Annotated in this window: 47 protein-coding genes (1 of these 47 running past the window's edge); 11 read left to right on the top strand and 36 right to left on the bottom strand. The window is 59.9% G+C overall.

The window, feature by feature from the left end; translation table 11 throughout:
• From Q666_RS43985 to Q666_RS43975, 4 genes are all read right to left on the bottom strand, one after another.
• Positions 1-1,271, bottom strand: partial view of an SH3 domain-containing protein gene (locus tag Q666_RS43985; RefSeq protein ID WP_023003240.1) — the 5' portion only. Its footprint begins 229 nt before the window's first position; the window shows 1,271 of its 1,500 coding nt (coding positions 1-1,271); its start codon is at positions 1,269-1,271; its stop codon lies beyond the left edge, outside the window.
• A gap of 76 nt (positions 1,272-1,347) precedes the next feature.
• A complete protein-coding gene (locus Q666_RS64805; RefSeq protein WP_023003241.1) occupies positions 1,348-2,793 on the bottom strand; it encodes a caspase family protein in 1,446 nt (481 codons plus the stop codon).
• A complete protein-coding gene (locus Q666_RS43980; RefSeq protein WP_023003242.1) occupies positions 2,790-4,394 on the bottom strand; it encodes a caspase family protein in 1,605 nt (534 codons plus the stop codon). Before Q666_RS43980 ends, Q666_RS64805 begins: the two co-directional genes overlap by 4 nt.
• A 9-nt stretch (positions 4,395-4,403) precedes the next feature.
• A complete protein-coding gene (locus Q666_RS43975) occupies positions 4,404-5,390 on the bottom strand; it encodes an OmpA family protein (protein ID WP_161633282.1) in 987 nt (328 codons plus the stop codon).
• Positions 5,391-5,670: 280 nt separating this feature from the next.
• Between Q666_RS43975 and Q666_RS64800 the strand changes: the two genes are divergently transcribed.
• Positions 5,671-6,882 carry a caspase family protein gene (locus tag Q666_RS64800; protein ID WP_055656100.1) on the top strand — a complete coding sequence of 404 codons (1,212 nt, stop codon included), beginning with the start codon at positions 5,671-5,673 and terminating at the stop codon, positions 6,880-6,882.
• Positions 6,883-7,029: 147 nt separating this feature from the next.
• Here the strand turns inward: Q666_RS64800 and Q666_RS64795 are convergent, their stop codons facing one another.
• On the bottom strand, positions 7,030-7,698 hold the full coding sequence (locus Q666_RS64795; RefSeq protein ID WP_023003245.1) for an OmpA family protein: 669 nt from the start codon (positions 7,696-7,698) through the stop codon (positions 7,030-7,032).
• Between the two features lie 182 nt (positions 7,699-7,880).
• Between Q666_RS64795 and Q666_RS43970 the strand changes: the two genes are divergently transcribed.
• On the top strand, positions 7,881-9,509 hold the full coding sequence (locus Q666_RS43970; RefSeq protein WP_152533317.1) for a hypothetical protein: 1,629 nt from the start codon (positions 7,881-7,883) through the stop codon (positions 9,507-9,509).
• Here the strand turns inward: Q666_RS43970 and uxuA are convergent.
• From uxuA to uxaC, 9 genes are all read right to left on the bottom strand, one after another.
• On the bottom strand, positions 9,506-10,693 hold the full coding sequence (uxuA, locus tag Q666_RS43965; RefSeq protein WP_023003247.1) for a mannonate dehydratase: 1,188 nt from the start codon (positions 10,691-10,693) through the stop codon (positions 9,506-9,508). The two genes, Q666_RS43970 and uxuA, sit on opposite strands and share 4 nt — an antisense overlap.
• Positions 10,690-12,144: a mannitol dehydrogenase family protein gene (locus Q666_RS43960; RefSeq protein WP_286133958.1), complete on the bottom strand. Its 1,455-nt coding sequence runs from the start codon at positions 12,142-12,144 to the stop codon at positions 10,690-10,692. The genes uxuA and Q666_RS43960 overlap by 4 nt, the downstream gene beginning before the upstream one ends.
• Entirely contained in the window at positions 12,134-12,862 is a 729-nt protein-coding gene (gene kduD, locus Q666_RS43955) for a 2-dehydro-3-deoxy-D-gluconate 5-dehydrogenase KduD (protein WP_023003249.1), read from the bottom strand. Before kduD ends, Q666_RS43960 begins: the two co-directional genes overlap by 11 nt.
• The gene (gene kduI, locus Q666_RS43950) at positions 12,859-13,683 is read right to left on the bottom strand and encodes a 5-dehydro-4-deoxy-D-glucuronate isomerase (protein WP_023003250.1); all 825 of its coding nucleotides are present in this window, start codon (positions 13,681-13,683) and stop codon (positions 12,859-12,861) included. Before kduI ends, kduD begins: the two co-directional genes overlap by 4 nt.
• 27 nt (positions 13,684-13,710) lie before the next feature.
• Positions 13,711-14,028, bottom strand: coding sequence for a cupin domain-containing protein (locus Q666_RS43945; protein ID WP_023003251.1), 318 nt, complete (start codon positions 14,026-14,028; stop codon positions 13,711-13,713).
• 10 nt (positions 14,029-14,038) lie between these two features.
• Positions 14,039-15,319: a TRAP transporter large permease gene (locus tag Q666_RS43940; RefSeq protein WP_023003252.1), complete on the bottom strand. Its 1,281-nt coding sequence runs from the start codon at positions 15,317-15,319 to the stop codon at positions 14,039-14,041.
• 1 nt (position 15,320) lies between these two features.
• Positions 15,321-15,818: a TRAP transporter small permease gene (locus tag Q666_RS43935; protein WP_031270401.1), complete on the bottom strand. Its 498-nt coding sequence runs from the start codon at positions 15,816-15,818 to the stop codon at positions 15,321-15,323.
• Positions 15,819-15,970: 152 nt separating this feature from the next.
• The gene (locus tag Q666_RS43930; protein WP_023003254.1) at positions 15,971-16,951 is read right to left on the bottom strand and encodes a TRAP transporter substrate-binding protein; all 981 of its coding nucleotides are present in this window, start codon (positions 16,949-16,951) and stop codon (positions 15,971-15,973) included.
• 23 nt (positions 16,952-16,974) lie between these two features.
• The gene (gene uxaC, locus Q666_RS43925; protein WP_023003255.1) at positions 16,975-18,417 is read right to left on the bottom strand and encodes a glucuronate isomerase; all 1,443 of its coding nucleotides are present in this window, start codon (positions 18,415-18,417) and stop codon (positions 16,975-16,977) included.
• A 92-nt stretch (positions 18,418-18,509) separates the two neighbouring features.
• On the opposite strand from uxaC, the gene Q666_RS43920 reads away from it, so the two are divergent.
• The 3 genes from Q666_RS43920 (at position 18,510) to Q666_RS43910 (ending at position 20,977) form a co-directional block, all read left to right on the top strand.
• Positions 18,510-19,202 (top strand): GntR family transcriptional regulator, encoded by a 693-nt coding sequence (locus Q666_RS43920; protein WP_023003256.1) that lies wholly within the window; start codon positions 18,510-18,512, stop codon positions 19,200-19,202.
• A 2-nt stretch (positions 19,203-19,204) separates the two neighbouring features.
• Positions 19,205-20,143: a sugar kinase gene (locus Q666_RS43915; protein WP_023003257.1), complete on the top strand. Its 939-nt coding sequence runs from the start codon at positions 19,205-19,207 to the stop codon at positions 20,141-20,143.
• A gap of 171 nt (positions 20,144-20,314) precedes the next feature.
• On the top strand, positions 20,315-20,977 hold the full coding sequence (locus Q666_RS43910) for a L,D-transpeptidase (RefSeq protein ID WP_023003258.1): 663 nt from the start codon (positions 20,315-20,317) through the stop codon (positions 20,975-20,977).
• A 354-nt stretch (positions 20,978-21,331) separates the two neighbouring features.
• Here the strand turns inward: Q666_RS43910 and hpaI are convergent, their stop codons facing one another.
• From hpaI to Q666_RS43870, 8 genes are read right to left on the bottom strand one after another with little or no spacing between them, the layout of a single operon-like run.
• The gene (gene hpaI, locus Q666_RS43905; protein WP_023003259.1) at positions 21,332-22,120 is read right to left on the bottom strand and encodes a 4-hydroxy-2-oxoheptanedioate aldolase; all 789 of its coding nucleotides are present in this window, start codon (positions 22,118-22,120) and stop codon (positions 21,332-21,334) included.
• An 11-nt stretch (positions 22,121-22,131) separates the two neighbouring features.
• Positions 22,132-22,938, bottom strand: a complete 807-nt coding sequence (gene hpaH, locus Q666_RS43900; protein WP_023003260.1) for a 2-oxo-hept-4-ene-1,7-dioate hydratase — start codon at positions 22,936-22,938, stop codon at positions 22,132-22,134.
• On the bottom strand, positions 22,935-23,789 hold the full coding sequence (locus Q666_RS43895) for a fumarylacetoacetate hydrolase family protein (protein ID WP_023003261.1): 855 nt from the start codon (positions 23,787-23,789) through the stop codon (positions 22,935-22,937). The genes hpaH and Q666_RS43895 overlap by 4 nt, the downstream gene beginning before the upstream one ends.
• Positions 23,786-25,204, bottom strand: coding sequence for a pyridoxal-dependent decarboxylase (locus Q666_RS43890; protein WP_023014498.1), 1,419 nt, complete (start codon positions 25,202-25,204; stop codon positions 23,786-23,788). The genes Q666_RS43895 and Q666_RS43890 overlap by 4 nt, the downstream gene beginning before the upstream one ends.
• 29 nt (positions 25,205-25,233) lie before the next feature.
• Entirely contained in the window at positions 25,234-26,214 is a 981-nt protein-coding gene (gene hpaD, locus Q666_RS43885; protein WP_023003263.1) for a 3,4-dihydroxyphenylacetate 2,3-dioxygenase, read from the bottom strand.
• A 20-nt stretch (positions 26,215-26,234) separates the two neighbouring features.
• On the bottom strand, positions 26,235-27,089 hold the full coding sequence (gene hpaD, locus Q666_RS43880; protein WP_023003264.1) for a 3,4-dihydroxyphenylacetate 2,3-dioxygenase: 855 nt from the start codon (positions 27,087-27,089) through the stop codon (positions 26,235-26,237).
• Positions 27,090-27,130: 41 nt separating this feature from the next.
• Complete coding sequence (hpaE, locus tag Q666_RS43875) at positions 27,131-28,642, bottom strand: 5-carboxymethyl-2-hydroxymuconate semialdehyde dehydrogenase (protein ID WP_023003265.1); 1,512 nt, start codon at positions 28,640-28,642, stop codon at positions 27,131-27,133.
• A gap of 3 nt (positions 28,643-28,645) precedes the next feature.
• Positions 28,646-29,032 carry a 5-carboxymethyl-2-hydroxymuconate Delta-isomerase gene (locus Q666_RS43870; protein ID WP_023003266.1) on the bottom strand — a complete coding sequence of 129 codons (387 nt, stop codon included), beginning with the start codon at positions 29,030-29,032 and terminating at the stop codon, positions 28,646-28,648.
• A 102-nt stretch (positions 29,033-29,134) separates the two neighbouring features.
• On the opposite strand from Q666_RS43870, the gene hpaR reads away from it, so the two are divergent.
• Entirely contained in the window at positions 29,135-29,587 is a 453-nt protein-coding gene (gene hpaR, locus Q666_RS43865) for a homoprotocatechuate degradation operon regulator HpaR (protein WP_023003267.1), read from the top strand.
• Positions 29,588-29,762: 175 nt separating this feature from the next.
• On the opposite strand, the gene Q666_RS43860 is transcribed toward hpaR, so the two are convergent.
• From Q666_RS43860 to Q666_RS43825, 8 genes are all read right to left on the bottom strand, one after another.
• Positions 29,763-31,556, bottom strand: a complete 1,794-nt coding sequence (locus tag Q666_RS43860) for a hypothetical protein (protein ID WP_152533316.1) — start codon at positions 31,554-31,556, stop codon at positions 29,763-29,765.
• Entirely contained in the window at positions 31,535-32,632 is a 1,098-nt protein-coding gene (locus Q666_RS43855; protein ID WP_052001968.1) for a glycosyl hydrolase family 8, read from the bottom strand. The genes Q666_RS43860 and Q666_RS43855 overlap by 22 nt, the downstream gene beginning before the upstream one ends.
• Position 32,633: 1 nt before the next feature.
• Positions 32,634-34,916: a cellulose biosynthesis cyclic di-GMP-binding regulatory protein BcsB gene (locus tag Q666_RS43850; RefSeq protein WP_161633283.1), complete on the bottom strand. Its 2,283-nt coding sequence runs from the start codon at positions 34,914-34,916 to the stop codon at positions 32,634-32,636.
• An 11-nt stretch (positions 34,917-34,927) separates the two neighbouring features.
• Positions 34,928-37,183 (bottom strand): UDP-forming cellulose synthase catalytic subunit, encoded by a 2,256-nt coding sequence (gene bcsA / locus Q666_RS43845; RefSeq protein WP_023003274.1) that lies wholly within the window; start codon positions 37,181-37,183, stop codon positions 34,928-34,930.
• Positions 37,184-37,208: 25 nt separating this feature from the next.
• Positions 37,209-38,351 (bottom strand): LuxR C-terminal-related transcriptional regulator, encoded by a 1,143-nt coding sequence (locus Q666_RS43840; RefSeq protein ID WP_023003275.1) that lies wholly within the window; start codon positions 38,349-38,351, stop codon positions 37,209-37,211.
• Between the two features lie 843 nt (positions 38,352-39,194).
• On the bottom strand, positions 39,195-40,550 hold the full coding sequence (locus Q666_RS43835; RefSeq protein WP_023003277.1) for an aminotransferase class III-fold pyridoxal phosphate-dependent enzyme: 1,356 nt from the start codon (positions 40,548-40,550) through the stop codon (positions 39,195-39,197).
• The gene (locus tag Q666_RS43830) at positions 40,547-41,227 is read right to left on the bottom strand and encodes an HAD-IA family hydrolase (RefSeq protein WP_023003279.1); all 681 of its coding nucleotides are present in this window, start codon (positions 41,225-41,227) and stop codon (positions 40,547-40,549) included. The genes Q666_RS43835 and Q666_RS43830 overlap by 4 nt, the downstream gene beginning before the upstream one ends.
• The gene (locus Q666_RS43825; protein ID WP_023003281.1) at positions 41,217-42,002 is read right to left on the bottom strand and encodes an IclR family transcriptional regulator; all 786 of its coding nucleotides are present in this window, start codon (positions 42,000-42,002) and stop codon (positions 41,217-41,219) included. The genes Q666_RS43830 and Q666_RS43825 overlap by 11 nt, the downstream gene beginning before the upstream one ends.
• A 269-nt stretch (positions 42,003-42,271) precedes the next feature.
• On the opposite strand from Q666_RS43825, the gene Q666_RS43820 reads away from it, so the two are divergent.
• From Q666_RS43820 to Q666_RS43800, 5 genes are all read left to right on the top strand, one after another.
• Entirely contained in the window at positions 42,272-43,207 is a 936-nt protein-coding gene (locus Q666_RS43820; RefSeq protein ID WP_031270417.1) for a tripartite tricarboxylate transporter substrate binding protein, read from the top strand.
• Positions 43,208-43,273: 66 nt separating this feature from the next.
• Positions 43,274-43,813, top strand: coding sequence for a tripartite tricarboxylate transporter TctB family protein (locus Q666_RS43815; protein ID WP_023003285.1), 540 nt, complete (start codon positions 43,274-43,276; stop codon positions 43,811-43,813).
• A 7-nt stretch (positions 43,814-43,820) separates the two neighbouring features.
• Positions 43,821-45,341: a tripartite tricarboxylate transporter permease gene (locus tag Q666_RS43810; protein ID WP_023003287.1), complete on the top strand. Its 1,521-nt coding sequence runs from the start codon at positions 43,821-43,823 to the stop codon at positions 45,339-45,341.
• Between the two features lie 8 nt (positions 45,342-45,349).
• A complete protein-coding gene (locus tag Q666_RS43805) occupies positions 45,350-46,837 on the top strand; it encodes an aldehyde dehydrogenase (protein WP_023003288.1) in 1,488 nt (495 codons plus the stop codon).
• 8 nt (positions 46,838-46,845) lie between these two features.
• Entirely contained in the window at positions 46,846-48,081 is a 1,236-nt protein-coding gene (locus Q666_RS43800) for a Tm-1-like ATP-binding domain-containing protein (RefSeq protein WP_023003290.1), read from the top strand.
• A gap of 135 nt (positions 48,082-48,216) precedes the next feature.
• On the opposite strand, the gene Q666_RS43795 is transcribed toward Q666_RS43800, so the two are convergent.
• The 6 genes from Q666_RS43795 to Q666_RS64785 all read right to left on the bottom strand — a co-directional run bounded on the left by Q666_RS43795 (position 48,217) and on the right by Q666_RS64785 (position 57,297).
• Positions 48,217-50,778: an FAD-dependent oxidoreductase gene (locus Q666_RS43795; protein ID WP_023003292.1), complete on the bottom strand. Its 2,562-nt coding sequence runs from the start codon at positions 50,776-50,778 to the stop codon at positions 48,217-48,219.
• Between the two features lie 434 nt (positions 50,779-51,212).
• Positions 51,213-51,878, bottom strand: a complete 666-nt coding sequence (locus tag Q666_RS43790; RefSeq protein WP_023003293.1) for a hypothetical protein — start codon at positions 51,876-51,878, stop codon at positions 51,213-51,215.
• A gap of 111 nt (positions 51,879-51,989) precedes the next feature.
• Positions 51,990-52,556 (bottom strand): hypothetical protein, encoded by a 567-nt coding sequence (locus Q666_RS43785; RefSeq protein WP_023003297.1) that lies wholly within the window; start codon positions 52,554-52,556, stop codon positions 51,990-51,992.
• Positions 52,557-52,603: 47 nt separating this feature from the next.
• On the bottom strand, positions 52,604-54,016 hold the full coding sequence (locus Q666_RS64790) for a caspase domain-containing protein (protein ID WP_081713232.1): 1,413 nt from the start codon (positions 54,014-54,016) through the stop codon (positions 52,604-52,606).
• 206 nt (positions 54,017-54,222) lie between these two features.
• On the bottom strand, positions 54,223-54,801 hold the full coding sequence (locus tag Q666_RS43780; RefSeq protein ID WP_023003301.1) for a histidine phosphatase family protein: 579 nt from the start codon (positions 54,799-54,801) through the stop codon (positions 54,223-54,225).
• 111 nt (positions 54,802-54,912) lie between these two features.
• A complete protein-coding gene (locus Q666_RS64785; protein ID WP_023003303.1) occupies positions 54,913-57,297 on the bottom strand; it encodes a methyl-accepting chemotaxis protein in 2,385 nt (794 codons plus the stop codon).
• Positions 57,298-57,671: the final 374 nt, after the last annotated feature.

The raw sequence follows: 57,671 nt of genomic DNA, 5'->3' as shown, positions 1-57,671 counted from the left end.
CGCTCCCACGAATTCCAGTCCGTCAGAGCTGTCGGTGTTTCCTCGCCGATGTCGTAGTCGATGACATCGCTCGTCCAGTAGGCATATTCGGTCGTCAGCCTGCCGCCGTGGCAACTGGCTGCGTCGGCAAGCAGCGCGTTGGTCACTTTCGGCAGGGTATCGTCGAAGGGCCCCGGCATTGCGCACCATGTGGGGGCGTCATACCCGCCCTTCGCACAGGGTAGCGAACCGGAGGTGATGCGCATGCCGACGGTGCCGTCTTCGGAAAGTTCTACGGTGCAATAAGCAACGCCGTTATGGCTGGCGGCGATACGGCGTGACCCCAACTCTTGGATCAGATCTTCCAGCTTGGTTTCCTGCGGGTTCGGGCCAGATCCGTCAATTGCGCCGAATTCATATTCGACTTCAGATTTCCTGATTGAATTGTCGGCCTGGAAAAGCTGGGTGCACATGGCGCCAACCGTGTCCATGTAAAGGGCACTCTTGTTGATCGGGTCGGCAATCGTGCCGGCAGAAACCGGCGTCAGGCCCATCGCGTAGGACCGAATGCCGCCAGCCAGATAAAAGAAGCTGTCGGCAGTACGGTGGGACAGGGCTTCCTGCAGCAGAATGGACGGGGCAATGCCGCCCTTGATCAGCTTGACGTAGGTCTGTGTCACTTCATAGGCCAGGTTCATGGCTTCCTTGACCGCAACAAGCTGGTTGGCCTTCTCCTCCGGCAGGAATGCCATGTGGTACCCGAGTGCCGCGCCAGCTTCCAGAAAGCGGATATCGCCACCATAAACAGCGTTGCGCGGGGTAGCCGCCAGGGTGAAGGCGAGAGCGCAGGCGGACAGGCACTCGTTACCGTTGAGAACGAAGACACCGTTGAGATCCGGGTCCTGCGAGCCGACGTTGTATTGCAGATACTGGCCGATGCGGATGCCTTCCAGAAAGCTGCCGCCGGGGCTGTCGAAGACGATGTATTTGCCCCAGGTGCCGTCGAGAGCAGCCTTCAGCTTTTCCAGATCGCCTTTTTCGATGACGCCGGAAATCAGGAATATCGTTCCCTGCAGTTCATTGACCACGCTGCCGGCAGACCCTTTGCCCGGATACAACGGCTTCAATTGTGCCAATCGCGGTGCGAGATCGGGACGCTGTGTAATCTCGGCGGCGGAAAGCTGCGAAACCGCGAAAACCAGCGAAAGACAGAAAACGATGGATTTGAGCAACATGGGTACCGTCGACTGCTGAGTGAAGCGGGCGCCGGCCGCCTCGATGATTTTTGCCAAACGAGGTCCGGGAAAGTGCCCGTTTGTGACGCCTGAAAGTGAAGTTTGAGACCTGCTTGAGCTTGCCTGCAAGGGATTACTGCCGGATTTCATAATCCTGATAACCGGCCGCCCAACGGGCGCTGCGATTGGCGTTGTCCGCGGTCCAGACCTTGTTGAGGCGGCCGGAAAGTTCCTTCATGAAATCGATCTTGTTGCCGATCGGCTCGAATTCGCCGTTGGCAGCAAGAAGGTTTTCCAGATCCACCGGATCCTCGGTCACAATCGCCAGCAGCTTGCCCTTGCCCGCCGGTCCCTCTGCCTCGAAGCTGAAGCCATAGGACGGGTCGGGAACCGTGAGCGCGGAGTTGGCCCGGATGCGACCGGTCTTGCCGGCGGAGCGATCCTCATCGGTCGGGAACAGAAGCACCAGATCGTCTTCGACGGTCAGGTCGAAAAGGGTCAGGTAGCCATCGACCGCGCTGGTGAGCTGGAATTGCACCTCGTCACCGATCTGGTGTACGGAGCCGGGCAGGATGGAGACCTTGATTTCCTGAGAGGATTGTTCCGGAAGCACGTCGGAAACATCGTCGGCGGTATTTCCGGTTACCGTCTGGACGGGGCCTTCGGCCGAAGCCGGTTGCAGAATGAAGGCTTCGTTGCGCGGTGACATGTTCGGCGTGAACTGCAGATCACGGCAATCCTCCACGCGCTGGCACCATTGCTCGGTGCGCGGACGCAGATAGTTCAGAAGTTCCGCGGTGGTGACACGGCCATTGCCGTTGAGGTCGGCCTCGCGCGTGCGCAGACCCCGGATCAGGTTCTGGGTAAAGATGCCCGAGCCGTTGGTTTCCCATGCGAGCTGGTGCGGCAGGGCAGCGGACAGGGTCAGATGCACGTTGGTTTCGCGTGCCAGAGGCTCTTCGTCACGCACCACCGGCAGGGACCTGGAAACGCCCGAGAACGGCAGGTAACGCGCCTTCGCATCAAGACCCTTGGAAACAAGATCCGGCACGACATCGCGGTTGACCGTACCTGAATGACAGGAATCGGCGATCAGGATCACTTCGCGGCCCCTCAGTGTGGACAGCGCGGAGGCGATCTCGTCGTCGGTGAGCATATCCTCGGCCCTTGCACCTCTGCGGCCGTAATCGGTCGGGACGAAGGTTTCATCGAGACCGTCCTCTTCGTCGCCATTGCGATCGGGAACCTGGGAGCCGTGACCGGAATAATAAATGATGACGCGGTCACCCGGCTTCGTTTCACTGGCGAGCCAACCGGTGATGGAACCCAGAATGTTGTTCTTGGCCGCGCCTTCTTCCACCAGGATGCGGACATCGGAAGATGCAAAGCCCCAGTCGCCCTTGAGGAAATCCGCCATCTGGCGCACGTCGTTCGCAGGGCCTGAAAGCTGCGCGTCCGGTTCCAGATAAGGGTAGACACCGGCGCCGATCAGCAATGCCTTTTGCGCGGCGTGAACCGTGCCGGCGGACAGGCACAGGCACATGGTTGCCGCGAAGGCCTTGAGGTATCCTGTTTTCACTGGAGGTCTCCCTTTGCGCGCGTATAAAGCCCGACCCAGTCCAGGCCGAAGGACTGGCCGTCGAGCGTGTGGCCGATTTCCTTGGCCAGGGCGGCGAGATCATTGTTTTGTTGTGCGTCCTGAACCGCATCCACGAGATCGGGCATGGGGGACGGTGTGGTGATGGCGATGAGATGGTCGGCGCCGAAAGGCGGGATCACCGCGGATCGGAAGCTGTCAGTCCGGCCAGGCCGGAGCTTGCCTGCAGCCAGACCGCGCTTGCCTCTGCGAACGGGGCCGACCAGTTGAACTGCCCCGTTTGAAGCGAGGTTGAACAGGACCACATTTTCGTTGCCGGACGAGCGGATCGAGAATGTCACCTGCTCACCTTCGATATAGGTCCGGCTGCCGTCGGAGAGATCCAGTTCCGGACCTTCAGTTTCGGCAAAGCCGATCAGGAAGGCAAGGAAGCGCCATTTGTCGACGGTCGCCTGCAGGGCCTCGGCGGAAGGCGGGGCGGGAAACGAGGCAATCACGTCACCGGTCTTGTAGACCAGTGAAGAGCCGTCGCCGTCGTAAATCAGATCGGCCTCCGCCTTGCTGTCGACCTTGCGGATGCCTGACAGGGCGGGAATTGTCTCGCCGGGGGCGGCGTAGAGCGTCAGTTCCGGTAGTCCGGCGCTCGGGGCAGGCGTGCCGGCAGCATCATGCAGCAGGATTTCCAAGTCTCTGGATCCGGCATTGACCTCCGGCCGTTGCCGCCGTTCGGTATGGCGCTTGACCGAGCTGTTGACGTAACGCTTCAGCTCGGCCGTGTTCAAAACGCTGTTGCTGTCACCGTCCGCTTCACCCTCAAGTGCGCGGGAAAAGGCATAGGAGAGCGCACCGCGCAGCTCTTCGCCGATCCGCACTTCCTGGGTGACCTTGTTGCGGTCCTGGGCATAAAGCCAGATGACATTTTGAAGTGCATCTTCCTCAACTTCGCCAAGTTGCCTCACCCGGTCGGCGATCCTGTCAGAGGATTTGTCGACCCGAACATCGGCAACGCGCACATTTACTTCTGCGCGGAAATCGGCGGCCCGGGCCATATCGCCTGCAAAACAGCTGTCGGCGACGAAGACGACGGTTGCTTCCTTTTCTTCGGCCAGCAGATGGCCGACCTCGTTGTCGATGATGCGCTCGTTGACACCCGGGCCGGTTTCGTCGAAGCCCGCCAGCAGGAACATGTTGTCGAGTTCTTCGTGCCCGGGAAGGATCGCTTCCTGCCGGGCACCGTGACCGGCATAATGAAACACCAGCGTATCCCCCGGGCCGGCAAGCTCCGTCAGCTCCCGCCACGAGGCAAAGACGTTGTCCCGCGTGGCGTCGGCATCGGTCAGCAGGATGACCTTGCTGGCCTCCAGCTTTTCCAGTGTTCCGGCAACATCTCTCGCGTCATTGACGGCGCCCTTGAGGTCAGTGATGTGCTGATAGTCGTCAATGCCGATGACGAGGCCGTAGAGATTGCCGGCAAATGCGGGAAGCGGCGCGGCAAGGCCTGCTGCAAGCACGAGGGCAGGGGCAAATCCCGGCACCCGCTTTTTCAGGAAAGCCGCGGAGGCCGGCAGAATGGATCTGGTCATGCGGGCCGCCTATTTCCGGACGAATTCAACACGCCGGTGCGCCTGATTGCGCACGTCCTCGGTGTAGAGGGATGGATCGTCGAACTGGAACGGCTGGCTTTCACCCATGCCAAGCACCTCGATGGAGCCGGAGTATCCGGCTGCCAGCAAGGCGCTACGTACGGCCTCGGCACGCTTCATGGACAGTTGCATGTTGTAGGCATCAGAGCCGACCGGATCGGTATGGCCGACGACCTGGATGTCCGGGGAGCCCTGCTTTTCCAGAGCTTCCTGCACGTCTTCAAAGCTGGTCCTGCCGGCTTTGGTCATGACATCCTGATCGTAGACGAACTGGATCGGAACCAGGGTCTTCTTGCGTTTGTAGCCGCGCGTGGAAAAGCTGTATTGCGAGATCGACTGTCCGCTGCGGGTGACCGGGATCTTGATGTCTCCCGGTTCCTCTGAAATCTGGGCAACGACCACCGCCAGCTCATCCAGGCGGTCGCGCAGCCGGGCGATCATGGCATGTGCCGGTTCCGCAGGGGTCAACTCGGTGTCATCCACCAGGCCAAGGGCTTCCTGATAGGCGCGGAACGCCGGCAGGGTTTGCTGCTGCTTGCGCAGAATTTCTCCGAGCAGATAGGAAATACGCCAGTGGCTGCCGAATTCCTGAAGGTCGGCCAGGTCCTGTTTCAGGGTTTCAAGGTTGCCGGTATAGCCTTCAAGATCCTGAAACGGCGCGATGACGTCGAGCCGGGCATCGATGATTTCCTTGCCGAAGCCTTCGACCACCATGCCGTCGCAATCGCTGTCATTGAAGGCCTGGTCGTAGATCCTGACGCGGTCTTCGTGACCGGCGCTCAGCGGCATCGCAAGCCAGTCCTTCTGAATGCTCTCGCATGAAACGAGTTGTGCGGAAGCGTCAGTGGTCAGGAGGGGCAGGGCGATGACGGTGGAGACGGCAAGGCCCGCCAGGTGCATAAGGCGGGCGGGTAAAACAGTTCGGATAAGCGGCATGCTGGAAAGTCTCTCCAACTCTTGCATGATAAATTATAAAATAGGTCGGTCTGGCGGGTGTTTGCAGCGAAGGGTTGAGGGCCGGTTGTTTCCGGGCTCGCAGACGTTGCAACTGACGCACCGGTGTAAAATCCCGGTTGCTTCTCCGTTCCTTATTGCGTTTCAATCTGTTCGCAAGACAACATCACGCAGGGTCGCTTGAGTCAATTGTCAGGGCGTCATGAGGTATTTCAAATTGATGATTTCTAAGGATGAGGTTGCAGTGGTGCCGGGCGGTCAAATGTCGAGATGTGTCAGACTTCTGACAGGGTTCTGCTGTCTTTTTCTGATGGCCGCCGGTCTGGCGCAGGCGGAGGAAAACCGCTTTGCGCTTGTTATCGGTAATTCGTCCTACGAGAAGATCGGCCGGCTCGGAAACCCGGGACGGGATGCGGATCTTGTCGCCAAGTCGCTGGAAGCGGTCGGATTCGAAGTTTCGGTTCATTTCGACCTTGATGAGGACGGTCTTGGCAAGGTCCTGGACGATCTTGCCGATCGTGCTCCGGACCTGGATGTGGCGGTGCTCTATTTCGCAGGCCATGGCATTCAGAAGGATGGTGAGAATTTTCTGATCCCCGTGGATGCGCAACTGAAATCTGCGACCTCGATCGAACGGGAAACGGTCAGTCTGCGTTCGTTCATGGAGGTGATGGAAGAGGTGCCGATCAGTCTCCTGTTCCTTGACGCGTGCCGCAACAACCCCTTTGCCGAACATCTGTTGTCCCAGTCCTCCTCCGACGGGCGGTCCGCCGGGATCACCCGCGGGCTTGCCCCTATCCGCACCGTTGGCGACATGCTGGTCACTTTTGCCACCTTGCCGAATTCCGTTGCAAAGGATGGTGCCGGACAGAACTCGCCTTTTGCCAAGGCGCTGGCCCGCCACGTCGCCACACCGGATGCGGAAGTCTCCGTCTTGATGAAGCGGGTGACGCGTGACGTGATGGCCGAGACCGACGGCGAGCAGCGGCCGCAGCAGCTGTCTCAGATGCAGACGGAATTCTATTTCAAGCGCACCAACGCAGCCGCTCCGGAGACAGATGATCAGCAGACCCTGCTGGCAGTCTATCCCGGCTCGGTCAGTGCCGGCGAGGAAGTCTCGGTTCTGGCGGATGTGCCGCAGCAGTGCGCACCGGATTTCTTTAACATAACACCGTCAAACCGGGTGACGCCGATCCCGACTTCGTACTTCAAGACGGTTGAACTCGGCGGCGGCAAGATCCGGTACGAAATCTCGCCCGGCTCGCGCTATGGGCTGGTCGTGGAAGAAGCGGACGAGAAGGGGGCGAACCGCATCGGCTTCTTCTGTTCAATGGGACCGGCTCTTTCCGATCAGCAGAAAAAGGAAGTGCTCAGGCGCATCAACGGACAGCTCGCGCAAAACGAGATGTCCGGAACCATCGGGTCCGACCCGGAACGGGTCGCCTATCATTTTGCCGAGTTCAAGATCAACTGACGCAGGAGAAGAGGCGGGGCGCTTTCAACGAAGATGCGCTCGCGCTCTGAGACCGAAAGGTCTGTGCATCCCCGATCGCAGCCCGCGCTTCGATTGGCCGGGAGGATGTCGGGGAGGCGACTGTGTAGGCAGGTCCTCTTGTGAGGATCAGTTGACCGGCAGCAGGACCAGCTGGACGCGGCGGTTCTGTTCGCCGTAGGGATCGCTCTGGTCCTTCAGCCTGGAGGCGCCCATTCCGCTTGCCAGAACACGCTGCTCTGAAAGCCCACCCCAGGCTGCAACGAAACCTGCTACCGTCTGGGCGCGTTGCTGCGAGAGGGCAAGATTGTACTGTGCGCTGCCCTTTGCATCCGTATGGCCAAGCAGCAGGAAGCGATAGTTCTTGAACTTGTCCTGGCTCAGAATGCGCGAGAGTTCGGTAATCTTCGCGGCCTGGTCCGGACGCAGCGATGCCGAGTTGTAGTCGAACAGGATTTCCATGTCGATCGTCGGCAGTGGAGCCGATGACGCAGTTTCCGAAGAGCCGCCGACTGGTGGCGGGGTGGAGGCAGCACCTTCTCGATCGACAAGCTTGAGGTTCACTACATCGTCCATCGACAGGGCGGTGTTTGACTTGAATTCCGAGTTGCTGCAGGCGGCCTGATCAAGCAGGCATTTTTCCATGTCGGTCTCCGCCGGGGCACTGGCGTCACGCGAGGCGGAAGTTGCGGGTTTGGTGTCGCCGCCAAGATCGAAATCCTCAAGTGTGATAGTGCTTTGCGCCGCGGCAGGCAGAGCCAGGGAAATAAAAATCAAAAGAAATGTAAAAGGCTTCATGGCAATATCCCGAACCGTTACGTGGTCGTTTCACGGATTGATCCGTTTCTACCATACGGCTGGCAAAAAATGAAAGTGGCCACTGCGTCAGTTGGATATTTGACGCTGTCCCATCATCCCTGCCACATTTGCGGCCTTACAAAATCAAATTGCAGACAATTGGATTGAATGAGGGGCTGATCATGTTGCGAAACGCTGTAGCGGGGGTGGCGGGAAAAGGCGTTGCCCGAAGCGTAATACAGACGCTTGCGTCGGTGACTGTATGTATTCCTGCCTTTTCGGCGGCCCATGCGGCGGAAATGCGTCTTCTCGACAGCAATCCTGCAGCCGCTGCCGGCTACCAGCTTCTGGACCTTGGGACGGTGAGCGCAGAAGCCGTCGGTCACGCCAAGGGCCTTGAAGACGGTTTCACATCGAAGAGCGCTGTCAAGGACGGGTCGCTGCCTTATTTCGAAAACGGCATCGCAGGCGATGGAGCGCATACCTATGAGACACTGCATATCGTGCCGGCCTGGGGTGGGCTGAAGACGGGCAAGGTCATATCCATCGAGGGACAGATCCAGAAGGGGGACCTCGATCACCTGAAGGCTCTTGTGGAACGCAGCGGCTTTTCGGACTGCCTGAGGCCCAGCTACTGCCCCTATAACAACGTGATTTCGCTCAACAGTCCGGGCGGCAACCTGCGCGAGGCGCTGGAAATCGGCAAATACATCGCAGAGCAGAACTTTATCACGCTGCTGCCGGAAAATGCCGTCTGCGAGTCCGCCTGTTCCCTGGTCTTTCTGGCGGGCTACACGCGATACGAGGGGTTCTTCTTTCCTCGCCGTTTTGCTCATGAAACCGCCCGTCTCGGCATTCATCAGCCTTATATCCAGCTTCCTGAGGGCAACTACAGCGCGGAGCAGGTCGGGCAGGTCGTTCAGCTGATCAATCGGGGCGTCAACGAGGTTACGGACTATTTCCTCAGCACAGGTATCGGCATCGGCTTCATGCGCAATATGTACGGCACGAAACCCGGGTCCATGTATCACTTGTCCCTGGCGGAAATGGCTGCCGAAGGGATCTTCGTCGTTGGACGTCCACAGGATCTGTCAAATCTCAGCCGCAGCCAGATGCTGTCCTATTGTTCCAGCCTGTATCAAGGACGCTTCAACACCGTGTCGCAGGACCTGCTGGCCAATCTGCAATCGAACGAACGCACTTTCCTGACCTATGTTACCGGGCAGAATTTTGTCTGTCTGGGCGTGAAGAGCCCGAATGGCGACAGCTGGCGGTCCTACGTCTGCGATGGCAGTTCGAAATGTCTGCTCGGCGACTTCGGGCAAGTGGCGCTGTTCGAGCTGGAAGCCAACGGCAAGCTTTCGGAGTTTCGCGACCGGGATGCGTCGGCCTTGATGAACATTGCCGCAGGGATCGACAATACCGAGGTTGGTCTGGCGCTGAAGGAGTACAATCACCGGGTGGCGCTGCTCTATTTTGTCGAGCTGTTCGCCGAAAACATGGGAACGTTCGAGACATCTTTCAAACGCATTCCGGCAAGCCTTGCCTTTGCCGAGGTGCCTCCGGAGTTCTGCGGTCAGGTCGATGAATATGATGCCGGTCTTGTGCGGCTGGTGCAGGCCGGTCTCAACAACAGCGGCATTGACGTGGGCACTCCGGACGGGTCGCTCGGCCCGAACACGCGCAAGGCCATCGGGCGAGCCAACAAGGATCTGCTGAACCGCTCCAAAACCGTTATCGATCCGTCTCTTCTGAAGGCGCTGGGCGTGCCCGAAGACGAAGTCCGCGGGCACGTCCTGTGTAACGGCTAGGCCTGGACAGCGCGGCGAGCCGTCAAACCTGCGATCACGCCGCGCAGTTCCGCCAGTCCGCGCATTCGCCCGATCAGGGGGTAGCCCGGGTGCGCACCGCGGTCGGCATCGCTCATCAGCTCGTGGCCATGATCTGGCCGGAAGACGATTTCGGCATCTTTACGGCCCTCGTGTCGCCGTCTGGCTTCTTCGCCAAGAAGAACGCCGAGCAATGCAGGCATGTCGGTGTCGCCGCCAAGATGCGCTGCTTCCTCGAACGAGCCATCCGGATCTTTCGCGACGTTGCGCAGATGGGCGAAATGGATGTTGCCGGCAAAGCGTTCCGCAATTGCAGGGACATCGTTCTTCGGGTTGGCGCCAAGTGAGCCCGAGCACAGCGTCAGGCCATTGGACGGGCTGTCCACCGCCGACAGGATCCAGTCGATGTCGTCCGCATCCGAGACGATCCGCGGAAGACCGAGCAGGTCCCGGGGCGGGTCATCCGGATGCACCGCCAGTTTCAGGCCAAGTTCTTCGGCAGCCGGGACCACTTCCTCCAGGAAGCGCTTGTGGTTTTGTCTGAGAGCTGCCCGGTCGAGTCCCTGATAGGGCACCAGTGCCTCACGCAGGCCGTTGGGGTCGTAACGATCATAGGCCCCGGGCAAACCCGCCATGATGGCCTGGGTCAAGCGGTCGAGATCCGGCTGGTTTGCGGCATCAAACCAGCGTTTTGCCTCGACCAGAACCTGTTCGCAATAGTCGTCTTCCGCCTTGGGTCGCTTGACCATGTAGATTTCGAAGGCCGCCATCCTGGCAGCGGAAAACCGCAGGCAGGTACCGCCACGTGCCACGGGCGCGGCCAGGTCCGTCCGGGTCCAGTCGAGCAACGGCATGAAGTTGTAGCAGATGACCTTTATGCCTTCAGCGGCCAGGTTTGCCATCGATTGCCGGTAGTTGGCGAAGAGTTCCGAAAGATCGCCTTCCCCGCGCTTGATGGCTTCGTGAACCGGCAGGCTTTCCACCACGGTCCAGTCGAAACCGGCAGCGTGGAGCCGGGTCCTGGTGTTCGCGATTGTTTCGCGAGGCCAGATCTGGCCGTAGGGAATTTCGTGCAGTGCCGTGACGATGCTGACAGCACCGGTCTGGGCGATTTCAGAAAGCGAGATGCGGTCATAGCCGCCATACCAGCGCCAACCTTCGATCATGACAGGGTTCCGATTGATTTGCCGACACCGTCAGCCTTCAAGGCAGCATAGGCGGCGGTGACGGGCGCCAGAATGGCAGCGGCGAGGCCGGGTTCGAAGACTTCGTTGACACCCAGAAGCGCCGCCACCTTGCCGGCGTCGCCATCGCTTTCTCCGACAAGAGACTTGAGGCGATCGCTCAGCGGATCGCGCACGTCAATCGGCTTGCCTTCAAGATCGGTGCCGCCGACATAGATCATCCAGGCGGCAATCGCGAGGCAAAGGCCCGGGCAGTTTCGACCGTTCGTCAGGTTGTCGCGCACGGTGCCGAGAATGCGCTGAGGCAGTTTCTGGCTGCCGTCCATCGCGATCTGCCAGGTGCGGTGCCGGATGCCGGGATTTGCATAGCGTTCGAAAAGCGCATCCGCGTAGGCTTCCAGATCAACACCCGGCGGAGCTTCGAAGGACGGAATGATTTCCTGGCGCCACAGGTTTTTCACGAACCGGGCGAACAGCGGATCTGCAACGGTTTCGGCAATCGTCTCGTGCCCCGCGAGATAGCCGAGGTAAGCCAGCGAGGAATGCGTGCCGTTGAGCATACGCAACTTCATGTGCTCGAACGCGGTGACGTTTTCAACAAGCTCGACACCTACGGCACCGAGGTCCGGCCTGGCATCGGCGCCGTAAGCCGGGACAAAGTCATCTTCCACCACCCACTGCCGGAACGGCTCATGCAGCACAGGGGCTGCATCGTAGCGGCCGGTCTTGCGGGCCAGGGCGTCGATATCCTCGGGTTTTGTGGCAGGCACGATGCGGTCGACCATGGTTGCCGGGAAACGGCCTTCGGTTTCGATCCACGCGGCCAGTTCCGGATCGAGCTTCTCCGCAAGATCCAGCACAATCCGGCGGACCAGGCGGCCATTGTCCGGCAGGTTGTCACAGGTGAGCACTGTGAAGGGCGGCAGGCCTGCGGCCTTCCGCCTTGCGAGCGCCCGCACGAGGTAACCCGGAGCGGAGACAGGCAGCGGGGCTTTCAGGTCGTGTGTGATGTCCGGGTGATCGGCATTCAGTCTGCCGGTTGCCGGATCGTGGCAATAACCCTTTTCCGTCACGGTCAGGGTGACAATCCTGACGTCCGGATCCGCCATCGCGGCCAGCACGGCTTCCGGGTTTTCCCGTGCGACCAGCACATCCCGGATGATCTCTACCTGGCGAAGGGTTTCGCCTTCCGGGCCAAGTTCCTGAGCTGTGTAGACAAAGTCCTGCGGAGCCAGCTGGTCATGCATGCGCGGGCTTTGCAGGCTGACACCGATGATGCCCCAGTTGTTCTGACCGGTGCCGCCAGAAGCCTTCATGGCTTCTTCTATGTAGATCGCTCCGAAGGCCCGGAAGAATGCTCCGAGCCCCAGATGAACGATGCCGGCTTTTGCCGCCGGTGTTGTTCTGGAAAGGCGCGGCAAGTCAGCGTGCAAGCCAGCCTCCATCCACATTGAGGACAGCGCCGTGAATGTATTTTGCAGCCGGTGAAGCGAGAAAGACCGCGGCTTCTCCAATGTCGCTGGCTTCACCCCAGCGGCCGGCCGGAATGCGTTCCAGGATCTGCCGGCTGCGCTCCGGGTCGTCACGCAAGGCTTCGGTGTTGTTGGTGGCGATGTAACCCGGTGCAATGGCGTTGACATTGATGCCCCGCGCCGCCCATTCGTTCGCCAGCAGCTTGGTGATGCCTGCAACGCCGTGTTTGGCCGCGGTGTAGGACGCGACCTTGATACCGCCCTGGAAGGACAGCAGCGAGGCAATGTTGACGATTGCCCCGGTCCGGCCGGCGTTGAACGCGGCATTGCCGAAAGCCTGGCAGGTGAAGAAGACGGACTTCAGGTTGACGTCCATCACGTCGTCCCAGTCGGCTTCGCTGAAGCTGTCCGCCGTGCCGCGGCGGATGATGCCCGCATTGTTGACCAGGATGTCGATCTGTTCCGCCTCGAACAGTGGCATCGCAGCCATCGGGGCGGACAGATCGAGGTGCACATGGCGACCCCTGGTTATCTGGGCCAGCGTTTCGTCGCAGTCGCGCCGGGCCGCGCACAGAACTTCGGCGCCTGCCTTGCTCATGGCGATGGCAATGGCCTGGCCGATGCCGGTGTTGGCGCCTGTCACCAGGGCGCGTTTGCCTTCCAGGGAAAACGGGCTCATCGCAGGTCTCCCATCGCGACCATGTCCATGTCGGTGAAGTCGACATTATCGCCGGCCATGGCCCAGCAGAACGTGTAGGCCCCCGTGCCGGCGCCGCAATGGATAGACCAGGGCGGAGAGACCACGGCGTCCTCGTTGGCCATCACCAGGTGCCGGGTCTCGTCCGGCTTGCCCATGAAGTGGAACACACGCTGGTCCGGGCCAAGCTCGAAATAGAGATAGGCTTCCATGCGCCGGTCATGGACATGGGCCGGCATGGTGTTCCAGACCGAGCCGGGCGCAAACTGGGTGTAGCCCATAAGCAACTGGCAGCTTTCGGCGACTTCCGGATGCAGGAATTGCAGGATGATGCGCTCGTTTGAGGTTTCCGCCGAGCCGAGTTCCACCCGGCGCGCGTCCTTGACGGTGATCAGCCTGCTTGGGCAGGCCCGGTGCGCGGGCGCCGACAGGATGTAGAAGCGGCCCGGGCCGGAGAAGGTGACGGGTCCGGAGCCCATGCCGATGTAGAGCACATCTCCCTTGCCGACCTGATAGGTTTCCCCACCCGCCTTCACGGTGCCGGCCTCCCCGATATTGAGAATGCCGAGTTCGCGGCGATCGAGAAGGGACGGGGTGCCGGCTTCCTTCACTTCATCCAGAACGAGTTCGCCAGTTCCGGGGACGGTGCCGCCCAGGATCAGCCGGTCGTAATGGGTGTAGATCAGGTTGATCTTGCCATCCTGGAAAAGGCCGGCGGCGTGGAAATGTTTGCGAAGCCCCGTGGTGTCGAGGGTCTTGGCGGTGTCCGGGTCGATGGCGTAGCGGGTTTCAACGGTCAGCATGGCAAAGTCCTTGGGTGCAGGCGGTGTTCAAAGAAAGTCGTCGCGGCGCGGCGTGAAGGTATCGACCAGTGTCCCCGGTTCCAGGCACACGCACCCGTGCAGGGCGTTGGAGGGGATGACGAAGCTGTCGCCGGGACTGACGTCGAAGCTCTCGCCGTCGATGGTGAATCGGAAACGGCCGCTTTCGACATAGGTCGACTGTACGTGTGGATGATTGTGCAGCTTGCCTTCCGCGCCTTCCTGCTGGAAGCGGAAGGCGACGACCATCAGGTCGGGACTGTCGGACAGCACCTGCCGGCGGATGCCCGGGTCGGCGGTCACTTCGGGAAAGGTTTTCACGAACATTGGTTTTGCCTCAATGGAACAGGGATGGCAGCCACAGCGACAGGGACGGGATGTAGGTCACCAGGAGCAATGTGAAGATGGCGGCACCATAGAAGGGCCAGATCGTCCTGATCGCATCCCAGACCGATATCCGGCCAACGGCGCAGCCGACAAAGAGCACTGTGCCGACCGGCGGCGTGCACAGGCCGATCCCGAGGTTGAGCACCAGGATGACACCGAAATGGACCGGGTCGACCCCGAAAGCGGTGGCAACCGGCAGGAAGATCGGCGTGGTGATGACGATCAGCGGCGACATGTCCATGAAGGTGCCGAGGAAGAGCAGCACGATGTTGATCATCAGCAGGATGATCAGCGGGTTCTCGGAAATGCCCTTCATGAATGCCACCAGTTCCGCGGGAATGCGCAGGAAGGCCAGCAGCCAGCCGAAGGAAGCCGCACAGCCGATGACCAGCAGAACCATGGCGGTGGTGCGCACCGCGGCTTTCGTCGCGGCGACGAATTCCGGGCAGTGCATGGTGCGGTAGGCAAGCGTGGTCACCAGCAGCGCGTAGACGGCCGCGATGCAGGAGCTTTCGGAAGCCGTGAACACACCGGAGCGCACGCCGCCGAAGATGATGCCGATCAACAGCAGGCCCGGAATGGCGTTGATGAACATCGCACCAAGTGCCGACAGGCCGGGAAAACGTTCCGTCGGATAACCGGCGCGGCGGGCAACGAACCAGGCAGTGACCATTAGGGAAACTGCCAGCAAGAGACCCGGCAGGATGCCCGCGGTGAACAGGTCGGCGATGGAAAGACGCCCGCCAGCCGAGATCGAATAGATGATCATGTTGTGCGAGGGTGGCAGCATCAGCGCAATGATCGAGGAAACCACGGTGACGTTGACACCGTATTCGACCGAATAGCCCTTTTCCTTCATCTGCGGGATCATCAGGCCGCCGATGGCGGTTGCATCCGCCGCGGCAGAGCCGGAGATGCCGCCGAAGAGTACGGAGGCGGTGATGTTTACCTGACCGAGACCGCCGCGCATATGCCCGACCACGGCCCCGGCGAGCGCCACCAGCCTTCGGGCAATGTCGCCGCGCACCATCAGTTCGCCGGCAAAAATGAAGAAGGGGATCGCCATCAGCGCGAAAACGGAGACACCCGAGTTCAGGCGCTGGAAGACAACGACGGGCGGCAGGCCCATGTAGAGCACGGTGGCCAGTGACGCTGCGCCCAGGCAGAAGGCAACGGGTGTGCCGATCAGGAGCAGAACCGTGAAAGTGCCGAAGAGGATAACGGGTTCCATATCAAGCAGCCTCTTCGATGGGATCTTCGCCGAAGCGTGCGGTCGGCAGACCGGCTGCGCGACGCATCAGGCGTTCGATGGAAAAGAGAAAAACCAGGCAACCGCCGCCAACGAGCGGCAGGAAATCAACCGCGCCTGAAACGCCGAGCGACGGCAGTTTTACATCCCAGGCCGACTGCGCCAGTTCCGCGCCGTACCAGGCCATGCCCGCGCCAAAGGCGGCGACCACGGCATCGGAGATGCTGTAAAGCACCAGTTTGGCTCCCTGCGGCAGAAAGTAGAGCAGGACGTCGAAACTGAGATGGTAACCTTCACGGATGCCGACGGCGGCGCCGAGGAAGATGAACCAGCCCATCAGGATGACGGAAGCAGGTTCCGACCAAACGAGACTGTCGTTCATGACGTAGCGCATGAAGACCTGCGCCGTGATGAACACGGTCATGAGAATGAGGCCGCCTCCGGCAAGCCAGAGCGCTGCCGTGGAGACATGGCGCAACATCTGCGCGGTGAACTTGAGATGAGGCTGCACGTCGAGATCCTGAAGCAGGGAACCGGGTCAAGGCGGATCCTGAAAAACGGCCAGCAGCCAGCCGGGCCGTTCCGCGGTCGATGGACCGCGAAACAGCTTTGCCGGCTGCGGGCTTGCGAAGATCAGTCGGTCGCGCGGATGCGGGCGACGAGATCCTTCAGATTTTCGGAGGTCACGTGCTTCTCGTAGACGCTGTCCATGGCTGCCATGAACGGCTCCTTGTCGATTTCCGTGACGACTTCGACACCGGCAGCACGGACTTTTTCTTCAGACGCCTTTTCGCGGGCCTGCCACTGTTCGCGCATGAAGGGGACCGAGTCCTTTGCGGCCTGGCGGACGGCAGCCTGGTCTTCCGGAGACAGATTGTCCCAGGACTTCTTCGACATCACCAGCACTTCCGGCACGATCAGGTGTTCGTCCAGAGTGTAGTAGCCGGCAACTTCGAAGTGACCGGAAGATTCGTAGGACGGCCAGTTGTTTTCCGCACCGTCGATAACGCCGGTCTGGATGGACGAATAGACTTCGCCATAGGGCATCGGCGTCGCGTTGGCACCGAGCGCCGACATCATGTCGACGAAGATGTCGGACTGCATGACGCGAACCTTCATGCCTTCAAGATCTTCAATCGATTTGATCGGTTTGACCTTGTTGTAGAAGCTGCGCGACCCGCCGTCGTAAAAGGCAAGGCCGACATAGCCGTGCGGTTCGAACGCCGCCAGGATCTCGTCACCAATCGGACCGTCCATCACTGTGTGCATGTGATCGACGCCCTTGAAGATGTAAGGCAGCGAGACAACCTTGGTTTCCTCGACCAGGTTGTTGAACGGGCCCATGGAGACGCGGTTCAGGTCGATGACGCCGAACTTGGTCTGTTCAATGGTGTCCTTTTCCTCGCCAAGCTGCGCGGAATGGAACACTTCGACACAGATGCGGCCGTCAGTGCGCTCTTCCAGCAGCTTGCCCATCTGCTTGACGGCCTCCACCGTCGGATAGCCGTCCGGATGGGTGTCGGACGATTTCAGTGTCACTTCGCATGCGAGCGATGCGGATGTGAGCGCGGCGGTGGCCAGAAGCGATGCCGCAAGGGTCTTCAATACTTTCATAGTCTCCTCCCGAAATTGGCTCGTCAGAGCCGATAGGCCTGCTTGGCAAGCCTGTAAGTGAGGTCGTGAGCGACCTCATATGCCTCGTCCTCGTCCAGCCTCCCGGATGTCACGAGCGATGCGAGGTAAGCGCAATCGACACGGCGGGCCACATCGTGGCGGGCCGGAATCGAGCAGAAGGCGCGGGTGTCGTCGTTGAAGCCGACTGTGTTGTAGAAACCCGCGGTTTCCGTGGTCAGTTCCCGGTAGCGGCGCATGCCTTCCGGGCTGTCGTAGAACCACCAGGCCGGACCGAGCTTGAGCGTCGGATAGACGCCGGCAAGCGGGGCCAGTTCACGAGAATAGGCCGTTTCGTCCAGCGTGAAGAGAATGATCGAAAGGTCCTTTTCCAGACCGACCGCGTCCAGCAGCGGCTTGAGCGCCTTGACGTAGCTGGTCTGGGTTGGGATGTCGAAACCCTTGTCCCGGCCATGAGCCGCCATGATGCCGGACGAATGATTGCGGTAGCTGCCCGGATGAATCTGCAGAACCAGCCCGTCCTCGAGGCTCATTCGTGCCATTTCCGTCAGCATATGGCCGCGGAATGCGTCGGCTTCCGCTGGTGAGCAATTGCCTTTCAGGGCCTTCTGGAACAGGGCTTCAGCATCCGCAGCCGGCAGGTTCTCGGTGCGTGCGGTGGCGTGACCATGATCGGACGACGTTGCGCCGAAGGACTTGAAATAGGCCCGGCGCACCCGGTGGGCATTGAGGTAACCCTGCCAGCTTGTGGTGTCTTCACCGGCGAGCTCGCCGAATTTTTCGACGTTGGCGCTAAATCCCTCGAACTCCGGGTCGACAACCGCATCGGGGCGATAAGCCGTGACGACCCGCCCTTTCCAGCCGCTGTCCCGGATCTGTCGGTGCCATTTCAGGTCGTCCAGCGGTGATTCCGTGGTTGCGATCACCTCGATGTTGAAGCGCTCGAACAGCGCACGCGGCCGGAATTCCGGGCGGCTCAGGCAATCGGCAATGTGGTCGTAGGCTTCATCCGCGGTTTGGGCGGAGATCCGTTTGGTCCAGCCGAAGACTTCCTGGAAGGAATGCTCCAGCCACATGCGTGAAGGTGTGGCCCGGAAAAGATGAAAGTTCTCGGCAAAGGTGCGCCAGATCTTGCGGCTGTCGGTCTCGCTCAAGCCGCCGTCGATGCGCGGTACACCCAGTTGGCTGAGGTCGATCCCTTGCGAGAACAGCATGCGGAAGACGTAGTGATCGGGAACGATGAACAGTTGCGCCGGATCGGGGAAAGCTTCGTTTTCGGCATACCAGCGCGGATCCGTGTGCCCGTGCGGGCTGACGATCGGCAGATCCTTGACGGTGGCATAAAGCTCCGTCGCGATCTTGCGCGAGGTCGCATCGGCGGGAAACAGGCGGTGCGGGTCAAGGCCCTGTTCCGAAATATCCGGTGCATCCGCTCTTTCCAGTGACATTCGTTTCTCCCGTGGCGCCTTTGGGCAGGCTGATGTTGCTACTAGTAAACTGATATGCTAGTTGAGTAGACGAGTCAACGGAGACAACGCTGATGTCAGAAAGTAGCGCCCTGAAGGTGCTCGAGCCGATCAAGATCCCGACCGTCGCAGATACGGTGTTCGAGGAATTGCACCAGCAGATCCTGTCACTGGACCTGGCGCCGGGCACGCGCATGTCGGAAGCGGAAGTGGCAAAGGCCTTCGGCGTGTCTCGCCAACCCGTGCGCGATGCCTTCTACCGGCTGTCGCAGCTCGGGTTCCTTTTGATCCGGCCCCAACGGGCAACGGTTATCTCCAAGATCTCGGAAGTTGCGGTGCTGAAGGCCAAGTTCGTGCGGACGGCGCTGGAAGTTGCCTGCATGCGAGCCGCCATCGAAGTGATCACGGACGCACAGATCGACGATCTGGACGAGCTGCTTGCACAGCAGCAGGCGGCGGTGGATGCGAATGAACGCCAATTGTTTCACACGCTTGACGATACGTTTCACCGGAGGATCTGTGAAATCTCGGGCCACGACTATGTCTGGGCGCTGATCCGCGAGCAGAAAGCGCATATGGACCGGGTGCGGTTCCTGTCGCTGGCGTCCGGCGCGCAAGTCGCACTGGACGACCATTTCCGTATCATGTCGGCCATTCGCAGGCGGGACGGCAAACTGGCCGAATCCATGCTGACCGAACACCTGGGCCGGATTGCCACCATTCTCGGCCGCATCCGCGCCGAGAACCTGAACCATTTCGAGGAATGAGTATGCCGATGCGGTTTCTCGCCATCGGCGAATGCATGGTCGAGTTTTCACCGACACCGTCAGGAACCTACGCCGTCGGCTTTGCCGGCGATACGTTCAACACGGCCTGGTACGCGCGCCAGCTGACGGACACCGAAAAGCTGGATGTCGGGTACCTGAGTGCTGTCGGCGATGACGCACTTTCCGGACAACTGACGGACTTTATCGAAGCTGCAGGAATCAGGCCCTTGATGGCCAGGGTGCCAGGTGCTGCGCCGGGCATGTACATGATTTTCCTGAGCGAAGGCGAACGAAGCTTTCAGTACTGGCGCTCGCAGTCCGCGGCCCGGCATCTTGCCGACGATCTCACAGCACTGGAGACAGCCGGGGAAGGGGATCTGCTCTATTTTTCCGGTATCACCGTGGCCATTCTTGCCGAAGCAGCCCGGGACCGGCTGCTAGCCGCCCTGCAGGCGGCTGCCGGGCGCGGCGCGGAAATCGTCTTCGACCCGAACCTGCGGCCGCGCCTGTGGCCGGCCAGTAACGAAATGTGCCGCTGGACGATGAAGGCGGCCAGTGTCGCCGGCATCGTGCTGCCGTCGTTTGAAGATGAAGCCAGCCATTTCAAGGATACCGACGAAGCGGCGACCGCGGCGCGCTATCTCGCCAATGGGGCGCGGCTGGTCGTGGTCAAGAACGGGGCGGGGCCGATCCTTGTGCGCGGGGCCGATGGCGACAGTTTTCAGTATCAGCCGGAACCGGCAAGCACGGTCGTCGATACGACGGCAGCAGGCGACAGTTTCAATGCGGCGTTCCTGGTCGAATACATGGAACGGGCAAGAACGCGTGAGGCTGTTCGTGCGGGCTGTGCCCTTGCCGCGCATGTGATCGGCAGCCGTGGAGCGCTGGTGCCTGTCACAAGAATGGACCTGATTGCCTGCCGCAACAGGTTGAGCGCCTGATTGTTTGTGTAACCTAACGGCAGAAAAGCCCCAATTTTAATCAACTGTTTACCATAAATATGTTGCTTTCGCTCCTGGATCGCGTGATGTGTCTTTAGAATTTTCTGATCCGGTCAGAACCGTATTATTGCAAGTTTGACGGTTCGAGCACGCCGCTGAAAGGACGCGAATATGGCTTCCACGATGAGCCGACGCACATTTGTTGCTGCAATACCCCTGCTGCTGGCAGCCTGCCAGAGCCAGCAGAGTTCAACCGTGCAGGCGGGATTGACCCCGCTGGCCGACGGGACACCGGATTACGCGACGGCCTATGCCGCCAGAACCGATGGCGGGTTTTCGATACCGGCGATCCAGTATCAGAAGTTCGACCCGAAATATCTGCGCCAGGTGGTGTTCTATCCGAGCAAATATCCATCCGGCACAATCGTTGTCGATCCCGGCAGCAAGTATCTCTACCTGATCCAGCCCGGTGGTCGTGCCATCCGCTATGGCATCGGTGTCGGTCGCGCCGGCTTTGCCTGGAACGGTGAGGCGGAAATCCGCTTCAAGCGCGAGTGGCCGAAATGGTTTCCGCCGGACGAGATGATCGAACGGGATCCGAAACTGGAAAAATATCGTGACGGGCAGGACGGCGGTCCGAGCAATCCGATCGGCGCGCGCGGGCTTTATCTGTGGCAGGGCAACAAGGATACGCTCTACCGCATCCACAGCACCAACCAGCCCTCCAGCATCGGTACCAATGCTTCCAGCGGCTGTATCCGCATGTGGCATCAGGACATCATCGATCTCTACAACCGCGTCAATGTCGGCGCCAAGGTGGTTGTGCTGGGCTAGGTTTTCGGCACCATCCACTACGGCCTCATGTTTGAAGAGCCGCCAGGTCCCCTCAGATGGACTGGCGGCTCTTTTTCGTTCACGCGGCCCATCCTTCGAGACAGCGCTTCGCGCTTCCTCAGGATGAGGAGGGTGGTTGGGAGGCTCTTCGGTGAAGGGGCTCCCGGGGATGGAAAGTCCGGCATGGTCACCTGTCTGACGTAGTTACCGGGGTTCTGGCAGGCAGGCGTCTCGGATCCGGTCAGTCAAGGACAGTTCATACTACCGCCCCAAGGCCTCATCCTGAGGAGGGCCTTCAGGCCCGTCTCGAAGGATGGGCACCTTGTTCAAGAGACTGCATCGAACCTCTGGCCTTTAGCCTTCGACCGACCCAAGTAACTCCTTTGCCTGCCGGGCTGCGCCGCGGATCGCCGCGGCATAGAGGGTGACGTCGATCGACGTGGCAACGAAGGTTGCGCCGAGCTCCAGACAGGTGCGGGCGAAATCCAGATTGGTGGTCAGGATACCCGGTGCCTTGCCGGCAGCCTTGATGCGTTTCATGGCGTCGAGGATCGCGGCAACGACTTCAGGATGCATCGGGTCACCGAGGTGGCCCATATCGGCGGCCAGATCCGAGGGCCCGATGAAGACACCATCAACGCCGTCGACCGACAGGATGCCGTCGAGGTCTGCCAGGCCAGCGCGGTTTTCCACCTGAACCAGAAGGCAGATCTCACCGTCGGCAGTCGTCAGGTAGTCGGGAATGGCGGAAAAGCCGGACGCGCGGGCAAGCGCGGATCCAACGCCGCGCACACCGACCGGCGGATAACGTACGGCACTGACGAGCTCTTCTGCCTGCGCCTTGCTTTCCACCATCGGGACCAGCAGCGATTGCGCACCGGCATCCAGGAACTGCTTGATCATCCAGGTTTCGCCAATGGGTACCCGCACGACCGGCTTGCTGCCAGAGGCCTCGACCACTTTCAGCTGCGCCATCATGGATCGGAGGTCGTTGGGCGCGTGTTCGCAATCGATCAGCAGCCAGTCGAAGCCGGCACTTGCGGTAATCTCCGCCGTGTAGGCATCGGCAAGCCCGACCCAGCAGCCCATCTGCGGCTGACCGGAATTCAAGGCGGCTTTGAAGGCGTTTTGAGGCGCTGGCATGGTATTCCCTATTAGGCGAAGGAGCAGGATACAGACCCGAACGGTCCGAAGTCGGCGTGGACCTTCGAACCGGACGGGCATTCCACCGGCCGGATGAAGGATCCGGACAGAATAATCTGTCCGGCTTCGATTGTCTGTCCGTAATCGGCCATGCGGCGCGCCAGCCAAACGACGCTCTCGACCGGATCGTTGAGGACGCCCGCACCAAGACCGGTCTCCTCCACTTCACCGTTCCTGGTGACGATGGCGCCGGCCCAACGGAGGTCGATTGCTCCGGGATCATGCTTTTCGTTGCCCAGAACAAGGCCGGCATTGGCGGCGTTATCGGCAATGGTGTCGAAGATCTTGCGAGCCTGTCCCGTCTCCGGATCGACGCGCTGGATGCGCGTATCGAGAATCTCCAGGCTCGGGCACACGTGATCCGTCGCCGCAAGTACATCCTCGCGCGTGACGTTGGCGCCACCGAGAGAGGCCTTCATGACAAAGGCAATTTCCGCTTCGATGCGCGGCTGGATGAACCGGTCCTTGGGGACAGTGGCGCCGGTTTCAAACAGCATGTCGTCGAAGAGGACGCCGCTGTCCGGAATGTCGATCTTGAGCGCGTCCTGCATGGCTTTCGACGTCAGGCCGATCTTCCAGCCGATGGTCTTGCGGCCTTCGGCAAGCTTCGCCCTGGCAAGTTCTTTCTGGATTGCATAGGCCCCGTCCATGTCGAGGTTCGGATGGCGCAGGGTGAGTAGACCGATCTGCTCGAGCGTCTTTTCCGCGTTCAGGAGATCATTTGCGGCTTTGGAGATGTCTGCTTCGCTCAGGCTCATTTTTCATCCTCCACCCCGTTCCGCAAGATGCCGATGCCATCGACCTCGATCTCGACCACGTCACCGGGTTTCAGATAGCGGGGAGGGTCGAACCGGGCGCCGGCACCTGTCGGTGTGCCGGTGACGATGATGTCGCCGGGCTGAAGTGTCATGAAAGTCGAGATGTAGGCGATTTCCTCACGGATTGGGAATGTCATGCGCTTCAGGTAATCGTCCTGGCGCAGCTCTCCGTTGACGCGGGTCTGAATGCGGGCCTCATCCAGCTGCTCGGCCTTTTCGAAAGGCACGAGCCAGGGGCCGATAGAACCGGAGCGGTCCCAGTTCTTGCCCTGGGTGACGTTGAATTTCGCGTGCCGAACCCAGTCGCGGATGGTGCCTTCGTTGCACAGGGTCAGGGCGCAGATATGGTCGTAGGCATCTTCCGCCTTGATGCGTCGGCCGGTCTTGCCGATGACGATGGCTACTTCACCCTCGTAATCGAGTGTGTGGTTTTCGGGCGGCCGGATCAGCGGCCGGTCGTGGCCGGTGAACCCGCTGGCAAACCGCGGGAACAAGGACATGTATTTCGGTTGGGTGCTGCCGTCCTTGTACTCCGCATTGCGGTCGGGAAAGTTGACGCCAACACACAGGATCCGCGGCGCGATCGGCAGCACCATTTCATAAGTGAACTCGGAATGCGTAACCGGCTTGTCCTTTGCGGCAGTGACGAGATCCTGCAGACCGCCGGCGCGAATGGCGTCGTAAAGCGTCGGCCACTGCGGAAAGTCCGGCGACAGGGCAATCATGCCGGTATCCGTGACGGCTCCGTAAAATTCCTGTCCGTCGGCGCTGTAGGTTGCGAGCCGGGTCATGCGGTCTCCATGTTTCTGGCAATTTCGGTAATGACGTCGAAGGCAAAGGCGACGTCTTCCTGTGTGCAGTCGAACTGCCCGACCTGGAAGCGGACCACCTTGGCACCATCCAGCAGGGTCTGGGTCAGGTAAATCCGGCCATCGTCGTTGATGGTATCGACGAGGCGCTGGTTGAGCGTGTCGAGGTCCCTTGCACCTTCAGGGGCAAAGCGAAAACTGAACAGGGAAAGGACGGGCTCGGAGGTGATTTCGAAATCCGGTTCTGCACGCAAACGCTCGGCAAGAGCGGCCGACCAGTCGACATGGTTGCGCAGGCGCTCTCGCAGGCCTTCCAAACCGTAGGAGCGCATCAGGAACCAGAGCTTCAAGGCCCGGAACCGGCGGCCGAGTGGAACGGACCATTCGGAATAGTTGACGATCCCGTCGTGGCCGTGGGTCTTCAGATATTCCGGCCGGATCGCCAAAGTGCGCACAAGGTCTTCCGGATCGCGGACGAAATGGGCGGAACAATCGAACTGGGCACCAAGCCATTTGTGCGGATTGAAAACCATGGAATCGACGCCGTCGACGCCTTCCCAGAGCTCGCGGTACTCGGGGACGATCATCGCCGCGCCTGCCCAGGCCGCATCAAGATGCACATAGAGGCCGAAGTCCTTCGCGACCGTGACGACCGCGCCAACATCATCCGACGCGCCAACGCCGGTGCCACCGGTGCAGGCGATGATGCCGGCTGGCCGGAAACCAGCCGCAAGATCGGCTTCGATGGCGGCGCGCAGCGCGTCCGGATCCATGGAGCGGCGTGGGCCCAGAACGGGGATACGCACCAGATTGTCCTGGCCGATGCCGGAGATCCAGATTGCCCTGTCGATGGAGGTGTGGACCTCATTGGAGGAATAGACCCGAAGGCGCGGTTGCCCGCTGAGGCCGGCCTTGTTGCCATCCCATGAAAGGGCGCGCTCGCGCATGGTCAGGACGGCGGCCAGAGTTGCGGTGGAGGCGCTGTCCTGGATCACTCCGGAAAAGGACCCGGGCAGACCGACGGCCTGGCGCAGCCAGTCCATCATCCTGGTTTCCATCTCGGTTGCCGCCGGAGAGGTCTGCCATAGCATGCACTGCGCCGCCATGGCGGTAACGAGATATTCCGCCAGCATTGACGGTGGGGACGCATTGGCAGGGAAATAGGCAAAAAAGCGCGGGTGCTGCCAATGGGTCATGCCCGGCAGCACGATCTTCTCGAAGTCCGCGAAGATCTTCTCCATCTCCTCGGCAAGTTCGGGAGGTGCCTCGGGGAGGGCGTTGAGGATTTCGCCCGGCTTCACCTGGGCGCGGACAGGCCGCTGCCGCAGGGTCTGGTGATAGTCTGCGGCCCAGTCGGCCACCCTCCGGCCCCAGCCGGCAAAGTCAGTCCAGTTCATCGCATTCTTCCAACCATTGTCTGTTTCACCTATGGCGCAACAATCGGTTGTGCGGCAAGGCTGGGGGCTTGAACTTCGGTTCCTTCGAACAGGGATCCTTCCTCGAACCAGCTCTTGGGAGCCGGTGCGCCCCAAAGGGTCTGCCGCTGCGGATCCTTCAGGTCCCACCTGATAGGTTCCAGATCCGGATCGACCGTCTGGTAATCCGAACAGTAGATCTCGATCCGGTGGCCGTCCGGGTCTCGAATGTAGAGGAAGAAGGCGTTGGAAATGCCGTGTCGGCCCGGGCCGCGCTCGATATTGGATACCCAGCCAGTGGTTGCCATCAGGTCGAGCAGGTCGATGATATTGAGCGGGGTCGGCACCCAGAACGCGGTGTGGTGGAGGCGCGGGCCCTTGCCGTTGGTGAAGGCAATGTCGTGGACGCCGCCCTTGCGGTGGGTCCAGGCGGCCCACAGACGGCCGGTTGCCTCGTCTTCCGTGTATTCGGTCACCCGGAAGCCAAGCTCGTTGTAGAAGGCAACGGAAGCATCGACGTCCGGCGAGAAGCAGTTGAAGTGGTCGATGCGGAGCGGCTTCACGCCCTTGTAGAGCGCGTATTTCTGATGGATCGGCGGCAGGCGGTCCATCTTGGCGTAGAACTCCAGCGGGATGCCGTGCGGATCGCGGGTCCGGAATGTGCGCGACTGATAGGGCCGCTCGACCCAGTCCACCGGCAATCCCTTGCCCTTGAAGAAGTGCGCGGCCTTGTCGAGGTTTTCCTCGTCGAACACCTTGAAGCCGAGATCACGGGCAGCGGCATCTGCCGATTTGCGCAGGACAAGGCAATGGTGGCCGCGTTCTTCCATGGCGCGCAGATAGATCGCCTCATCGGATTCGTCCGTGACCTGAAGCCCGAGCGTGTCGACATAGAAGGCCCGGCTCTTGGCCAGATCCGTGACGCCCAGTTCCACATGGCTGAGCCGGATGATGTTGAAGGGCGGATAGAGATTGGGGGCCGGAATGGGCATGGAAGGCTCCTGCGATTAACCTATTGGACCGGGAAGATGACGTTGGTCTGTCCGGTACCGGAACTGGGGAAATAGTCGGTCACGACCTCGCATTCGGCGGTGTAGCTGTCCCAGCCGAGCGCACCATAGAGCATGGCCGTGTCGTGCATGGAGCCTTCGCCGCAGCAATGGTCGGCATATTCCGGCAGCATCTTCAGGAAGGTGGCATGATCGCCCCTTTGCCACATGTCGAGGACATGCAGATCGACCTGCCGGTTGAACTCGGATGAGATGGTGAATGTGCCGTTGTTGGCGGCGTAGTCCTTGTTGGCCCAGATCTTGTGAGACAGGGATCCCGACGCAAGCAGCAGCACCTTCTCGTCACTGGCTTCGACTGCCGCCCGGATCGCCTCGCCGACGATACGGCTCTCGTCATGGCCGTGCACCGTGCACCAGGCGGCGACCGACACGACCTTCATGTCGTGTTCCCGGCTCATGAACCGCATCGGCACCAGCGTGCCGTATTCAAGTTCCAGGCTGTCGAGATGATGGGCGAGCGTGAAAGCGCCGCGCTCGGTTGCCTCTCTTGCGATGGCATCGCCCATCTCCGGGTTGCCCTCGTAGGCATAAGGCAGGTTCTGGATGAAATGCGGAAATTCGTTCGAGGTGAACAGGCCCTCGAACCGCTTGTTGGCATTGATGTGAAAGCCTGCGTTGATCACCCAATGCGTGTCGCAGACGATCGCCGTCGTCGCGCCGAGCGCTTTTGCCCGGCGCGCGATTTCGTAATGACCGTTGATGGCCGGCTGACGCTTGCCCTCCACAGGTCCGGGCTGTTCCGACATCAGCATGGTCGGCACATGCGTGACCTTGGCCGCGAGAACGATTTCTCCCATAGTCTCCTCCCGTTACTGCGATCTTATGTCGTTCACATTCCTCACGCACCAAGGCGCGGGATGGCGTGCTGGCCGGTCGCAAAGCCGATGTGTTTCTGCTCCATGTAGAATTCGAACGACCAGTCGCCGCCGTCGCGGCCGATGCCGCTGGCCTTGACGCCGCCGAAGGGGGTGGGCAGGTGGCGGACGTTTTCCGAGTTCACCCAGATCATGCCCGCTTCCAGAGCGTTGGTGAACCTCAGCGCCCGCGTCAGGTCGTTTGTCCAGACGTAGCCGGTCAGGCCGTAGGGAATGTCATTGGCGACCTGAAGTGCTTCTTCTTCCGAACCGAAGCGGATGGAGGTCAGGACCGGGCCGAAGATTTCTTCCTGGGCGATCTTCATGGAGTTGTTCGCACCGGTGAAGAGGGTAGGACGCACGAAGCAGCCTTCCGTCCCGACGCGGCTGCCACCAGCGGCAATCGTTGCGCCGTCCTGGCGGGCGGTTTCGAAGTAGCCGGTCACCTTGTCGAAATGGGTCTTGTGGATCAGCGGGCCGATTTCGGTCTTTGGGTCGAGGGGATGACCGACCCTGATGTTGTTGACGCGCTCGATGAGCCTTGCCTCGAATTCATCGGCAATCGTGTCCTGCACCAGAAGGCGCGAGGACGAGGTGCAGCGCTCTCCGTTGAGCGAATAGATCATGAAGATCGCCGCATCCAGCGCCCGGTCGAGATCGGCATCGTCGAAAACGATCACGGGGTTCTTGCCACCGAGCTCGAAATGCACCCGCTTCAGGGTTTCCGCCCCCTGACGCATGATCATGGACCCGGTGCGGCTCTCGCCGACGAAGGCGATGGCCTTGATGTCAGGATGTTCTGTCAGGGCCTTGCCGGCTTCTTCGCCGAGGCCGTTGACCAGGTTCCAGACACCTTTCGGCAGGCCGGCTTCTTCTGCAATTTCCATCAGGATGCGTGCAGTGACTGGAGAAAATTCCGCCGGTTTGTGGACCACGGTGCAGCCTGCAGCGAGCGCCGGTGCGATCTTCCAGGTCGACAGCATGAAAGGCGTGTTCCAGGGCGTGATCACGCCGACCGGTCCGATCGGAAGACGGGTCGTGACGTTCATGAGGGTCGGTGATGGCAGGGCCTGGCCGTCGCGGGCACCTGGCGCCTTGTCAGCGAAGAAGCGGAAGTTCTCGGCGCCGCGCAGGGCGGCCTTCGACATGAAACGCAGGGCCTGACCGGTATCCCAGCATTCGCAAAAGGCGATTTCTTCGGCGCGGGCGACAATGCCGTCGGCAATCTTGTGAAGGATTTTCTTGCGCTCCGTCGCGGCCAAATCGCGCCATGCCGGAAAGGCCTCCTTGGCGGCCCTGGCTGCAGCATCGATATCGGCAGCATCCCCCCTGGCAACCTTGCAGATCAGGCTGTCGTCCACCGGGGAAGTGGTTTCGAATGTCGCGCCGGAGGCTGCGGGGCAGGCCTTGCCGCCGATCTGGTTCAGCACGCCGGTCTCCCGGAACCTTGCGAGGTAGGTCTCAAGTTTTTCGATGTTGTTCTGAAGGTCAGACATGGGTCAGACAGTCCCCAAATGGTCGCGAATGGTGCCCGTCTTGGGCGAAAGGTCCGGGTCGATGTCGCGCATCTCAAGCGATAACGCGAGCGAACTGGTGGCCAGGACCGGTTCCAGGAAAGCCTTTGCGGCCTTGAACAGACGCTCCGCTGCGTCGCGCTTGACGTCGTCCGGCCGTCCGGCGCGAAGGCGTACGGAAATGTCGATGAAGGCATGTTTCGGGTCGCCGTCGGCGATTGCATAGTGGTCGCACCGGATAGCCCGCACCCGCAGACCGGGCATGGGAAGGGCATCGATGGTTGCGGCCTGCGCACGCAGATGCTCGCACAGGGCCTTTATGTCGGCCCGCTGTTCCAGGTTGGCGGAATATTCCAGCGATATGTGCGGCATGGGATTTCCTTAACAGTGCAATATTTGCTATGTTAAATATATGAGATCGAAACTGTCAAACTTTTTGTGTCTAATAATCTGCCAATTCGCTATGGACCTTGCATGATCGACGACACTGAACCCGCTGACGGCCCGGCGCTGCCGTCCACAAGACGCTCCATCCCGATTGCGCTGATCCGGGCGCGCGAGAAGGTCATGGGCCCGATCCGCGAGATGCTCTCCGACTGCGGCATCACCGAACAGCAGTGGCGCATCCTGCGGGTGCTGGAAGAATTCGGTCCACAGGATGCCTCGACCCTGGCAGAGCGGGCCTGTCTGCTGTTGCCCAGTCAGACCCGGATCGTTCAGACGCTTCTGGAAAAGGGGCTGGTAACCCGTCAGGCGGACGAGAAGGACCGGCGCAAGCAAACGGTGGCGATTACGCCGGCCGGACAGGCAATCATCGAGGATAAGCTCGATGACGCCAAGGCAATCGCGGCGCGCATAGAAGAGGTCATCGGCAAGGAGAAACTGACACAGCTGCTCGACATTCTGGAGGATTTCCAGAAGCTGTAAGAGGCCTGGGACTGAGCCTGGGGCTGGGCCGGATTTCGGATTGAGGCCGGTATTCGCGCTGAAGGCTCGGCACCGGATGCCGGCTATGGGCCGGAAACGGCCCGGGCTCCCTTCAGCTTGCGTAGCTGGAAAGGAGCCCGGGCTTCTGGTCTCGTGCGGGAAGAGACCAGTTGCTTTAGTTGTAGCGGTACATCTTCTTTTCGGAGAACCACTTGCCCTGGCGGGTTTCGGTCGTGGATCCCGCCTTGTCGGCTTCCGCGAAGAGCTTGTGCGCCTCTTTCGACCGGCCCGTGTGATACAGCGCCCAGGCCCGAAGCAGTTTTGCCTTGCGGCTTTCGCGCCCGCTCATTGCGTTTCTTTCAAGGTACGGCAGAGCGCCTGCATAATCTCCGGTGCTGATCTCCTGTTCGGCAGAGCGCAGGTAGGAAGACCCGGAGGAGCGCGATCCGCCAGAGGAGCGGCTGCGTTCTTCGGAAGCGGACGCAAGCTGTGCGCCGCCGAGGGTCTTGATCGCCGGGAATTTGGTTGACCATTGCGCGATCAACTGTCGTTCGCGGGCTTTCTGCTTCTTGCGCTGAGCAACCACGATCTGGCCGACGGCCGCGGATTCGTTCGGCTGGAACTCCATCGACTTGGCAAACCAGATTTCAGCTTCATCGAGTTCAAGCATGTTGTAGAAGTGCCAGCCGAACACCTGGGCGGCAATCGGCGATTGCGCATCCTGGACGACGTTCGCAAATCTCGACAGGCGCTTGAAATCCATCTCGGTGCCGTAGCCTTCCAGAAGCTGGATCGAAACGACTTCCAGATATGCCTTGAGGATGAGCGGATCCTTGCGCCGGTTCTTGTAGGCAAGTTCCTCGGCTTCCTCGTATTCGCCATCTTCCTTCATGGAGACGACCGTGCCTTCGATGGCTTTTGGCGAGGGGCGAAGCTTGTAGGCTGTCTGGAACCATTTGGTGGCGGTCTTGAACTCTTCGCGGGAATAGTAATACCAGCCCAGAAGTTCGGCATCGTTCGGGTTCTGGAGTTTTGCAGCCGAATTGGCGAGTGCGTCCAGATCCGATTTGTCGACCAGCATGGCGGGATCGGTGGCGCCTTCGCCAACTTCACCACGCAACAGGTCCAGGTAGATTTCGTTGAATTCCGAGCGACCGTCCAATCCGGTTCTGCCGTAGGCGACAAGCTGCTCCACCGCGTTGCGCGGCAGCACTTCGGCAGCCTTTTGCACGGTGGCCTTGCGCTCGTCCTCATTGGCGCAGTTGGCAAGGATGTACTTGTAGGCTTCGAGCGCCTTGACGTCCTGACCGGTCTCGTTGAGAGCCCTGGCTGTCCGCCAGATAATATCGATTTCCTGGCAGGTCAGAAGATCGGAGTTCTTGACCGCGATCTTGATGACCTCCTGGGCGTTGCCCAGTTCGGACGCCTGAATGAGGGTCTTTCGCGCTTCGGCATTGATAATCTGTCGGCGCAATTCGGCTGAAGGCTCATAACCCGGGTAGAGATTTATGTATTCCCGGATCTTGGCGTAGAGCTCCTGGGTCCGGCCGGTGGCGAAGAGATCCCAAAGCGGCTGTTCGTTCACCTCGATCCGGTTGCGGTCGTAGATGTTTTCCGGCGGTTGCCAGTCTGGATGAAGAGACTTCAGCCGCTTGATTTCGGCAGACACACGGCCGATCTCACCGTTCTGTGCGTAGTAGCGCAGAGCCGTTTCATCGACCTTGGCAGTCGCGGGGGCTGCCGGGGCGGCGGACTGTGCAGCCCCTGGCTGGGTGACCGAAAGCGCGAAAGGCGAAACATTGGCCTGCTGCACCGGCAAAACACCGGTTTCAGGTGCCTGCAGGACAAACGGAGAGCCGCCGGGCAGTTGTTGTTGCGGCGCGGCTTCCCACGGAGCGGACTGCGCCAGGGAACCGTTGGTCGCAAACGCCAGCGCGAAGGAGGCAATTACCATTCTGGTGAAAGACATTGCGGATACCTCTCTGCAATTGCGAGAATCGTGAAGATCTGAAGTGTTGTGGAGTAATAGTCGTCGGTGCCGATCTGCAGCAGTTCGGACGGGAATGGCTCGGCCTTGTCCATGCATCTGGTCAGGGCGGCAATTGCGCGAAAACCGATGCCGCCCATGACACTCTTCGGCTCGCCCGTGACGATCTGCGTAACCGATGGGCCGCGGGGATCGGCAAAGCCGCGTAGCGTTGAAAAATCCGCCGCCTTTTTCACGCGCAGGGCATTTCTGGAGAGCGCGAGATAGAGCGGAACCCGGATGGCATTGTAGCCGAATTCAGGTGTGAACTTATCGGAAGGCACCAGCTTGAGGCCGCCGATATCGACCCAATCCGGTGGCAGGTAGCTTGGAGCCCTCTGGGAAAGGTCCAGGACGTCCTCTCCGACAACCGCAACCTCGCCCCAGTTCGCGGACGTATCGAACTCGGCGATGGTTTCCAGGGCCGGATAGACCCAGTAGGACGGGTTGACCGTGACGGTCTGATGATCGCCGGAGACGAACCCTTCGCTGCCGGGAACAAGAACCGGTCCGAGGGCGGTTTGCTGAAGGAGCGTTGCGGCGATATCCGCCAGAACGACCTTTGCCGAGGCAAGGTCTTCAGGGTCTCCCCAGCTCTTGTAGGCCTCGATCAGCGCCCAGGCGATCAGCAGGTCCCCGTCCGTCGCGTTGTTGGTGTCGGCGACATTGGGACCTTCCGGCGTGTGCAGCACCTTCCAGGCAAACAGGTGATCCTTGCGCACCTGCAGGTTCTCGTAGGTGTAGTCGCGGATCAGCTTGAAGGTCTCGCGGTCATCCACCGCGACGGCCAGAACCATGCCGTAACCCTGGCCTTCGCTGTGACTGATGCCTTCATTGGCATCGTCGATGACGGCTCCTTCCGGGGTCATGTGGCGGCTCGTATAGTCCCGCCACGCCGACCCCAGCCAGAGCGACACGGCTTCCTTGCTGCGCGCGCTGGCGCCGAACACCGGTTCGGCGTGAGCGGGAGCAAGCGACAGGAAAAGTGCCATGCCGGTTGTCATGCATAGCCTCAGCATGTCAGCGTCCGGACCGTTTGAGGGAGACGTAGTAGCTGAAGCCGAGGATCAGGCAGAACGCCAGCATGAACACGACGAAGTCGAGCATGTTGTGCGAGACCAATCCTGCCACGACGAGCCGGCTGTTCCTGAACTCGGACGGGTTTGCCAGCGAGGCAAAGTAGTTCGGATCGGACAGGCGTTCGGACGCAAACCGGTTGGTAGTCGCGTTATAGAGCGACGTGTCGCCGGTGAGCCAGGCAAGCCTGCCTTCGCGCAGCATCGTTTCCGTGCTGGCCTTGATGTCGTCACTCGTCAGGCCGGTCACGACGGTCCAGGTGTCCTGCTTGACCGGGGCTCCCATGAAGGCAACCCAGCTTTCCTTGGATGTCAGCGTCTTGGTGCGCTGTGCGATCAGGATGCTGTTGCCCTGCAGCGCGAAGCTGCGGTCGGACGGAACTTCGGAATTGAGCTTGAAGCCGACGCTGCGCCAGGCGGATCCGGCGTATCGCTGGATGCTTGCCATCAGGCTGGTGTCGTTTTCGTCAACAGACTTCAGCCCGAAAAAGCGGCCCACCTGACTGCGCGAGCCCTGCGTTCTTTCCGGGTCGAGCGTGTCCAGATAGGCTTCCTTGGCCATGCCCGACAGGCGATTGACCGGGGCAACAATCAGCCCCGGCTGATTGCCGACCGAGGCGGAGGCCGTCGTGATGGCGATCGGCCGGACCTGCTGTGTGATTGCTGCCGTTGCCACGGCAAGCTGAGCAGCGGCTTCCAGGCTTTTCGGGTCGTCGGCAAGCACCTGAATAGTAGTCGGCCGGTTTTCTGCTGGATTTTTCGGCAGAAGGTCGGAAGGAGACAGGCTCGGTGTCACGCGCATTCTGGCAAGTGCATCGAACTCGATCGTCGATGTGTCCGCATCAAGCGACAGCCGGTCGCCGTTGAGGCCGGTCGCGACGTCGCAGCTGGCATCATCTTCTGTCAGGGAAGACACTTCGATGCGCAGGTCGTTGAAGCCGGGTGAGAAGCCGCCAAGAGGGATATCGAGTGGATTGCGGGAAGAAATGCCGTCACGCGTCAGTTCCGCAGACGCAAGTGCGGCACCATTGGCGAAGACCTGCAGCCGGTTGGCATTGGACAGGTTTGCCAGCGCATCGATGTTCAGGCTGAGTTTGGCCTTGCCATAGTCTCCGACGAAGTAGTCGTCCGGCAGGCGGATCGAGAAGTCCTGCCGGAGAAGCCGGCCGTCAAAGCGTTTGCTGCTGACGCCGATCTTTGCCAGGGAAACCGTTTCGCCGGGTTCGATCTCGTAACCGAACTTGTTTTCGAAGGCGGCAATACCCCGGCGGCTTCCCAGCATCGGCTTGGCCTGCAGGGCCTGTTTGAAGGCCTCGATGGACTTGTCCAGAGCCGGGCGGTTCTCTGCCGCGAGAAACAGGGAAACCCTGCCTGTATCCGGTCGGTGGACGATAGCAAGGCCGGGGATTTCCGAGCCGGTGTCGCCAACGGCAAAGCCTGCGTGCGAAAGCTCGGCCCGAGTGCCGACAATGATATCCAGGCCGGCATCGTTGCCAGGCTCGTTCCTGATCTGGATGTCCGGGTTATGATATTTCCCGAAAGCCGCGACAGTCTGTGCAACTGCCAGGGCCCGGTCCAGATTTCCGGCGCTGGCCGTACCCAGTTGCAGCAGGCGCATGTTGGTGGCGCCGCTCTTGTCGTTCGGGACCGCGCGCAGCAGTTCAAGGCTGGCCGACACCTTCGGTGAGTTGTCCGGGCCAGGATCGAACACGATACCCGTGTTTGCCGGATTCAGCACCGTCCACAGTTCATAGGTGGCGGGGATCGTGCAGTCCACGCGGTGCTTGTGTTTCGCGATGAACCGGATTTCGTTGAACCCCTCGACCATCAGTCCGGGAGGGAGATCGAAGCTGCGCATCGAGCTTTGAGCGCCTGCGTTGAGTTCAATGTCGCCAACGGGCTGACCGTTGACCATGATGCTCATGCTGGAATGTTCCGGTGCAGTCGAAACCGCGGTCAGGTAGTCCACCTGCAGCTTGCGATAGAGAAGGACCTCGTCCCGCGGAGCGTAGACGGCCAGCCGGATTTCTGCCTGTTCGCCTTCCATCCGGAGCTGGTCGGCGGTTGCGGTCAGGCGGCGGATGGTGCTGCGGTCTTCGGTCTTGGTGTCGAGCACCGATACGTCGAGCTGCTGGGCAACTGCCGAAACAGGCAGAGCAATCAAGGTTGAGGCGACAAGCGCTGCCTTGAGGCAGGTTGCGGCTTTGAGGTGATACAGAGTTTTCATTGCTTCAATCCTCATTCTGCAGGTGCGAGGACGGATTCGGGCAGGTCCTGCTCGACAGGTGCCGGCTTGCGTTTCAGGCCGGACCGCAGGGCTGTCATGAGGCCGAGGACCGGGACGCGAATGCCGTAGTAAAGTGCCCATCTGGTCAGGCGCATCATGCCCGCGACGACCGAGGATCCCGTCAGCTTCCTGTTGTGCAGGGCTCTCGGTATTGTCAGGTCGGCAAACATCACGTCGCTGGAAACGATCGCTCGCGTTGCGACGGTATCGAGATAGGCGGCGCCGATCAGAATTCCCTTCGAGCCGGCCCGCTGGGAGGCGACACGAATGTTGATGCCTGTTTCGGCAAGCGCAGCGTCAGGTTCCGGCGTCGCATCGGCGGACCGGTCCAGAGATTGACGGGGATGGAATGTCAGGTGGCCGTTGTCGCCGAGCACGTTCCCCCAAGCTGGTGCTCTTTCAAGCTGAAGGAGCAGGCCGTTGGTGTTGGATTCCACCAGATTGACGGGGATGGTCTCGTCACGAAGGCGGAGCGTCGCCTTGCGATGGACCCGGATACGCGGTGCGGTTCTGACTTCCTTCCGTTCCAGGATGGCGCCGAGGGCTGCACCGGCAATGACCAGGTTGAAGACATGCCAGATGCCGACAACACCAAGCAGGGCAGTCTGGCCGGTGTCGTTCTGCAGCCGCCAGGCCAGCACGCCGGTCGTGAGGAGCATGACCGCGAAGACGATGATGTAGGGCCATGCGATGACCGACAGCTGTTCTTCTTCGAGTGTTTCACCCTTGGTCGTGACGTTGAACTTCGGCGCACGCGGGTTCATCAGCACGGAGAAGATCGCCGGGAACAGGTAGATTGACTGGATGTACTCGTAGAGTTCGGAGATCCAGGGCCACCTGAGCTTGCCATAGAGGCCGGACTGGATCGTTACCACCGCAAGGATGTAGGTCATCGTGTAGGCCAGGAATTCCTGCGGCGAGGCGATGTAGATCTTCATGTTGAAGAGGATGAACATCAGCGGTGCCAGCAGGAACACCAGCCGCGGGAACGGGAACAGCCAGAACATGGCACTGGACATGTAGGCGACGCGCTGCATGAAGCTCAGGCCCGGCTTGAACATCGGGTTCTTGAGCATCAGGATCTGCAGCATACCCCGGCACCAGCGGGACCGCTGGCCGATGAAAGAGGCGAGGGTGTCAGGCTGCAGGCCGGCGATCATCGGACGATCGACATAGGCGCTCTTCCAGCCGCGCGAATGCAGCTCGAGAGCGGTTTCGCAGTCTTCCGTGATCGAGACGCCCGAGAAACCGCCGACTTCATTGAGGGCTGCACGCCGCAGGACGGCGCCGGAGCCGCAGAAGAAGGTGGCGTCCCATTTGTCGAGGCCCTTCTGGATCATGCCGTAGAACATGTCGTTCTCCGAGGGCATGATGTTGTAGGTGCGCAGATTGCGCTCGATCGGATCCGGATTGAGGAAGAAGTGCGGTGTCTGAACCAGGAACAGTTCGGGGTCCTTGAAGTAGGCGACGGTTTCGCGCAGGAACTCCCGTGACGGTGCGTGATCGGCGTCGAAGACCACCACGAGATCACCTTCCGACCGCGACAGGCCGTAGTTGAGGTTTCCGGCCTTGGCATGTTCGTTGCGCTCACGAGCAAGATATGTCGCACCGAGATCTTCGCAGATCCGCTTGAATTCCTGGCTGCGCTCATAGGCGGCAAGGGCGGCCTTCTGGTCCGTGGAATTCAGCTTCTGAAGCGTTGCGCCATCGTCCAGGAGGAACACACGGAACTTGTCCTTCGGATAGTCCATGTTCTTGGCGGCGGCGATGGTGCAGGCGACGAGGCCCGGATCCTCGTTGTAGCTGGGAATGAACACGTCGACGGTCGGAGCATCGGCGTCTGAGTTCTGCACTTTGCGGGGACGCTCATAACGGTCGGAGACGATGAGCGCCGACAGGAAGAACATCAAGATGCAGAAGAGCTCAGCAACAAGCAGCAGGACGCCGGGAACGAAGTCGTAAAAGTTCTCGATCGGCGGAACCGTCTGTGTCACGCGCCAGTAGACGTAACGGCCGACGAGCACCCCTCCGAGGGTCAGAAACGTGACGCGTCCCAGAGTGCCCGGCAAGACCTTCGTGAATTGCATGGCAACCAGAACGAAGAGGCCGAGAAAGAGTTGAACTTCAACCGAAAGCGGCAGCGTGACGATGAAAAATGTAGCGATGGTCGCTATCGTCGCGAATACGTATAAAAGTAAGTTCAGCATAGCCTAAGTTCCTGTACTTTGTACGTTATTGGTCTGGTGCTATTTGAATTGCTTTCGTCACCGAGTTAACGAGCTCTATTTGTGAGCTTGTTGCGGTTCTTTGCTGTGCCATCGCAAGGTGATTTCTTGCGGTGTTGTAGCTGATCCCGATTTCCTCGGCGGCTTGTCTTACGGTTTTGCCGTCTATTATTTTTTTGATGATGCGCGCCTGCTGATGGGTGACCCCGGTCGCGGCTTTGATCGTCTCGGCGCTTACCTCGTTGGAGGTGGTGTCCGCGGTGATCAGGACCTTCTTGCGGAAATAGGATCTGACGGGATCCCGGGTTTCCTCGTCGGACACCTGGGACGGGATGGCCTCCACGAAGTAGCGGGGCCCACCGGCAATGCTCATGACGCGTGCCTGTTCCTGCCGAGTTGATCCGGTGTTTGCCGGGGCGTCGACCGGCAAGTCGCGAGAGTTGCGGGCAAAGAACGGTGCCAGGCTCAACGGTGCCTGGATCCTGCCGTCGATGAGGCGAAGCTCGCCGCCTTTCTGCAGGACCTTTTCCATCGCCGGGTTTTTGACAAGGACTGAGCCATTGCCGAAGAACACAAGCGCTGGCGACTTGATGTGTTTGATCCAGTATTGCGCGCTTGTCAGTTCGGTGCGGTTTCGCCCGTAAACGAGATCCTCGGCATAGGCCTCGAAGCCCCCGAAGATGTCATCCGCGTAAGCAACAACACCTTGGAAAAGACTGTCTGAAAAGCCGACTGGAACGTGGGCGGCAAGATAGAGCTGCAAACCCATTCCCAATTCGACCATGAGAACAGCCGCACGGTTGGTTTCAAGGGTTGTATCGCGCGACAAACCATCGGGTGTTGTTGCGGTGCAATGCAGGATCTCGGTGTCGTGTGTAACGGGGGTGCAGGAGTTGGCTTTTACTTGGGAGAACGTGTCTATTTCGTTCCCAAGAAGATGTTCGGCTTCCCAGGCTTGACGATTGTCATCAATTGTATAGCAAATCTCGATCTTCTTCCTTCTTGCATCCAGAACAAAGATGCTGAAGAGAAGAAATTCAAAGCGTTTGGCCAGTGCATAAGGAAAGTCTAAATTGCTTCGGTTGCGGCGTTCTTTTGTCTGGCCACCGTATAAAACACTTTCGTTAAAGTCCCTTCCTGCAAAATACATTTTTTGCTCCCAGGTAGAAATGGATTTTATTCGTGGCGACGATCTAAGTTCTGGCTCGATTCATTCTCTGAAATTGAATTTTATCTAAATCGATCGATTGGTTTCTTAGGGGGTTAATAAATTATTAAACCTTTTATACCGGAAACTTCATGCCGTTGCTCTAGTGCAATTGCATCAATTTTAAAGCAACTACAGTCTTGGTTAATTTATAACTCTAAGATAATTATAGAATATGCTTCAGTATTAAATGAGATATATCGATGAATACATTAAGATCATCGGGTTGTGTTCAGGAGATGGTTTTCGTTGAATTTGAAAAATGCAAGTCAAGGTGGTGTGCTTGCGTGTATTGCTGCGTTGCAGCATTTGTCGTGTTTTTCGATTTTTACTGTTTGCGTCGAAATGTCCCGAGGCGATGTCGCGAAATTCCTGGTGAAATCTGTTTGAGATAAAATTTTGTCTTGTTTGATTTAACTATTCAGATTGCCGACAAATTAGGCGGACTTGGCTAATTTGAGTTCAGGCTCGAGAATTGAGCGTTTTGCCTGCCTGAATTTGTGATCGAATTTTTCGAAACTTGATACGCGGCGGCCAGAAATGTCGCGCAGCGGTTGAAAACACTAGGAAAATTCGACCTCAAATTGGGGGGGGCAGCTTGCTGTTGAGACAAACAAACGAGCCAGGGCGCGCAAATCCCGTTGGCTGTTTGCGCGCCGCGTGCTGGTTTCTGATGGCAAGTGGCCTGTAGAGGATCCGAAGCCCTCGAGGTCTTGAGAGGGCTTCAGGGAAACGTGGTGGTGCCGGCCGTTGAGGCTTGAGCGTTACGGAGATGCTTCCGAGGGATTAGCCGGAAACGGCTTTCAGTCCGGTCTCGACCGCCGACAGGATTTTCGTCACGTTGTCCGATGTCACGATCAGCGGCGGCGAGAAGATGGCATTGTTTCCGGAGACCCGGATCATGACGCCGTCCTCATAGGCGGCCTGCTGCAGCTTCAGTGGGACATCCTTTGCCAAAGGTTTTTTGCTGGCGCGGTCGGAGACGAGTTCGATGGCGCACATCAGTCCTTCGCCGCGCACGTCGCCGATCACCTCGAAACGTTCCTGGAGACCCTTCAGGCCACCAAGAAGTTCCTTGCCGCGTGCGGCGGCGTTTTCATGGACCTTCAAACGTCGGATCTCTGCGAGGGCAGCCAGCGCGGCTGCCGCGCCGACAGGGTGGCCGGAATAGGTGTAGCCGGTATCGATGGACGCGATCCCACTGGTGTCCTTTTCAAAGACTTCGGCCACGTGCCCGGCGATCATCACCGCGCCGAACGGGAAATAGCCGTTTGTGATGGCTTTTGCCGTGCACATGAAGTCCGGCTGTACGCCCCAGTGGCGTGCGCCGCTCTCGCTGCCGGTGCGACCGAAGGCGGTGATGACCTCGTCGGAGATCAGCAGGATGCCGTTGCGGTCACATATCTCGCGCACCATCGGCATGAAGCTCGGATGGGGAGGCATGACACCACCGGCGCCGAGGACGGGCTCCATGATGAAGGCGGCAATGGTGCCGGCTCCCTGGAAGGCGATCTCGTCTTCGAGGGCGGCTGCGCAGAGCTGGGCAAGTTTCGCCGGATCGCTCTCGTTGAACGGGTTGCGGTAGGTGTAGGGAGCCGGAATGTGGAAGCAGCCCGGCAGCAGAGGCTCGTAAGCGTTGCGGAACTTGCCGTTGCCGTTGACGCTGGCGCCGCCGAAATGGGTGCCGTGATAGCCTTTCTTCAGGCTGAGAAACTTGGTGCGGCCGGCTTCGCCGCGAATGCGGTGATACTGGCGGGCGAGCTTGAGGGCGACTTCGACCGAATCCGAGCCGCCGGAGGTGAAGAAGGCGCGCGTCAGCCCGTCCGGGGCGAAGAAATCGGCAAGTTCGTAGGAAAGCTCGATCACCTTGTCGTTCGATGTGCCGCGAAAGATGGAGTAGTAGGGCAGGGCGTTCAGCTGTTCGGAGATTGCCTGTTTCACCGGTTCGCAGGAATAGCCGAGGTTGACGTTCCACAGCCCGCCGACGGCATCAAGAACTTCGTGCCCGTCAACGTCGGTGATGAAAACATCGCGGCCACCTGTCAGGATCGTCGGCAGATTGGTCTGGCTGTCGGCCGGATGAGCCATCGGATGCCAGACATGGCGGGCGTTGTTTTCCTTCAGGAAGTTGGAATCCTTCATGTCATGTCTCCTTGGAGTAAACTTGGCAGGCCGAGCAACGAAAGTGCCTGGTCATAGGAAGATCGGGGGGAAAGAACGTTGAAGTGAACCGTCTGCAGACCGGCCGTCTCCGCGCCGCGAATGTTGCGCAGCTGATCGTCGACAAAGACGCAGGCGGATGCGGGCAGGCCGAGTTCGTCCAGGCACAGCTGATATGCACGCGGATCCGGCTTCAGGATCCTGGTGTAGGTGGCATCGACGATGACGTCGAAATCATCCAGAAAAGCGAGCTTTTTCCTGAAGTCCGCACCATAGAAAAGGTCCAGCTCATTGGACAGGATCGCAAGCTTGCAGTCTGCCTGCCGGGCAATGTCGATTGCGGCCAGGGCTTCCGGCCGCATGACGGCATCGGGATCAGCGCCGCGCGCAGCCTTCACGAACTGGGCCATTTCCGTCCAGTCGTTGCCGGTCAATTCGGCAATTTCCTGCGTGCGCCGGTGCCAGTAGTCGCGTTCGGAAATCTCGTCTCGCTGCATTGCCTGCCAAAGACCGTCGGTTGCCGGATCAAACGGGCCGCGCCAGGTCAGGGTGCCGGGGGCGAGCCCGAGGGCCCGTTCGGTCAGGTCGTGGGTCTCGAACATCGTGCGAGTGACAACCCCGCCGAAATCGAGCACCAGAGCCTTCGTGTCATGCGGCATCGCGCCAGATCCTTCTCAAATCGACCGGGACAACGCCGCCGAGTTTTTCAGTGACTTCCGTCGCCGCGATCGGCAGGGAAATTCGGATTTTTGCTTTCAACTCATCGGTCATGCGAACGGTGGGGGCGGCAACGGCAATGGTGCCGACTGCCTCTGGCAAGTCGCCGAAGATCGGCGAGGCAAAGGAAGAGACGTGCTCTTCAAAACCCTGGTCGATAAAGGCAATGCCGTCGTTTCGAACCTGTTCGACAGTCTGTTTCAAAAGCTCGGTGTCGATGATCGTGTAGCCGGTGGAGGGTTTGAGCTTCGTCTTCAGAAGCTTCGGCAGCAGATCGATCGGACCGAAGGCCAGCATGGCGAGACCGGAGGCGGTTGCGTGCAGCGGCAGCAATTCAGCTTCGTCGAAATAGACCCGCGTGCCGTGAACGAGTGCGTCATGATGATAGAGCGGTGACAGGTGATTGCCTTCCCGCAAGGAGACATGAACCAGCTCCCCGAGTTCTCCAGCCAACTGTTCCACCAGTGGAGCGACAAGCCTTCTTGCCGGGAACAGTCGTTCGCGGACTGCTGCAAGACGCAGGATGGCGGGCCCCAGGCGATAGCCTTTGGTGCCCGGGTTCTGCTCCAGAAAACCGTTGGCTGTCAGTTCGGTCAGATGCCGGTGAACCGTTGCCTTGTCCTGGCCCGAAAGGTTGCGGAACTCGGTCAGGCCGATTTCCGAACGGCTGGCGGAAAAGTGGTTCAGCAGGCTCAGCGCTTTTGTGATCGTGCCCATGCTTCAGCAGTTCCTTTCCCGCAGGCGCCGGATTGAGGCTCCGGCATTCGACGGGACGATGTTGACATGTAGTTTCATTTGAAACAATATATTTTTAAACCGATGGTTTGTTATTTGAACCGTTTTGCGAGGTAAACAAAAGCGTCAGCGCTTCGATTGAAGGTTGACATCTTATTATTTAAGATCACAATAATTAACAAAGCAAATAAAAAATGACCAAGACCGGCGCAAAGTCCGGCTGTCACCTGACCAGAAAAGGGACTGTTGAAATGAAGAAGCAAGTGATCGCCCTGACGGCCGCGACATTGATGTCGGCAACGGCCGCTCTGGCTGAATATCCGGAAAAGCCTGTATCGTTCATCGTTCCGTGGCCTCCGGGGGACCTGGAAGACGTGCTGACCCGTCTGATCGCGGACAAGTTCCAGGAAATGTACGGTGTGCCGGCAGCGGTCGTGAACAAGCCGGGTGGCGGCGGTGGTCCGTTCCCTGGTGCAGTGGAAGTCGCAACGGCGCCTGCCGACGGTTATACGGTCGGCTCTTTCGTTACCGACGTGCCGATTGGTGGTCCGCAGATCGGAATTCCCGAACTTTCGCCGAACCCGTTCGAGCCGATCGGCATTTTCATGACCTATCCGTTCGTGATTGCCGCAGGTGCAGACGCGCCCTACGCCACGTGGGCGGAGCTGGCTGACTACGCCAAGGAAAACGAGATCGCTCTCGGCCATTTTGGTTCGTTCCTGCCGCCCACCCAGATCACCTTCGCTGCCGCCAAGACCTCCGGCTTCGACTTTGCCAGCGAAGCGGCTTTTGACGAGCTGAACTGCAACACGCTGGCCTCCGGCGATGTCGACGTCATCAACACGACACTGCAGCAGATCCAGCCGTGCCTCGGCGAGGTCAAGATCCTGGCCAGCATCGGCAAGGAACGGACGTCCCTGACGCCGAACGTGCAGACCATGCAGGAAATCAACCCGGATCTGTCGGTTGCGCTGTGGAACGGGCTGTTCGTTCACAAGGACGTTCCCGAAGATGCGCGGATCAAGATTTCCGAAGCTGCGCAAGCTGCGCTCAAGTCGCCGCAGGCGCTCGAGCTGATCGGCCAGACCGGCGTCCTGATTTACTGGCAGGACCCGGTTCAGTCCGAACAGCAGATCGAGGCTGATGCGGCGGCGCTTCAGAAAATCTCCGAGCTGATCGAACAATAAGGCGACTATTTCGGCCGGCGCATCTCGCGCCGACCGGTTGCTTTCGGGTTCCAAGGAGGGTTCGGCTTGGCGCGCATCAAGACGCTGCAGGAACTGTTCAAACGCTATCGCCGGCCCGGCGACATCGTGTTTGCAATCCTGTTCCTGGCATTTTCCCTATTTCTTCTGTCGCAGATCCCGGGTGAGACGGTCTGGGCCAAGCGGACCAAGTGGTTCGCACAGCCAAGGTTCTGGCCCACAGTCGCTATCGGCGGCATGGTGCTGTTCGCCAGCCTGCATTTCATTGGCTCGCTTTGCTCCAAGCGCATTCCGGGCCGATGGCGCGAGGTCGGCTTCTGGCTGAAGTCGTTCGAGTTCGTGGCCTATTTCCTGATCTACGTGCTCCTGGTACCGCAACTCGGCTATCTGCCGGCAACACTCGCCTTCACCTTGTTTCTGTGTGTCCGGATTGGCGAGGCAACGCCTCTCAACCTGGGTGCCGCGGTTGCCTTCAGCATTTCTGTGGTGGTGATCTTCCGCGCGTTTTTGCAGGTCAAGGTTCCCGCAGGCCACATCTACGAGGCGCTGCCTGACTGCATCCGCGCCTTTGCCCTGACCTATCTGTGAGGCGAGAATGGAACTGATCCTCTCCAGCCTGTCCATGCTTGCCCAATGGGACGTTCTTGCGGCCCTGGTGATCGGCTCCATCGGTGGTGTCATCATCGGCGCAATTCCTGGTGTCGGAGCTGCCGTCGCCATCGCAATCCTGCTGCCGGCAACCTTTTCCTTCGAGCCTATCGTCGGCTTGACGCTGCTGCTCGGCGTCTATGGCTCATCCATGTATGGCGGCGCCATTCCGGCGGTGCTGATCAATACACCGGGTACGGCGGTCAATGCGCTGACCACCTATGACGGCTATCCCATGACCAAGAAGGGGCAGGGGCATCGGGCGCTGTCGCTCGCCTATTCGGCTTCTTTCTTCGGCGGCATGTTCTCGATCCTGTGCCTGATCGTCCTCTCGCCGGTTCTGGCGATGATCGCACCGCATTTCGGCAGTCGCGAGATCTTCCTGGCCGCGTTGATGGGCATCATCCTGGTTGTGGTTGCGCACCGCGGACAGGTTTTTGCCGCCGGCATGCTGGCCTGTTTCGGCATCTTCCTGAGCACCATCGGCCTGGAGCCTGCCAAATACACGAAGCGCTTCACCTTCGACCAGAGCTGGCTCACCTCCGGTGTCGATCTCATCGTGGTGGTGCTCGGTCTCTTTGCGATCTCGCAAGCGTTGCTGCTGCTGGTCGACAAGGAACATCAACCCGGATCGGCCAAGGTCGAGGGCAACCTCTTTGCCGGGCTCAAGGAGCTGTTCGCGTTCAAACGGGTGGCGACCGTTTCTTCCGGCTTCGGTGTTCTCATGGGCATGATCCCCGGCGTGGGCGAATTCACTGCCCAGTTCCTGTCCTACACTTATGCGCAGAAATCCTCGAAGGACCCGGACCTTTTCGGCAAGGGATCACCGGAAGGGCTGATCGCTTCGGAAGCTGCCAACAATGCGGTTCCCGGTGCGGCGATGATCCCTTTGCTTGCTCTCGGCATTCCGGGAGAAGCGCTGACGGCAATGATGCTGTCGGTGTTCTATGTTCATAACGTCATCCCGGGGCCTCAGCTGTTCCAGGGGCAACTCGACTTTGTGGTCGCGCTCTATCTGGCGCTGATCCTCCTGAATATCATCGTCCTGATCTTCCTCCTGTCCTCCACGGGGCTGCTGCTCAAGATCATTCAGATCCCGACGCGTTTCCTGGGCGTGATGATCATGACGCTGTCCTTTGTCGGCGTGTTCTCGCTGCGCAACTCGGTGACCGACTGCGCGATTGCCGCCGGCTTCGGCGTCTTCGGCCTGGTGCTGAAGCGTCTCAACCTGCCCATTGTGCCGATCATCCTCGGCATGGTGCTTGGCGGGATCATGGAGGTGAAACTTCGCAGCGCCATGGCGCGGGTGAATTCCCCGCTCGATTTCATCGACAGGCCGATCGCCGCAATCCTCTTCACAGCGATCATTCTCATTCTCGTCCTGCACGTACGTACGGTCATTCGCGAGCAAAAGGCGCGACGGGATCGGGAAGAGGAAACTTCCGAAACCTCAACCCAGCAAGGGTAGGAACCAAGATGCTTGACCAGGCCGCAATCGACGTTTTGCGCAACCAGCCCGTTGCCGAGCAGGGGCATTTTGTAAACGGCGCCTTTGCCGCGTCCCGGGAGGGGGCGACGCTGGAGGTGCTTTCCCCCATCGACGGAAAACCGCTGACAAGGATCGCAAGCGGAACGGCCGCCGATGTGGGAGTTGCGGTTGAAGGCGCGCGCAAGGCGTTCGAGGATGGCCGCTGGTCGAAAGCCGCCCCGGCCCACCGCAAGAAGGTATTGTTGAAGCTGGCGGATCTGATCGAGACGAAAGCGCTTGAGCTTGCGGTTCTCGGCGTGCGTGACAACGGCACCGAGATCAACATGGCCTTCAAGGCCGAGGCTTTGTCGGCGGCCGGGTCCTTCCGGTACTACGCCGAAGCACTCGACAAGATCTATGGCGAGATCGCGCCGACGGCAGACAATGTGCTGGGGCTTGTCCACCGGGCACCGGTCGGTGTCGTGGGGGCCATCGTTCCCTGGAACTTCCCGCTGATGATCGGCGCCTGGAAGATTGCTCCCGCACTCGCCATGGGGAACTCCATCGTGCTGAAACCGGCGGAATCCGCCTCGCTCAGCCTGCTCAGAATTGCCGAGCTGGCGTCCGAGGCAGGGGTTCCGGACGGTGTCTTCAACGTCGTGACCGGCCCCGGCGCCGTTGTCGGCGAAGCCCTGGCCCTCTCCATGGATGTCGACATCCTGGTCTTCACCGGTTCTGGTGCGACAGGGCGGCGGCTTCTTGAATATTCCGCCAGATCCAACCTGAAGCGCTGCTATCTGGAACTTGGCGGCAAGTCCCCCAACATTGTCTTCAATGATGCGGCTGATCTGGCAAAAGCAGCCAAGGTGTCGGCGGCGGGGATCTTCCGCAATTCCGGGCAGGTCTGTGTCGCCGGATCGCGCCTGCTGGTGCAGGAGGACATTCACGACGATTTTGTTGCCGCGATCTGCCGGGAAGCGGAAGCTTTCAAGGTGGGCGATCCGCTGGATCTTTCCAGCCAGATCGGTGCGGTGCATTCGATGGCCCAGCTGGAGGCCGACCTGAAATTCGTGGAGACCGCGGAAGCCGAAGGTGCCGAGCGCCGTACCGGCGGTGAGCGGATCCTGACCGAGACCGGCGGCTACTACATGGCTCCAACCGTCATGAGCGGGGTCAAGCCGAGCGATACGATTGCCCGGAAGGAAGTGTTCGGGCCCGTACTGGCCGTAACCGCCTTCAAGGACGAGGAAGAGGCCATCCGGATCGCCAACGGCACCGAATATGGTCTTGCCGCCGGCATCTGGACATCGGATCTCGGCCGGGCGCACCGGATGATTTCCGGTGTCCGGTCCGGCGTCATCCATGTGAACACCTATGGCGGCTCGGACATGACCGTCCCGCTCGGGGGGATGAAGCAGTCCGGCAACGGCCACGACAAGTCGCTGCACGCGCTCGACAAGTATGTCGACCTGAAGACAGCCTGGATCCAGCTCTGAGGATATCCATGACCAAGACAATCCTGTCCATCGGGACCTACGACACCAAGAATGCCGAACTGGAATTCATCGAGCAGACCATACGCGACCAGGGCGGCGAGGTGCTGACGATGGATGTCAGCGTACTGGGCGATCCGGCCAGGCCGACCGGCATTTCCAAGCATGAGGTCGCCAGGGCAGGCGGCATGTCCATTGAGGACGTGATTGCGCAAGGCGACGAGAACAAGGCGTTTCAGGTGATGGCGCAGGGGGCGGCAAAGCTTGTCGCCGACCTTTATGCGCAAGGCCGCATCGACGGCATGATCGCGCTTGGCGGAACCATGGGGACGGACCTGGCACTCGATTGTGCCCAGGCGCTGCCGATGGGCGTACCGAAATTTATCGTGTCCACGGTCAGCTTCTCGTCTCTGATCCCGCCGGAACGGCTGGCGCCCGATATCCAGATGATCCTGTGGGCCGGTGGCCTTTATGGCCTCAACGAAATCTGCAAGTCGTCGCTGGCGCAGGCCGCAGGCGCCGTGCTGGGTGCCGCCAGGGCCGCGCAGATGCCGGATCGCTCAAAGCCGCTGGTCGGCATGACATCGCTTGGCTCCAGTTGCCTGTCCTATATGAAGCTTCTGAAACCGGCACTTGAAGACAGGGGGTATGAAGTCGCTGTCTTCCATTCCACCGGCATGGGTGGCATGGCCTTCGAAAGCCTGGCGCGGGAAGGGGCGTTCTGCTGCGTCATGGATTTCTGCCTGCAGGAATTCGGCAATCTCCTGGCAGGGTCGCTGGTCAGCAGCGGGCCGGACCGGCTGCAGAATGCAGGCAGGCTGGGCACGCCGCAGATCGTGGCGCCGGGCGCGCTTGATCTGGTGGATTTTGCCGGCTGGCAGGCAATCCCGGCGCAATATGCCGACAGGCCGTTTCACGAGCACAATCGTCTGATCAAGAGCTCCGTCTTCAACCCGCAGGAGCGCCGTCAGTGGGCGAATGCACTCGCCGACCGGCTGGAGGCGGCCAAGGGGCCGACCCATTTCCTGTTGCCGCTTGGCGGCATCGAGGCCTGGGACAAGGAGGGTGAGGAAGCCCACGATCCGGAGGGGCTGGCGGCCTTCATCGACGAAGTCAGGACAGTCTTCCCGGGCCGTATCGCGACGACCGAGGTTTCGGCGCATATCAACGACAAGGCGTTTGCGGATGCTGCGCTTGGCGTTTTCGACAGATGGGTCGAAGAAGGGATTGTCATGCGGGGCGGTTAAGGCCGCCGTGGGTGCCACGAAAGGAAAAAGCGCCGGCGAGCGGCGCTTTTTGGGGTCGTGAGATGGGGCTTTAGCTTGTTCTTGTGATCTGAGGTCAGCCCGTGGCAAGTCGTTGCTTGTCACGGGCCTTGGTCATCAGGACCGTGGTTTCTGGTTTTCCGGATCGTAGAGTGGCTGGTAGCCGACACCGGCGACCTCGACCGGGTAGGTTTCCGAGAAATACTCGACATTCAGCTTGCGGCCGACCTGGCAGTACTCCTGCGGCAGGTAGGCAAGAGCGATGTTCTTGCCGATGGTCGGGCCATAGGCGACCGAGGTCGTGTAGGAAATACGGCCCAGGCTGTCGACCAGCGTCTTGCCCGTGTCCGGATCCTGCACCGGCATCGCGCCGACCGGGTAACGTTTGACACCGCTTGCATCTGTGTTTTCAAGCATCACCAGCGTGCAGAGCATGGCCGGCTGCTTGTCGCGCTCCCGGTACTCGACGTGCTTTGCCTTGCCGCGGAAATCCGCTTCCTTGACCTTCGGGCGGGCCAGATCAGCCTCCAGGAGGTTATACTGGGTCAGAAGATCGGCGTTCTGCAGGCGCAAGGATTTTTCCATGCGGCGCGAGTTGGCGTAGGTTTCGACGCCGACTGCGATGACACCCGTGGACCGCAGAGCGTCCCAGACGGCCAGGCCGTCTTCGTACTTCATGTGCAGTTCCCAGCCCTGTTCACCGACATAGGACAGGCGCAGGGCCATGACGGACTTGCCGGCGATCTCGATCTGGCGGATGCCCGCAAACGGGAAATTTTCCGGATCGAGTGCTGCCGGATCGGCAACCACTTTCTTCAGGTTCTCACGGGCGTTCGGGCCCCAGATGCCGATGGTGGTGTACTGCTCGCTGACGTCGGTCACCGTGACGTCGAAGCCTTTGTCCTCGGCGATGCGCTTCACATAGTGATAGTCGCGCGGGCCGGCGTCCGCACCGTCGACGATGCGGCAGCGGTCTGCCATGCGGAAGACCGTGAGGTCGGCACGTACGTTGCCTTCGTCATCGAGGAAGTGGGTGTAGATACCCTTGCCGATGTTGGCATCGCCGCCGATCTTCGCGGCACACAGCCACTCCAGCAGTTCCACGTGGTCCGGGCCTTCGACGTCGAACATGTAGAAGTGCGACAGGTTGATGATGCCGCAGTTCTCGCTGAGTTCGAGCTGCTCGGCGTTGGAGACGCGCCAGAAATGGCGGTTGTCCCATTCGTTTTCACGAACCGGAACCCGGTCGCCGTACTTTTCCAGCAGATGCTCGTTGGCGGCATACCCATGCGCGCGTTCCCAGCCGCCCAGTTCCATGAAGTGGCCGCCGAGTTCAACCTCGCGGTCGTAGAACGGGGACCGCTTGACGCTGCGGCTCGTCAGGTAAGGCTCACGCGGGTGGATCGCCGGGAAATAGATCTTCTGCGCAGCTTCGTAGCAGCGGTCCTCGATGTATTTCTCGGTCAGCTGGTGGGAATAGAAGCGCGAATAGTCGATGGACGCATGGTCGATTTCAGTCCGGCCATCGGTGATCCAGTCAGCCAGCAGCTTGCCGTAGCCAGGTCCGTCCTTGACCCAGATCGCAACGCAGTACCACAGGCCGCGGACTTTCTGGCTTTCACCGCAGGAGGGGCCGCCGGCCGCGGAAACCTGCAGGAGGCCGTTGAAGGAATGGCCTTCGTTGTAGCCGATCTCGCCTAGGATCGGGGTCAGCTCCATGGCGCGCTCGAGCGGCTCCATGACCTGTTCCATTTCCAGATCGCGCTGGGAGGGGGACAGGCGTGCCTGATCCTTCTCCAGGAGATCGCGCGGGTGGCACATGCGCGGATGGGTCGGTTCGTAGTACCCCCACTCGATCTGGCCGCCTTCGGCCGTCTTGGGATCGCCCGTGTCGCGCATGTAGGCGGAGTTGCCCTGGTCGCGCAGCAGCGGATAGCCGATGTCCTTGCCGGTGCCTTCGAATTCGTTGTACGGGCCGAAGAAAGTCAGCGGATGGTCGACCGGCATTACCGGCAGGTCTTCGCCAACCATCTCGGCAATCAGGCGGCCCCACAGACCGGCGCAAACGATGACATGGTCAGCCATGATCGTGCCGCGGTGGGTCTTGACGCCCTTGATGTGGCCGTCCTCGACGATAAGGGACTGGGCCGGGGTATTGGCAAAGGCTTTCAGCTTGCCGGTCTTCTCGCCTTCATCAACAAGCTTGCCTGCAACCGTCTGCGAGCGCGGGATAACGAGACCTGCATCCGGGTCCCACATGCCGCCCTGGACCATGTCCTCTTCGATCAGCGGAAACTTTTCCTTGATCTCGGCCGGGGTCACGAGGCGCACATTGGTGCCGAAGGCCTTGCCCGAGGTCACCTTGCGCTTGATTTCCTCCATCCAGGTGTCGTCGCCGGTGCGCGCGACTTCCAGACCGCCGACGCGGGCGTAGTGACCCATCTTGTCGAAGAAGTCGATGGAGTACTGGGTGGTCCAGACGGACAGGTAGTCGTGGCTGGTGGTGTAGCAGAAGTCGGACGCATGGGCCGTCGAACCGATGTCGGTCGGAATGCCGGACTTGTCGATGCCGACAATGTCGGTCCAGCCGCGTTCGATGAGGTGATGTGCGATCGACGCGCCGACGATACCGCCGAGACCGACGATGACGATCTGTGCCTTGTCAGGAAATGCTGACATGTCTCATTCCTTTTTCATCGACCGGAGCGCAGTCCGCCTGCGTCCGGTCCGTGCGACTGCACCGGATTTCCGTTTCGTGGCGGCAGTATCGCGACTGATCGACAGGCAAAATAGCGTAATTGCGTCATGGCGGCATAAGCGCCACGACACGGTGGTTCAAATCGTCAGGAAAAGCTGGCTTGTGATTGCGACAGGCTGGTCGTGTTTCGATAACGCGGCACGGCACGAAAACGGCCGCGAATTATCAGGGAAATGTCAGGGTTTCGGGTGCGTGGTGAAGTATCCGGCAAGCGCGCCACGCCGGAAGGGAGTGGCGGCAAATGATAGGCGTTCACCGCGTTGCGCTCCGGCCATCATATCCGTCAGGTGAGGATGGTTGCCCCGGGGAAACGTAAGCCGGAAAGCTGCGGCCCGGGGCAACGCGTCAGGTCCAATCAACGAATGCTGCAGTTGCCTGAAGTCGATGTGCTGTTGATTGTGTAGCGCCACTTGGTCTTGCCGCCGTAGTAGCCAAGGCAGGGTCCGTCACAATAGCCGTTCTTGGCGTTCGAGAACTCCGAGAAACTGATGAAGCGGCAGCTGTTGCCGTCATAGGCGAATTTGTAGGTCCGCTTTGTGGTGCGGTCCTCGGCGGGGTCCTTTTCCTCTTCGGAAATCTCGACGATGCCGTTGCTGTAGGTGTAGCGCGAACAGATATTCCGCTTGTAGCCTTCCTCGATTTCCAGCTTGACGCAGTTGGTCCTGCCCTTGCCGGAGATGCTGCCGGAGGTCTTGACGCTTTTACCGTTCACAAACACGGTTCCCGCCTGGTTGTCCGGATCGGCGACCAGCAGATTGTCGCCGTTCTGGCGGATCAGAACGGCCGTGGTGCCTGTGCGGTTGTTGGTTTCGGTGAACGAGCCCTTGTTGGTGTTGGAATAATAGTCCTTCTGCTCGATCTTGATATTCGAGGTCAGGAAAATCTTCTTGCTGCCGAGATCGAAGGTCGCGGGAGCTGATTTGGAACTCTGGGCCGGGGAGGCGCCTTCCGGTGCCGTCGACTGGCAACCGGCCATACCCAGCATTGAGGTCGTCAATGCCAGGAACAAAATCTTCTTCACAATAAGTCTCCTTCCGGGAAAATGCCCTCCATCTGGAGGATCTTGAAATTCGATGTTGATGGATTTGTTTGGAGCTGTGGTTGCGGGTTTGCCGGTGCGCTGTCCATGCCGTCACTTTCCATAGACATCGGTTTGCGGACCGTCCTGAACCTTGCAAATGAGCGAGGTCGGCTTTCCATAGGCGTACTTGAGCTGGGTGTTGGAGAAGTGCTCCTGCCTGAACTCCAGGATCCGGCACTCCTTGCCGTTCATTTCCAGCGTGAATGCGTTTTTCCGGATGTATCCGTCTTCAACCATTTCCATGGTGTGGACTGCATGAAGACGGTTTGCGGAGAGCCGCTCAACATCCACGAAATGGACGATGGGGTCGCCAGATTTGGTTTTATTGACCCTCTCACCTGATCCCGTGCCGGTTGGTATCCGGACGCCTTCCGTTTCGAAGTTCGAGTGAAACGAAAAGGAATAGAACAGGTCGTCGTTCCCGGCGAAGAAGATGGCGGCGAGATAGAACCACGCGCTGTGTTCCCAGACGCAGGACTGTGTGCCGTCGGCAAAACCGCAGATCGGCATGGTGATGTCGATCGTTATGGTCTTGCCGGACATGTCGTCCGCGCTTGCGTTTCCTGCAAAGCCGGCCGCAAGAAGCAGGCTGGCTGCCAGAGTTTTTATCAACCCCATCTTGCCCCGATCATCTGAAACTCGAGCACGTGTGCCGCTCTGCCAGGTCAGTCACAATATTGCTGGCCGTTGAACGTGAAGCAGTTGCCTCCGGATGAGGAGGACTGGGGACTGGGTTTCGACTTCGTGTAACACTGCCCTGCTGAAGAGAGCAGTTGTCCGGCCGGGCAGGTTTTCAGAACACACTCGTTGTTCTTCAATACGTAGCGGGCGGAACAGGTCAGCGGACATATCCTGCCGTCGAGCTGCCGAAGTTTCTTCAGGACAGCCGCGTTGGGAGACAAGGACGCAAGCTGAAGCTTGGCTTCGTTCCTCAAGGTGTCGAGCGCGCGGCCACTTTTCGGGCCCCAGACACCGTCTGGCGAACCTGCGTCGCAGCCAAGCCTGTTGAGTTCCACCTGGACGGCCCTCGTCAGTTCCTTCGGGTCGGACGGGACCGGAGCTTCGTTTATCGGTTGCTCGGCTTCGCTCGGTGCAAGACTTGCCTGGACCTGCGGCTTGTCTTCGAGGTCCTTCAGTCGGTTGGCGGCTACACCTGCGAAAAGGCCGTTTGGAAACTGGGCGAGATAGGCGCGCAGTTCCGAGATGGAAGGATTGTCGCGAATGGCGGTCCAGTAGGCGACGTCGAGGCTGCCCTGGCTGCCGGCTTCTCCGGCGGTATCGTCTGGCAGCGGACCGTCTTCATAAAAGTAGAAATCACCGGTGATCGAGCTGACTTCCCAAGGCACCTGCCGGTCGGCGGTTTCGGCCAGAACATCGCGCCGGGCCTGTTTGAAGACGGATTCAATCGGCTCGCCGGGACTGGTCTCGATGGCGCGGCTGAGGGCGGCCGTGTAGGGGGAATTTCCGGCGGAACCGTCCATCGCGACCTGCCCGGGTGACGTCGCATAGGCGATCAGGGTGCCCATTGGTGCATCGATGGGGGCAAGGCCACGGGTGGCCGAGCGGAAAGAGCCTTTGAAGGGATTGTTGCGGCAGGCATCCAGTACGACGATGTTCACCGGACTGCTGGACGAGTTCATCACCTTGAGGAAGTCGTTGACGTTGATGCCCTCGAGATCGACCTCGTCCTCATCCGCCAGAAGGGCGTTCACTGGGATGAGATAATTCTCCCCGCGTACCTGCACACCGTGCCCGGCGTAGTAGATCAGGCCTGCTTCGATCGACGAATCCCGCAAGGTGCGACCAAACTCGAGAAGTTCCCGCTTCATATCCCTGTAGTTGCCGTCGATGAGTTGCCTCACTTCAAAACCGGCATCGCCCAAGGTTTTTGCCATGAGAAGGGCATCGTTTTCAGGGTTTTTCAGAGATTGAATATGTTCGTAATTCGAATTGCCGATGATGAGTGCGACACGCTTACCCGCAAAGGCGGATCCTGTACTGGAAATTATTTGAATAAATACGATGGTCGTTAAAATGACGCCTAAACGAATAATATGTGCTGGCAGCAAATAGTTCACTTGTAGCCCCCGCTAAGTGAATGAAATAAAGCAGTTCTTGCTGAATACTCTCCTTTGTATAGCTGCAGCACCGGTTTCCTGTCCACAGCGTCAATGGAGGAAGACCATTGCCAAAGTGACGGGTTCGTCCTGTCTTCCGGTTTTGGTCTTGTATTTTTCGCGGGGGAAGGTGCTGGGCGTGCAGAACGGGGGCACGCCCGCAGTCTTTAGCTCCAGACCGTTTCCTGTCCGTTTTCAAGCACATGAACCACGCCCTGCGGTTCCTTGAGGCTGAGGATCCCGGTGTCATCGAGGCCAAGAACGATACCTCGAATAACCTTGCCGATCTGGCCATGGGCCACTGCGATTGTCGGTCCCGTCAGGCCTGCAAGCCAGGCTCCGGCGCGCTCACGCATCTGCTGCAGTGTCTCGCCACCCGGCGCGCCAAAATACCAGGTGTTGCCGGGCTTGCCGTTCATGTGTTCGGGATACTTCTCGAACATCTCGGGTCTTGTCAGGCCGCTCAGACCGCCGACATCGATCTCAACGAGCAGGTCGGTTTCAACCGGCGAAAAGTCGAAGTTCTGCTGCAGGTACTGCGAGGTTTCCAGGGTTCGGCCCAAGGGGCTGACCATCTGGTCGTAACCTTCGGCTGATACCAGTTCGCGGGCGAGGATCTTTCCCAAGAGGGTCGCCTGCTCGCGTCCCTTTGCGGTCAGGGGAGAATCCAGCCGGCCTTGCGCACGGCCGATCAGGTTCCATTCTGTTTCGCCGTGGCGCATGAAGATAATTTTCGGATGGGTCATCGGATTGTCTTTTTAAGTGTCATGTTGGCGGTCCGTTCGGGTCGAACCGGTTTTACAGGGGGGAAACTGGGCGGGCAGCAGTCAGTGCTCCCGCCCGGCAGGCGTTTGATCTCAGGCTGCCGCCACTTCGTTGAGGAATGTCGTCACGGTCGACCGAATGCGTGCTGTCTGCTGGTTCAGGTTGTCGGAGGCATTCAGAACATCGCTTGCGGATTTCCGGGTGTCGCCGATCGCATCCGAAACGCTGGACATGTCTTCGACGACCGCCATGGTTCGATTGGAGGCGAGGGCGGCATTCCGCGCGATTTCGTTTGTTGCGTAGCCCTGTTGCTCAACGGGAGCAGCAATCGCGCTGGTGCACTCCGAGACGTCCTGCATGATCGCGACGATCTCGCCGATGGCCGTAACCGTTTCCGATGCGGACGCCTGCATGGCCGCAATCTGCGAGGCGATTTCGTTTGTCGCTCTTGCGGTCTGGGTTGCCAGCGACTTGACCTCTGCCGCCACAACGGCAAAGCCCTTGCCGGCTTCCCCGGCACGAGCCGCCTCAATGGTGGCGTTGAGCGCCAGCAGGTTGGTTTGTTCGGCGATCTCGGAAATCAGGGAAACAACGCCTTCGATGCTTTGTGCGGTTTCCGCCAGGCCGGTGATCTTGCTGCTGGTCCGGTTGGCGTTGTCCGCGGCGTTGCTGACGATCTGGCTTGACGTTTCCACCTGCCGGGCGATCTCGGCAATCGAGGCAGCCATCTCGTCGGTGGCAGCCGCGACGGCCTGAACGTTGCCGGAGGCTTCGTTCGAGGAACCGGTGGCGTTGCCGGTGAGGGAAGATGCCGTTTCGGCAATCACCGTCATGGACTGGGCAGTGTCCTGCATCTGTCCGGCATTTTCGGACAGGCTCTTCAGGACGTCCTGAATGTCATTGCGGAACCCGGCCACCAGCCTGTCTATATGCTGTTGGCGCTCCTCACTGGCCAACTGGCTTTGCAACCGTTCTTCGCCGAGGCGGCGGTTTTCCAGCAGGCTGTCACGGAAAATCAGGAGTGCCTGACGGAGCTGCCCAACCTCGTCGCGTGTGACCGCACCGTCGATCGTGACATCGACATCGCCGTCAGCCAGGCGACGGGTCGCAGCTGTCAGAACGGACACCGGGCGGGCAACGGTGAACCAGAGTGCAACTGCCGCCGCAATGCCGAACACCAGCCCGATCGCGGACACCGCCAACAGGATGAGTGTCGACCTTGCTTCCGTACTGGCGGCACTGGTTTCCAGCCTTGCGTTGAGCGCGGAAATGCCTTCGGCAAACTTTGTCTCGGCAGTGTCGGCAGCAGCAAGCGCAACCCGGAAATCTGCCATGGCCGACGACAGTTTCGCAAAGGCGCTGCCCAGGGTTTCGATTGCGGTGCGCGCTGCCACCGCATCGGCTCCCGTCAGCATGGTGGACAACACCTGTTCCTGTTGCATCTGCAGGGCCGCGATACTGTCGAGCACCGCCTTGCGGGTAAGATCCGACCGGTTGACCTGGAACTGCCAGAACGCATCTGACAACACCCGGGCTTCGGCAGCAAAGTCGTCGCCGGCTTTGGCCTCGGCAACAGCGGATCGGGCAAGTCCCTCGATCGCCAGCATGTCGCCGTGGGCCGTCTTGAAGGCGCGGCCAAGGTCATTGCGCACGGCATCGGTCAGTCCGGCAAGGCTGTCAAAGCCCTTGGTCAGGGCGTCTCTCCTGGACAGCGCCTGGGAGGGATCCTTCTGGACGGCGGAGAGCAGGGCGCGCATGGCGTTGGCGCCTTCGGCAAGGTCACGCGCGGGCTGCAGGTTTTCCGACACGGTTGCGGAGGACGTCAGCTTGCGGATCAGGAGATAGTACTTGCCGAAGGATTTGCTGACCGCCTTCATGTGAGCCGCGTCCGGATGTCGAAACAGGGTCTCCAGATCCAGCTTGAGTTGCATGGAATGGGCGCTGGCAAGTGTTGCTGCCTGCGCGAGTTCACTGGCTGCTTCCCCGCTTGTTCTCAAGGATTGCAGCTCGTTGACCAGTTTCTGTTCGCGTTTCGCTGCCGCCTGGGCAACGCTGTGGCCGATCGCCATCAGGTTTTCCAGGGATGTCGTCATCTGCAGGCGTTTGCGTTCGATTTCTTCCTCGGAGGCAACCAGGGTGTCGAAAGCAGTCGAGAATGCCGCAATGTTGCCGGTCGCCGAGGCAACGTCTTCTCCGTCTGCTTGCAGAACGGACAGCGTCGCGGAGATGTCGGTCATGCTGTCCTTCACCACGGAGACGTCATCCGGATCGCCGGATTCGACGTAACGCGCTTTCAGGCGGTTCAGCTGGGCCATGGACATCAGGGCAGAGCCCGTTGTCTGGGAGGTTTGAATTGCCCCGCCCATCTGGCGGGTCGCGACATAGCCGACGACCGCAACGGACATTGTAAGCAGAACGGAAACAGCCATGCAGATGGCGAGTTTCATCGATATCGGAAGATTGCCGGCGGCTCTCATGTTTCCCCCATGAATCGAGTTTCAGTGGTTCACTGAACTCCATGCCGCCACAGGAGTAATTCGGGAAAGCTAGGTGGTAGTTGTTACCAAACTATTTATGACCAGGTCAGTTTTATCGGTGAGGCAAGTGCCTAGCCAAAGTTGACTAATATCACCGAGCATCGGAACCTTCTTTGATCCGCCGAATTGCTTGAAAGGCATTGCGATTTTCTTCGCGGTGCGAGACCTGTATCGCGATTCCGATATCAAAAACTTGACCTTGCGTCATATTGGCAAGTGTTACTGCGAAAGATGGCCCGTGAACTGACGCTCACGGGCCCCGGCGCCCGAACCTTGGGCTTTCAGCTCCTCCCGGCCGGCAGTGGCGGCCGCCC

It is taken from the genome of Labrenzia sp. C1B70 (assembly GCF_000475395.1).
Taxonomy (GTDB): domain Bacteria; phylum Pseudomonadota; class Alphaproteobacteria; order Rhizobiales; family Stappiaceae; genus Roseibium; species Roseibium algicola.
Note: the sequence above shows the minus strand (reverse complement) of the source record. Positions and strands in the feature narration are given on the sequence as shown.

What these genes read in the sequence shown, in the direction of transcription:
- Q666_RS43980 (WP_023003242.1), bottom strand. Translation starts at nt 4,394, where the DNA reads ATGACCAGATCCATTCTGCCGGCCTCCGCGGCTTTCCTGAAAAAGCGG.
- Q666_RS43975 (WP_161633282.1), bottom strand. Translation starts at nt 5,390, where the DNA reads ATGCCGCTTATCCGAACTGTTTTACCCGCCCGCCTTATGCACCTGGCG.
- Q666_RS64800 (WP_055656100.1), top strand. Translation starts at nt 5,671, where the DNA reads ATGTCGAGATGTGTCAGACTTCTGACAGGGTTCTGCTGTCTTTTTCTG.
- Q666_RS64795 (WP_023003245.1), bottom strand. Translation starts at nt 7,698, where the DNA reads ATGAAGCCTTTTACATTTCTTTTGATTTTTATTTCCCTGGCTCTGCCT.
- Q666_RS43970 (WP_152533317.1), top strand. Translation starts at nt 7,881, where the DNA reads ATGTTGCGAAACGCTGTAGCGGGGGTGGCGGGAAAAGGCGTTGCCCGA.
- uxuA (WP_023003247.1), bottom strand. Translation starts at nt 10,693, where the DNA reads ATGATCGAAGGTTGGCGCTGGTATGGCGGCTATGACCGCATCTCGCTT.
- kduD (WP_023003249.1), bottom strand. Translation starts at nt 12,862, where the DNA reads ATGAGCCCGTTTTCCCTGGAAGGCAAACGCGCCCTGGTGACAGGCGCC.
- kduI (WP_023003250.1), bottom strand. Translation starts at nt 13,683, where the DNA reads ATGCTGACCGTTGAAACCCGCTACGCCATCGACCCGGACACCGCCAAG.
- Q666_RS43945 (WP_023003251.1), bottom strand. Translation starts at nt 14,028, where the DNA reads ATGTTCGTGAAAACCTTTCCCGAAGTGACCGCCGACCCGGGCATCCGC.
- Q666_RS43940 (WP_023003252.1), bottom strand. Translation starts at nt 15,319, where the DNA reads ATGGAACCCGTTATCCTCTTCGGCACTTTCACGGTTCTGCTCCTGATC.
- Q666_RS43935 (WP_031270401.1), bottom strand. Translation starts at nt 15,818, where the DNA reads ATGTTGCGCCATGTCTCCACGGCAGCGCTCTGGCTTGCCGGAGGCGGC.
- Q666_RS43930 (WP_023003254.1), bottom strand. Translation starts at nt 16,951, where the DNA reads ATGAAAGTATTGAAGACCCTTGCGGCATCGCTTCTGGCCACCGCCGCG.
- uxaC (WP_023003255.1), bottom strand. Translation starts at nt 18,417, where the DNA reads ATGTCACTGGAAAGAGCGGATGCACCGGATATTTCGGAACAGGGCCTT.
- Q666_RS43920 (WP_023003256.1), top strand. Translation starts at nt 18,510, where the DNA reads ATGTCAGAAAGTAGCGCCCTGAAGGTGCTCGAGCCGATCAAGATCCCG.
- Q666_RS43915 (WP_023003257.1), top strand. Translation starts at nt 19,205, where the DNA reads ATGCCGATGCGGTTTCTCGCCATCGGCGAATGCATGGTCGAGTTTTCA.
- Q666_RS43910 (WP_023003258.1), top strand. Translation starts at nt 20,315, where the DNA reads ATGGCTTCCACGATGAGCCGACGCACATTTGTTGCTGCAATACCCCTG.
- hpaI (WP_023003259.1), bottom strand. Translation starts at nt 22,120, where the DNA reads ATGCCAGCGCCTCAAAACGCCTTCAAAGCCGCCTTGAATTCCGGTCAG.
- hpaH (WP_023003260.1), bottom strand. Translation starts at nt 22,938, where the DNA reads ATGAGCCTGAGCGAAGCAGACATCTCCAAAGCCGCAAATGATCTCCTG.
- Q666_RS43895 (WP_023003261.1), bottom strand. Translation starts at nt 23,789, where the DNA reads ATGACCCGGCTCGCAACCTACAGCGCCGACGGACAGGAATTTTACGGA.
- Q666_RS43890 (WP_023014498.1), bottom strand. Translation starts at nt 25,204, where the DNA reads ATGAACTGGACTGACTTTGCCGGCTGGGGCCGGAGGGTGGCCGACTGG.
- hpaD (WP_023003263.1), bottom strand. Translation starts at nt 26,214, where the DNA reads ATGCCCATTCCGGCCCCCAATCTCTATCCGCCCTTCAACATCATCCGG.
- hpaD (WP_023003264.1), bottom strand. Translation starts at nt 27,089, where the DNA reads ATGGGAGAAATCGTTCTCGCGGCCAAGGTCACGCATGTGCCGACCATG.
- hpaE (WP_023003265.1), bottom strand. Translation starts at nt 28,642, where the DNA reads ATGTCTGACCTTCAGAACAACATCGAAAAACTTGAGACCTACCTCGCA.
- Q666_RS43870 (WP_023003266.1), bottom strand. Translation starts at nt 29,032, where the DNA reads ATGCCGCACATATCGCTGGAATATTCCGCCAACCTGGAACAGCGGGCC.
- hpaR (WP_023003267.1), top strand. Translation starts at nt 29,135, where the DNA reads ATGATCGACGACACTGAACCCGCTGACGGCCCGGCGCTGCCGTCCACA.
- Q666_RS43860 (WP_152533316.1), bottom strand. Translation starts at nt 31,556, where the DNA reads ATGTCTTTCACCAGAATGGTAATTGCCTCCTTCGCGCTGGCGTTTGCG.
- Q666_RS43855 (WP_052001968.1), bottom strand. Translation starts at nt 32,632, where the DNA reads ATGCTGAGGCTATGCATGACAACCGGCATGGCACTTTTCCTGTCGCTT.
- Q666_RS43850 (WP_161633283.1), bottom strand. Translation starts at nt 34,916, where the DNA reads ATGAAAACTCTGTATCACCTCAAAGCCGCAACCTGCCTCAAGGCAGCG.
- bcsA (WP_023003274.1), bottom strand. Translation starts at nt 37,183, where the DNA reads ATGCTGAACTTACTTTTATACGTATTCGCGACGATAGCGACCATCGCT.
- Q666_RS43840 (WP_023003275.1), bottom strand. Translation starts at nt 38,351, where the DNA reads ATGTATTTTGCAGGAAGGGACTTTAACGAAAGTGTTTTATACGGTGGC.
- Q666_RS43835 (WP_023003277.1), bottom strand. Translation starts at nt 40,550, where the DNA reads ATGAAGGATTCCAACTTCCTGAAGGAAAACAACGCCCGCCATGTCTGG.
- Q666_RS43830 (WP_023003279.1), bottom strand. Translation starts at nt 41,227, where the DNA reads ATGCCGCATGACACGAAGGCTCTGGTGCTCGATTTCGGCGGGGTTGTC.
- Q666_RS43825 (WP_023003281.1), bottom strand. Translation starts at nt 42,002, where the DNA reads ATGGGCACGATCACAAAAGCGCTGAGCCTGCTGAACCACTTTTCCGCC.
- Q666_RS43820 (WP_031270417.1), top strand. Translation starts at nt 42,272, where the DNA reads ATGAAGAAGCAAGTGATCGCCCTGACGGCCGCGACATTGATGTCGGCA.
- Q666_RS43810 (WP_023003287.1), top strand. Translation starts at nt 43,821, where the DNA reads ATGGAACTGATCCTCTCCAGCCTGTCCATGCTTGCCCAATGGGACGTT.
- Q666_RS43805 (WP_023003288.1), top strand. Translation starts at nt 45,350, where the DNA reads ATGCTTGACCAGGCCGCAATCGACGTTTTGCGCAACCAGCCCGTTGCC.
- Q666_RS43800 (WP_023003290.1), top strand. Translation starts at nt 46,846, where the DNA reads ATGACCAAGACAATCCTGTCCATCGGGACCTACGACACCAAGAATGCC.
- Q666_RS43795 (WP_023003292.1), bottom strand. Translation starts at nt 50,778, where the DNA reads ATGTCAGCATTTCCTGACAAGGCACAGATCGTCATCGTCGGTCTCGGC.
- Q666_RS43785 (WP_023003297.1), bottom strand. Translation starts at nt 52,556, where the DNA reads ATGGGGTTGATAAAAACTCTGGCAGCCAGCCTGCTTCTTGCGGCCGGC.
- Q666_RS43780 (WP_023003301.1), bottom strand. Translation starts at nt 54,801, where the DNA reads ATGACCCATCCGAAAATTATCTTCATGCGCCACGGCGAAACAGAATGG.
- Q666_RS64785 (WP_023003303.1), bottom strand. Translation starts at nt 57,297, where the DNA reads ATGAGAGCCGCCGGCAATCTTCCGATATCGATGAAACTCGCCATCTGC.